This is a genomic window from Pseudomonas lutea, assembly GCF_000759445.1.
Taxonomy (GTDB): domain Bacteria; phylum Pseudomonadota; class Gammaproteobacteria; order Pseudomonadales; family Pseudomonadaceae; genus Aquipseudomonas; species Aquipseudomonas lutea.
On sequence record NZ_JRMB01000003.1, the window covers coordinates 396,479 to 438,427 of the forward strand.

33 protein-coding genes, 2 tRNA genes and 2 rRNA genes (1 of these 37 running past the window's edge) are annotated in these 41,949 nt (G+C 58.4%); 21 read left to right on the forward strand and 16 right to left on the reverse strand.

The genetic code is table 11. The features are described 5' to 3' along the window. From LT42_RS22595 to LT42_RS22620, 6 genes are all read left to right on the forward strand, one after another. Nucleotides 1-148 carry the end of a xanthine dehydrogenase family protein molybdopterin-binding subunit gene (locus LT42_RS22595; RefSeq protein WP_037018428.1) on the forward strand. The gene continues 2,072 nt to the left of window position 1, outside the view, so only the last 148 of its 2,220 coding nucleotides appear in the window; the start codon falls outside the window, past its left edge; it ends in the stop codon at nt 146-148. Nucleotides 149-394: 246 nt separating this feature from the next. Further along, nucleotides 395-1,336 carry a choline ABC transporter substrate-binding protein gene (choX, locus tag LT42_RS22600; protein WP_037018431.1) on the forward strand — a complete coding sequence of 314 codons (942 nt, stop codon included), beginning with the start codon at nt 395-397 and terminating at the stop codon, nt 1,334-1,336. A gap of 45 nt (nt 1,337-1,381) precedes the next feature. Beyond that, entirely contained in the window at nt 1,382-2,317 is a 936-nt protein-coding gene (locus tag LT42_RS22605; protein ID WP_037018433.1) for an alpha/beta hydrolase, read from the forward strand. 348 nt (nt 2,318-2,665) lie between these two features. Further along, entirely contained in the window at nt 2,666-4,105 is a 1,440-nt protein-coding gene (locus LT42_RS22610) for a cytochrome ubiquinol oxidase subunit I (protein ID WP_037018436.1), read from the forward strand. Between the two features lie 3 nt (nt 4,106-4,108). Next, nucleotides 4,109-5,116: a cytochrome d ubiquinol oxidase subunit II gene (gene cydB, locus LT42_RS22615; protein ID WP_037018438.1), complete on the forward strand. Its 1,008-nt coding sequence runs from the start codon at nt 4,109-4,111 to the stop codon at nt 5,114-5,116. Between the two features lie 56 nt (nt 5,117-5,172). Continuing rightward, nucleotides 5,173-5,361, forward strand: a complete 189-nt coding sequence (locus tag LT42_RS22620; protein ID WP_037018441.1) for a DUF2474 domain-containing protein — start codon at nt 5,173-5,175, stop codon at nt 5,359-5,361. Between the two features lie 726 nt (nt 5,362-6,087). Here the strand turns inward: LT42_RS22620 and LT42_RS22625 are convergent. After that, nucleotides 6,088-7,212, reverse strand: a complete 1,125-nt coding sequence (locus LT42_RS22625; protein ID WP_037018444.1) for a methyltransferase — start codon at nt 7,210-7,212, stop codon at nt 6,088-6,090. A 146-nt stretch (nt 7,213-7,358) separates the two neighbouring features. Then, nucleotides 7,359-7,607 carry a helix-turn-helix domain-containing protein gene (locus LT42_RS22630; RefSeq protein WP_052075371.1) on the reverse strand — a complete coding sequence of 83 codons (249 nt, stop codon included), beginning with the start codon at nt 7,605-7,607 and terminating at the stop codon, nt 7,359-7,361. A gap of 307 nt (nt 7,608-7,914) precedes the next feature. Between LT42_RS22630 and LT42_RS22635 the strand changes: the two genes are divergently transcribed. Further along, nucleotides 7,915-8,691, forward strand: coding sequence for a ferredoxin--NADP reductase (locus LT42_RS22635; RefSeq protein WP_037018446.1), 777 nt, complete (start codon nt 7,915-7,917; stop codon nt 8,689-8,691). A 139-nt stretch (nt 8,692-8,830) separates the two neighbouring features. Here LT42_RS22635 and mscL read toward each other — a convergent pair whose 3' ends face one another. Continuing rightward, the gene (gene mscL / locus LT42_RS22640; RefSeq protein WP_037018449.1) at nt 8,831-9,280 is read right to left on the reverse strand and encodes a large-conductance mechanosensitive channel protein MscL; all 450 of its coding nucleotides are present in this window, start codon (nt 9,278-9,280) and stop codon (nt 8,831-8,833) included. A 209-nt stretch (nt 9,281-9,489) separates the two neighbouring features. Here mscL and radA point away from each other — a divergent pair, with 209 nt between their 5' ends. Next, on the forward strand, nt 9,490-10,857 hold the full coding sequence (radA, locus tag LT42_RS22645) for a DNA repair protein RadA (RefSeq protein ID WP_037018451.1): 1,368 nt from the start codon (nt 9,490-9,492) through the stop codon (nt 10,855-10,857). A gap of 9 nt (nt 10,858-10,866) precedes the next feature. Here the strand turns inward: radA and LT42_RS22650 are convergent, their stop codons facing one another. Next, nucleotides 10,867-11,235 (reverse strand): PilZ domain-containing protein, encoded by a 369-nt coding sequence (locus LT42_RS22650; protein ID WP_037018454.1) that lies wholly within the window; start codon nt 11,233-11,235, stop codon nt 10,867-10,869. A gap of 151 nt (nt 11,236-11,386) precedes the next feature. On the opposite strand from LT42_RS22650, the gene LT42_RS22655 reads away from it, so the two are divergent. The 3 genes from LT42_RS22655 to yjiA all read left to right on the forward strand — a co-directional run bounded on the left by LT42_RS22655 (nt 11,387) and on the right by yjiA (nt 14,861). Further along, nucleotides 11,387-13,456 (forward strand): carbon starvation CstA family protein, encoded by a 2,070-nt coding sequence (locus LT42_RS22655; protein WP_037018457.1) that lies wholly within the window; start codon nt 11,387-11,389, stop codon nt 13,454-13,456. Nucleotides 13,457-13,474: 18 nt separating this feature from the next. After that, entirely contained in the window at nt 13,475-13,672 is a 198-nt protein-coding gene (locus tag LT42_RS22660; RefSeq protein ID WP_037018459.1) for a YbdD/YjiX family protein, read from the forward strand. Nucleotides 13,673-13,883: 211 nt separating this feature from the next. Continuing rightward, a complete protein-coding gene (gene yjiA, locus LT42_RS22665; protein ID WP_037018461.1) occupies nt 13,884-14,861 on the forward strand; it encodes a GTPase in 978 nt (325 codons plus the stop codon). Between the two features lie 199 nt (nt 14,862-15,060). Here the strand turns inward: yjiA and glyA are convergent, their stop codons facing one another. After that, on the reverse strand, nt 15,061-16,314 hold the full coding sequence (gene glyA, locus LT42_RS22670; protein ID WP_037018463.1) for a serine hydroxymethyltransferase: 1,254 nt from the start codon (nt 16,312-16,314) through the stop codon (nt 15,061-15,063). A 186-nt stretch (nt 16,315-16,500) separates the two neighbouring features. Continuing rightward, nucleotides 16,501-20,322: a sensor domain-containing protein gene (locus tag LT42_RS22675; protein ID WP_037018588.1), complete on the reverse strand. Its 3,822-nt coding sequence runs from the start codon at nt 20,320-20,322 to the stop codon at nt 16,501-16,503. 421 nt (nt 20,323-20,743) lie between these two features. Here LT42_RS22675 and ettA point away from each other — a divergent pair, with 421 nt between their 5' ends. Further along, the gene (gene ettA, locus LT42_RS22680) at nt 20,744-22,408 is read left to right on the forward strand and encodes an energy-dependent translational throttle protein EttA (RefSeq protein WP_037018465.1); all 1,665 of its coding nucleotides are present in this window, start codon (nt 20,744-20,746) and stop codon (nt 22,406-22,408) included. A 76-nt stretch (nt 22,409-22,484) separates the two neighbouring features. Here the strand turns inward: ettA and LT42_RS22685 are convergent, their stop codons facing one another. Together LT42_RS22685 and LT42_RS22690 are read right to left on the reverse strand one after the other, a co-directional pair. Then, nucleotides 22,485-22,982 carry a GreA/GreB family elongation factor gene (locus LT42_RS22685; RefSeq protein WP_037018467.1) on the reverse strand — a complete coding sequence of 166 codons (498 nt, stop codon included), beginning with the start codon at nt 22,980-22,982 and terminating at the stop codon, nt 22,485-22,487. Nucleotides 22,983-23,068: 86 nt separating this feature from the next. Beyond that, nucleotides 23,069-23,428, reverse strand: a complete 360-nt coding sequence (locus tag LT42_RS22690) for a hypothetical protein (protein WP_037018470.1) — start codon at nt 23,426-23,428, stop codon at nt 23,069-23,071. Between the two features lie 249 nt (nt 23,429-23,677). Here LT42_RS22690 and LT42_RS22695 point away from each other — a divergent pair, with 249 nt between their 5' ends. After that, nucleotides 23,678-24,886 (forward strand): Bcr/CflA family multidrug efflux MFS transporter, encoded by a 1,209-nt coding sequence (locus LT42_RS22695; protein WP_037018472.1) that lies wholly within the window; start codon nt 23,678-23,680, stop codon nt 24,884-24,886. 153 nt (nt 24,887-25,039) lie between these two features. Here the strand turns inward: LT42_RS22695 and LT42_RS22700 are convergent, their stop codons facing one another. After that, the gene (locus LT42_RS22700; RefSeq protein ID WP_037018474.1) at nt 25,040-25,282 is read right to left on the reverse strand and encodes a hypothetical protein; all 243 of its coding nucleotides are present in this window, start codon (nt 25,280-25,282) and stop codon (nt 25,040-25,042) included. 326 nt (nt 25,283-25,608) lie between these two features. Here LT42_RS22700 and LT42_RS22710 point away from each other — a divergent pair, with 326 nt between their 5' ends. Beyond that, on the forward strand, nt 25,609-26,301 hold the full coding sequence (locus LT42_RS22710; RefSeq protein WP_037018480.1) for an ArsR/SmtB family transcription factor: 693 nt from the start codon (nt 25,609-25,611) through the stop codon (nt 26,299-26,301). A gap of 69 nt (nt 26,302-26,370) precedes the next feature. Here the strand turns inward: LT42_RS22710 and LT42_RS22715 are convergent, their stop codons facing one another. Then, on the reverse strand, nt 26,371-27,324 hold the full coding sequence (locus LT42_RS22715) for an adenosine deaminase (RefSeq protein ID WP_037018482.1): 954 nt from the start codon (nt 27,322-27,324) through the stop codon (nt 26,371-26,373). 328 nt (nt 27,325-27,652) lie between these two features. Between LT42_RS22715 and LT42_RS22720 the strand changes: the two genes are divergently transcribed. After that, nucleotides 27,653-28,744, forward strand: a complete 1,092-nt coding sequence (locus LT42_RS22720; protein ID WP_037018484.1) for a calcium:cation antiporter — start codon at nt 27,653-27,655, stop codon at nt 28,742-28,744. 95 nt (nt 28,745-28,839) lie between these two features. Here the strand turns inward: LT42_RS22720 and LT42_RS22725 are convergent, their stop codons facing one another. The 6 genes from LT42_RS22725 to LT42_RS22750 form a co-directional block, all read right to left on the reverse strand. Beyond that, the gene (locus LT42_RS22725; RefSeq protein WP_037018487.1) at nt 28,840-30,195 is read right to left on the reverse strand and encodes an 8-oxoguanine deaminase; all 1,356 of its coding nucleotides are present in this window, start codon (nt 30,193-30,195) and stop codon (nt 28,840-28,842) included. A 168-nt stretch (nt 30,196-30,363) separates the two neighbouring features. After that, entirely contained in the window at nt 30,364-31,050 is a 687-nt protein-coding gene (locus tag LT42_RS22730) for an SDR family oxidoreductase (RefSeq protein WP_037018490.1), read from the reverse strand. Nucleotides 31,051-31,456: 406 nt separating this feature from the next. Continuing rightward, the gene (locus LT42_RS22735) at nt 31,457-32,044 is read right to left on the reverse strand and encodes an IMPACT family protein (protein ID WP_037018491.1); all 588 of its coding nucleotides are present in this window, start codon (nt 32,042-32,044) and stop codon (nt 31,457-31,459) included. 32 nt (nt 32,045-32,076) lie between these two features. After that, nucleotides 32,077-32,736, reverse strand: coding sequence for a TetR/AcrR family transcriptional regulator (locus tag LT42_RS22740; RefSeq protein ID WP_037018494.1), 660 nt, complete (start codon nt 32,734-32,736; stop codon nt 32,077-32,079). Nucleotides 32,737-32,821: 85 nt separating this feature from the next. Further along, a complete protein-coding gene (locus LT42_RS22745; RefSeq protein ID WP_037018496.1) occupies nt 32,822-34,207 on the reverse strand; it encodes a uracil-xanthine permease family protein in 1,386 nt (461 codons plus the stop codon). 175 nt (nt 34,208-34,382) lie between these two features. Continuing rightward, a complete protein-coding gene (locus LT42_RS22750; protein WP_037018499.1) occupies nt 34,383-35,303 on the reverse strand; it encodes a LysR family transcriptional regulator in 921 nt (306 codons plus the stop codon). Between the two features lie 139 nt (nt 35,304-35,442). Here LT42_RS22750 and aptA point away from each other — a divergent pair, with 139 nt between their 5' ends. The 6 genes from aptA to LT42_RS22780 form a co-directional block, all read left to right on the forward strand. After that, nucleotides 35,443-36,789 carry an omega-aminotransferase AptA gene (gene aptA / locus LT42_RS22755; protein ID WP_037018502.1) on the forward strand — a complete coding sequence of 449 codons (1,347 nt, stop codon included), beginning with the start codon at nt 35,443-35,445 and terminating at the stop codon, nt 36,787-36,789. Nucleotides 36,790-36,851: 62 nt separating this feature from the next. Beyond that, nucleotides 36,852-38,345, forward strand: a complete 1,494-nt coding sequence (locus LT42_RS22760; protein ID WP_037018504.1) for a CoA-acylating methylmalonate-semialdehyde dehydrogenase — start codon at nt 36,852-36,854, stop codon at nt 38,343-38,345. Between the two features lie 571 nt (nt 38,346-38,916). Continuing rightward, a 16S ribosomal RNA gene (locus LT42_RS22765) occupies nt 38,917-40,453 on the forward strand. Nucleotides 40,454-40,574: 121 nt separating this feature from the next. After that, nucleotides 40,575-40,651: transfer RNA gene (locus LT42_RS22770), tRNA-Ile, on the forward strand. A 10-nt stretch (nt 40,652-40,661) separates the two neighbouring features. After that, a tRNA-Ala gene (locus tag LT42_RS22775) sits at nt 40,662-40,737 on the forward strand. 232 nt (nt 40,738-40,969) lie between these two features. Continuing rightward, nucleotides 40,970-41,949, forward strand: a 23S ribosomal RNA gene (locus LT42_RS22780); the annotation flags it as partial.

Sequence of the window (41,949 nt, forward strand, 5' to 3'; positions counted from 1 at the left end):
AAGCGACAGCATCGTCAACGACCTTGGCTCCAAAGGCGTCGGCGAGATCGGCATCGTCGGGGTGGCATCAGCCATCGCCAATGCGATCTACCACGCCACGGGCAAGCGGATTCGGGAATTCCCGATCACGCTGGATAAAGTGCTGTAACCAACGCCTTAGCTCGTACCCTGACCGTTCCCACGCTCTGCGTGGGAACGGTCATCTGCCGCTGAACGCCTCCTCATTCGATGTCGCCCCAGTGCAAGCACAGGTCGCGCTGGTGCGCCTGTTGCCTTGACCCTCTGCGTACCTTGCGTCAACACGGCAGCCGTCGCACTGCCGCGTGTCTTCAAGCCTTGAAAAACTGCCGAAAAGAGCTGAATAAAAAATATCGAGCCGACCCGAGGAGCACGCATGAATCCATTAATCCGTCATATCAGTTGCGCTGTATTAATGTTGAGCAGCACGGCCCTCCTGGCTGCAGAGCCCGCCAAATGCCAAAACGTACGCATGGGCGTGGTCAACTGGACCGACGTTGTGGCAACCAGTGCGGTAGCCGAAGTGCTGCTGCAAAACATGGGCTACGAGGTCAAGCAGACCAGCGCCGCTCAGCAAATTGTCTTCGGCGGTTTGCGCGATGACCGCCTTGACGTGTTCCTGGGGTACTGGAAGCCGGCGATGGACAAGAACATCGCCCCCTTCGTGGCGGCCAATCAGGTCAAAGTGCTCGAGGTGCCCAGCATGAGCGACGCTCAAGCGACGCTGGCAGTGCCGGACTATGTGGCATCGGGCGGGCTGAAAACCTTCGCCGACATCGCTAAATTCAAGGACAAGCTCGGCGGCAAAATCTACGGCATCGAACCCGGGACCGGCGCCAACGCCAATATCAAAGGCATGATCGAAAAGAATCAGTTCGGGCTGGGTGGTTTCCAGTTGGTTGAATCTGGCGAGGCGGGCATGCTGGCGGCCGTCCAGCGCGCGATCAAGCGCAACGAATGGGTGGTTTTCGTCGGTTGGACCCCACACCCCATGAACATCAACATGAAAATCGCGTACCTGACCGGCAGCGAAGACGTGTTCGGTCCGGGCGAAGGTGCGGCAACGGTATCGGTGGTCACGGCGCCGGATTACGCCTCCCGTTGTCCGAACGTCAGCAAGCTGATGAGCAACCTGAAATTTACCGCCGCCCAGGAGAGTCAGATGATGGTGCCGATCATGGACCGCAAGGCACCCAATGATGTGGCCCGCCAGTGGCTCAAGGACCACCCTGAAGACATGAAGCGCTGGCTGGATGGCGTGACCACCTTCGACGGCAAGGACGCGATGACCGCCGTGCAAGTGGCGATGAACAAATAGCAGCCCGAACCAGCGGCGCTGCCATCTACCAGATCAGAGGAGCTTATGCCCAAGCCTTACCCACTGTCCGCCGAGATGACGGCCTTTGTGGCGAAAACCCTGAGCTTCAGCAGTCCTTCCGATGACATCGCCGAGCAGCGTCGTGCCTATGCGCGAATGTGTGAGGCGTTCACGCCCGCGCGCGCGCCGGATCTGGACGTGAAAGACTTCACCCTCGGTGGCGTGCCGGTGCGCAGTTACCGGCCTCAGCGCCTGTCCCTCGAACACCCGGCGCCGTGCGTGATGTATGTGCACGGCGGCGGTTGGGTCGTGGGCGATCTGGATTCCCATGACTTTTTGACCGCCGGGCTGGCAGCCGACCTGAATGCCGTGGTCATTGCGGTGGACTATCGGCTGGCACCCGAGCATCCGTTTCCGGCGGCCTTCGGTGATTGCCTGAGCGTCTGGCATGCTTTGCAAGTGAGCGCGCTGCGGCTGGACATCGACCCGCGGCGCATTGCCATTGCGGGAGACAGCGCCGGTGCCAGTCTCGCCGCTGCTGTATGCCTGGCACTGCGCGATGGCGGTGAGCGCCAGCCGGTTGGGCAGGCGTTGATCTACCCAGAGCTTGGCGGCAGCCATGATTTGCCCTCCCGCCGCGAGTACACCGACGCGCCCCTTCTGTCCGCGGATGAACTGGCGTTCTACCACCGGTTGTATATGACAGACGACGAAGAATCGGCCTACGCACGTCCGCTCAATGCTGCCGATTTCCATGATCTGCCGCCGGCATTCATTGCCGTCGCGCAATTTGACCCCTTGCGTGACGATGGCATTTGTTACGAGCGCGCATTGCGCGAAGCCGGGGTTCGTACGGAATTCAACCTGGGGTTGGGGCTGGTTCATGGCAGTCTGCGGGCGATAGGCCAGGCGCCAGAGGCCGATGCCCTTTATCACCGTCTCACCTCGGCGCTTTTAGGCTTCATTCGCAAACCTCTATGAGCGGCAGCCTTATCGATCATCACGACCTGCTTGGGCGCCCTGCCGCTTGCAGGGACGTTTGATCCGCTTTCCAGCCGCTGCTCTCCCTTTTCAGGTGAGACAACTCGCCACGCGACAAAAGACCACGCAGAGCAGGCGCCGAAATGGGACTACTCTTTCCATGTCAGCTGACCTGGATCAATACGCTAGCCGGTATTGATTGACTCGCCGCCTGACGCATCCCCCTGCGTTGCGACCCGACCGCGTGATCAAAAAGAACAAACGCAAAACGTCGTACTCAATACACCGTGGGGGCACTCGCTGCAGGCCCCGAGTCTGAAGCCAGTTCCACCTGACAGAGGAAGACCTATGTTCGGCTTAGAGGCGCTCGATCTCGCCCGAATCCAGTTTGCGTTTACGGTTTCGTTCCACATCCTTTTCCCCGCGATCACCATCGGTCTGGCGAGCTTTCTTGCCGTGCTTGAAGGCTTGTGGCTCAAGACCCACGACAACACCTACCGTGACCTTTATCACTTCTGGTCAAAGATCTTTGCCGTCAACTTCGGCATGGGTGTCGTTTCCGGGCTGGTCATGGCTTACGAGTTCGGTACCAACTGGAGTCGGTTCACCGATTTCGCCGGCGCAGTGACCGGCCCGTTACTCACGTACGAGGTGTTGACCGCCTTCTTCCTTGAAGCAGGATTCCTCGGAGTGATGTTGTTCGGCTGGAACCGGGTCGGCCGCGGCCTGCACTTTTTTGCCACCGCCATGGTTGCGGTGGGCACGCTGATTTCGACCTTCTGGATCCTGGCCTCCAACAGCTGGATGCAGACGCCGCAAGGCTACGACATCGTCGACGGGCGTATCATCCCGGTCGACTGGTTCGCGGTGATTTTCAACCCTTCCTTCCCTTATCGCCTGACCCACATGGCGATTGCTGCGTTTGTCGCCACGGCGTTCTTCGTTGGCGCCTCGGCGGCCTGGCACTTGCTGCGCGGCCGTGACAACCCGGCCATCCGCAAAATGCTGTCGATGGCCATGTGGATGGCGTTGATCGTTGCGCCGATCCAGGCGATGGTCGGTGACGCCCATGGTCTGAACACCCTTGAGCATCAGCCAGCGAAGATCGCGGCCATCGAAGGGCACTGGGAAAACGTCGGTGACGAACCGACCCCGCTGATTCTTTTCGGTATCCCGGACATGAAAGAGGAGCGGACCAAGTATGCGGTCGAGATTCCTTACCTCGGCAGCCTGATCCTGACCCACAGCCTGGACAAGCAGATCCCGGCGCTGAAGTCCTTTCCGCCTGAGGACCGTCCCAACTCGCTGATCGTCTTCTGGTCGTTCCGCGTGATGGTGGCACTGGGCTTGCTGATGATCGCAGTGGGTCTGTGGAGTGCATGGCTGCGCTGGCGCGGCGGGCTGTACACCAATCGCTGGTTCCTGCGACTGGTGATGTGCATGGGACCCGCGGGGCTGATCGCCATATTGGCAGGGTGGTTCACCACTGAGATCGGGCGCCAGCCGTGGGTGGTGTATGGCCTGATGCGCACGGCCAACGCCGCTTCACGGCACAGTGTGGAGCAACTGACCATTACTCTTGTGTTGTTCGTCGTGGTGTATTTCCTGCTTTTTGGCACAGGCTTCGGTTACATGATGCGACTGGTTCGCAAAGGGCCGAAGACTCAGGAAGGCGATAACGCAACGTACGGCGGACCGGGTCAGAAACGCACGCCGGCGCGTCCTCTCTCTGCTGCTGATGAAAGCAGCACAGACAACCGCAAAGACAGTCTCACTGAAGGGAATTGAGCCATGGGTATCGATCTTCCACTGATCTGGGCCGTGATCATCATCTTCGGCGTCATGATGTACGTCATCATGGACGGCTTCGATCTGGGCATCGGGATACTGTTCCCGTTTATGAAGGACAAGACGGACCGCGACGTGATGATGAACACCGTCGCGCCAGTCTGGGACGGTAACGAAACCTGGCTGGTGCTGGGTGGCGCCGGCTTGTTCGGTGCGTTCCCCCTGGCGTACTCGGTTGTGCTAGAGGCGCTCTACCTGCCGTTGATCTTTATGTTGATTGGCCTGATTTTCCGCGGCGTGGCTTTCGAATTTCGGTTCAAGGCCACTGACATCAAACGTCACTTGTGGGACAAGGCGTTCATCGGCGGCTCGCTGGTTGCGACCTTCTTTCAGGGCGTGGCATTGGGTGCCTACATCGACGGCATCCCGGTGGTTGACCGTGCCTATGCCGGGGGAGGGCTGGACTGGCTGACTCCGTTTTCGCTCTTTTGTGGTCTGGCATTGATCGTGGCGTACGCATTGCTGGGTTGCACTTGGCTGATCATGAAGACCGAAGGTGCGTTGCAGAAAGCCATGCACGATCTGGCGCGTCCGCTGGCCATCGCAACGCTGGTGGTGATGGCGATTGTCAGCCTGTGGACGCCGTTGGCGCATCAGGACATTGCGGATCGCTGGTTCACGCTGCCGAACCTGTTCTGGTTCATGCCGGTGCCGGCGCTGGTGGTGTTGACCATGTATGGCCTGTTCAAGGCCGTGGCACGCAACGCCAACTACACGCCGTTCCTGCTGACGCTGGTGCTGATTTTCCTGGGCTACAGCGGCTTGGGCATCAGCTTGTGGCCAAACATCATCCCGCCTTCAGTGTCGATCTGGGCAGCTGCGTCGCCGCCTCAGAGTCAGGGCTTCATGCTGGTCGGTACGCTGTTCATCATTCCGTTGATCATGGGTTACACCTTCTGGAGCTACTACGTATTCCGAGGCAAAGTCACCCACGAACACGGCTATCACTAGCAGGCAGCGGCTCCGGTTAATTGCCGGAGCCGGCATGCGGAAAAGAGGATTGAGCAATGTCCGGTAAAGAGTCTTTCCAGCATGAACACGAACGCCAGCGTGAAGTAGATCCGGCGCGTAACAAGCCTCTGTGGCAGCGCATCGGATGGCTGCTGGTCATCTGGACCGGCAGCGTGTTGGCGCTGGCGGTCTTCGCCATGCTGCTGCGCATGTTCATGACAGCGGCAGGCATGAAGTCTCATTGAGCCTTGCGTTTGATATAAACCCGCTGCGGCGGGTTTTTTCATGGGCGGGCGTTCGGAGGCGCCACCCGCCTGGGGCATCCAGGTCTGTGTGCTGCCGCAGATCCGGGGGTGGGTGCCACGGAATCCATTGTGGGAGTGAGCTTGCTCGCGAACGTGTATCGCCAGCCACCATGGATGCAGCCTGACCCACCGCATTCGCGGGCAAGCGCGCTCCTACAGGTCTCGTGTCTGCGGCGACTCCGGGGCATTTACCCAAATCCATTTGCAGGATGTTGCTGCAGTGGATCCGGGGATTGACCCAAATCCATTGTAGGAGCGCGCTTGCCCGCGAAAGCGTCTTTTCAGTCGCCAGGGATGCAATCTGACCCACCGCGTTCGCGGGCAAGCGCGCTCCTACAGGTCTCGCGTCCGCCGCAAATCCCCGACATTCACTGCAGTCCATTTGTAGGAGCGTGCTTGCCTGCGAAAGCGTCTTTCCAGTCGCCATGGACGCAACCTGACCCACCGCGTTCGCGGGCAAGCGCGCTCCTACAGGTCTCGCGTCCGCCGCAGATCCGCGACATTCATTGCAGTCCATTTGTGGGAGTGAGCTTGCTCGCGAAGGTGCATCGCCAGCCATCATGGATGCAACCTGACCCACCGCATTCGCGGGCAAGCGCGCTCCTACAGGTCTCGGGCGTGCCGTGAAGCTTACGCCCGGGCGTTAGCGGTTTCGCCACCCATTGCCTATTTACGCGCTTTGAGGATCACGAATTTCGGCGTTGCAGCCACTTGCTCCACACCTCGAAACAAACGGGCTAGTTTGCTGTGATACCCGAGATGGCGATTGCCGACGATGTACAGCGCGCCGCCGGTGACAAGGGCTGACCGCGCCTGCTGAAACATACGCCACGCCAGGAAGTCGCCCACGACCTGTTGCTGGTGAAACGGCGGGTTGCACAGGACAACGTCCAGCGAGTCCGGCTCTTGCGCCGCCAGGCCGTCGCCCGCTTGAATCGTTGCCGGACGCTCCCCGAGCGCCAACGCCCAGTTCTCCTGCGCTGACTGCACGGCCATGAACGACTCGTCGACCAGCGTGTACTGCGCGTCCGGGTTGGCCAGCGCGCTGGCGATGGCGAGCACCCCGTTGCCGCAACCAAGGTCTGCAACCCGCGCGGTCCCCAGGCCCTTGGGCAGGTACGGCAAAAACGCCCGAGTGCCGATGTCCAGCCCGTCGCGGCAGAAGACGTTGGCATGATTGACCAACTCGATTCTGGGTTCGTCCAGCGTATAGCGGGTGGGGTAGGGCGAGGCCTGAAAGGCTTTTGATTCGGGGGTACATATCAGCAGGCGCGCCTTTTTCACCGCAAGCGAGGCTTGAACCGGGCCGATATATTCCTCCATCAATTCTCCCGCCGAGCGAGGCAGGTGCTTGATCATCCCGGCAGCGACGACCCTGGCACCTAGCGCCAGCTGTCCCTGCAAACGGATGAGCTGCTCTTCAAGCAAGGCCAGAGTTTTCGGCACACGAATCAGTACCCAGTCGAACGGCCCTTCCAGAGGCGCACTGGCGGCAATGACTGGTACCGCATCGTAAGCCTGGCCGTTGCGCACCAGATTCTTTTCCAGCGCCTGGACGGCCAGGTACGAATCCGTGCTGCTGACCACTGCAGCGTGAGGCGCAAGGCTGGCTGCCAGCGCACCAAAGCTGTCATTGAGCACCAGCACCCGTGTCTGCAGCGTTACGCCCTGTTCAGCCACGTGGTTGAGGAGGTATTCGTCAGCAGCGTCAAAAGCCTGCAGGGGCTCGTCCGACTGCTCCGGCTGGCGGATAAGGTCGAGCTCGGCGAAAGGCGTGGTAAGCAATGGCATGGGCGAAGCGATTCCAGTCGTTAAGGCGCAATCGGCGTATCGACAGGCGTTACGCACGTCCCGATGGCGTCGGGCGCGCAAAGCCGGCGATTTTACGTGTTTTTCAACCCTGCGCACCGACCTTTTCGCCCTGCTCCGACGTGGTGCTAGAACGCCCCGCTCAACGCTGCCTTGACCACGGCCTGAATCTTGTTGCTGACGCCAATCTTGCGAATGGCGACGCCGACATGGAAGTTGACGGTGCGTTGCTTTAGCCCAAGGATGATGCCCACCTCAGCGGCTGTTTTCCCCTCGGCAGACCATTTCAAAACCTCCACCTGTCGTTCAGAAAGCCCCTTATAGATGATGGGCCGCGACGTAAGCATGCCGTCATTTTCAGGATCGAGAGCTTCCATCGTTTACCTCCATGGTAAATGTGAATGTCCTGATCCCAGTCTAGGGAAAGCGCGGGCAACATTATTGACCGCCGACGATTGGCAAGACCTCGCTACTGGGCGAGCTCTTCCCCAAATACCTCCAAAAACAACGCGTTGCGCTGATCTGTCGCGCGCGCATCGGGCGCTTCGCGATAATCCCGATAGCGAAATGCTCTAAAAAACCGGCCTCTGGCTTCGGATATCACTACAAACCTGCGGTGTTTATCTCGTCGTGTTTGCGGGACACTGAGCACCCTTATTGCGAGACAGGAGCCAGGAGCGCCCCATGAGTGCCAGTGCAGAGAAATTTACCCGGCAAACGCTGCTGGACGTGACGCCGCTGACGCCCAGTCTGTTTACCTTCCGCACGACGCGCGATGCCGGCTTCCGCTTCACCGCGGGTCAATTCGTGCGACTGGGCGTGACCAAGCCTGACGGCACCACGGTCTGGCGTGCGTATTCGGTGGTCTCCTCGCCATTCGATGAGTTCCTCGAATTCTTCTCCATTGTGGTCCCTGGCGGCGAATTCACCAGCGAGCTAAGCCGCCTTCGTCAAGGTGACACGCTGATGGTGGAAAAGCAGGCAACCGGTTATCTGACCCTGGATCGCTTCACCGACGGGCGGGATCTATGGATGTTGTCGACCGGTACAGGGGTGGCGCCATTTCTGTCGATCCTGCAGGACTTCGAGGTCTGGGAAAAATTCGAGCGGATCATTCTGGTCTACAGCGTTCGAGAGTCGCAGGAACTGGCGTATCAGCGATTGATTGCCGAACTGACGCAGCGCGAATACCTGGCCGAGTACGCGCACAAGTTCCGGTTCATCCCGACGGTAACGCGGGAGGCTCATCCGGGTGCCCTCGGCGGGCGAATCACCACACTGATCGACAATGGCGAACTGGAAAGGGCGGCAGGCGTCACCCTGTCCCCCGAGTACTCAAGGGTCATGATCTGTGGTAACCCGCAGATGATCGAGGACACTCGCGCGGTGCTCAAAACCCGTGACATGCGCCTGGCGTTGACGCGCAAGCCGGGTCAGATTGCGGTGGAAAATTACTGGTAGACGGCTCTGCAGCGCGGTTGTGCAACCCCCCAGTGGATGCGAGCTCGCTCGGCAAGAAAACTGACTGTATCCGCTCGTCTTCAGCGGTTTCAGGGCCGTTTTCGCGAGCAAGCTCACTTCTGCCACTGGTGTGCAGGCTTCAGACGAACCGATCAGGGCTCACAGGCATCGGCGCAGCCGGCATGCTGTTTTGCTCTTTGAGCAGGTCACGAATTTCGCCCAACAGCACCTCTTCTTTAGTCGGCGTTGGCGGCAGGGTGGGTGCCTTGGCCTCTTCGCGCTTCAGGCGATTGATGGCCTTCACGCCCATGAAGATCGCAAATGCCACGATGATGAAATCGATCACGGTCTGGATGAACTTGCCGTAGGCCAGTACCACAGCAGGCGCCGCGCCTTCTGCCGGCCTCAGCACCACTGCCAGATCACTAAAGTCCACGCCGCCGATCAGCAACCCGAGGGGCGGCATGATTACATCGCCGACGAACGACGAAACGATCTTGCCGAAAGCCGCGCCGATGATGATGCCGACGGCCATGTCGACGACGTTCCCTTTTACGGCAAAGGCTTTGAACTCGCTTAGTACGCTCATGGATGTATTCCTTTGTTACAGATGAGAGTGGTAAATGCAGTGTAAGTCAGCTAGCTGCATCTCGCTTAATCCATGCAATCGACCGGGTTCTGACCGGTTAGTTTTATTCAATCCTCCAAAAGCGTGCAGGCCGACAGGACCCGGCCCGCGTCGTGCGCAGTGAGTGGGTGCATCGGTTATGATTGCCTCCTTTTTACATCGGGGGTGTCATGGCCAAGGCCAAACGCATGTACGGCTGCACCGAGTGCGGCTCGACGTTTCCCAAGTGGGCGGGCCAGTGCAGCGAATGCGGTGCCTGGAACACCCTCGTTGAAACGGTCATCGATAACAGCACGGCAGCGGCGCCCAGCGGACGCTCGGGCTGGACCGGCCAACAGGCGCAGATCAAAACCCTGGCTGAAGTCAGCGTTGAGGAAATACCTCGTTTCACCACCAACTCGGCTGAGCTGGACCGCGTGCTCGGCGGCGGCCTGGTGGACGGTTCGGTGGTGCTGATCGGCGGTGACCCTGGCATTGGCAAGTCGACCATTCTCTTGCAAACACTCTGCGCCATCGCCGAGCGCATGCCGGCGTTGTACGTCACCGGCGAAGAATCGCAGCAGCAAGTGGCGATGCGCGCGCGGCGTCTGGGCCTGCCCCAGGACAAGCTGCGGGTCATGACCGAGACCTGCATCGAGACCATCATCGCCACTGCCCGTATCGAGCAGCCCAAAGTCATGGTCATCGATTCGATCCAGACCATCTTCACCGAACAGCTGCAATCGGCGCCCGGTGGCGTCTCGCAGGTTCGTGAAAGCGCGGCGTTGCTGGTGCGTTACGCCAAACAGAGTGGCACGGCGATCTTCCTGGTCGGACACGTGACCAAGGAGGGCGCCCTGGCTGGACCGCGCGTTCTGGAGCACATGGTTGATACCGTGTTGTATTTCGAAGGCGAGTCCGATGGCCGACTGCGCTTGTTGCGCGCCGTCAAAAACCGCTTCGGCGCCGTCAACGAACTGGGCGTCTTCGGCATGACCGACAAGGGCCTGAAAGAAGTCTCGAACCCCTCTGCAATCTTTCTCACCCGCGCCCAGGAAGAAGTCGCCGGCAGCGTGGTCATGGCCACTTGGGAAGGCACACGACCGATGCTGGTGGAAGTGCAGGCGCTGGTCGACGACAGCCACTTGTCCAACCCGCGTCGCGTCACCTTAGGGCTGGACCAAAACCGGCTCGCGATGTTGCTCGCCGTCCTGCACCGACATGGCGGGATCCCGACCCACGACCAGGATGTGTTCCTGAACGTGGTCGGCGGGGTCAAGGTGCTGGAAACGGCCTCCGACCTGGCGTTGATGGCCGCAGTCATGTCCAGCTTGCGCAACCGCGCGTTGCCGGGTGACTTGCTGGTATTCGGCGAGGTTGGCCTCTCGGGTGAAGTGCGGCCGGTGCCCAGTGGCCAGGAACGGCTCAAGGAAGCCGCCAAGCACGGGTTCAAGCGCGCCATCGTGCCCAAGGGCAATGCGCCGAAAGAGTCGCCTCCTGGCCTGACCGTGATCGGCGTGACCCGACTGGATCAGGCGCTCGACGCATTGTTCGAATAACTGACGACGCTACACGTCGATAAGCGCCCCGAGTTCACGCTCCAGCTCATCGTGATCAGCAATATTGAGCTCGACCAGCCGCCGCAAATGCGTGACGGAGTCGAGCTCGATGTTTTCGCAGACGAACCCTAGATGATTGTGATCATCATGGGTCAGGCGCACCTGCATCCGCACATCGATGTCCACGTTCAAGTGAATGTCAGCCTGGAAGCGTTCGCCGGGATCACCCTCCCAAAGCGATGGCTTTTCAATCAGCAGCCCTTTCAACGACAAGTCGATCAAGTGAACCGTCCAGGTTCGATCACCCTGGCTGAGCTCGGTTTTGGCATCGAATGCGATGCGTTTAAAACGACGACGTTCTTCATGGGTATCGGTCATTACACAGCTACTCCTTAGCGCCTCGAGCGCCCGCTGCGTTGACTATAGGACAAATATCGCGCTAGACCATCGTGGGGGTAGCCTTTCGCTCCGGCGGCGCTAAACTCCGCTTGCTGAACAACAATAAGTCCACTCAGTTGGAAACAAAAAAATGAAAAACAATAATGGTCTGATGCGCCACGTGCCCTGGCTATTTGTTGCAATCCTTGGGGCCTGGGCCCTGGGAGTGGTTGCATTGCGTCGCGGGGAGGCGATCAATGCACTCTGGATTGTGGTTGCCGCGGTGGCCATTTATCTGGTCGCTTATCGCTATTACAGCCTGTTCATTGCAACCAAGGTCATGCAACTCGACCCGACCCGGGCAACGCCTGCGGTACTCAAAAACGACGGGCTCGACTACGTTCCCACCAATAAACACATTCTGTTCGGCCACCACTTTGCCGCCATTGCTGGCGCGGGGCCGCTGGTGGGCCCGGTCCTGGCTGCGCAGATGGGCTACTTGCCCGGTACCCTCTGGCTAATCGCCGGTGTGGTGCTGGCGGGTGCGGTTCAGGACTTCATGATTCTGTTCCTGTCGACCCGCCGCAACGGCCGCTCGCTGGGCGACATGGTTCGCGAAGAAATGGGCCGCATTCCCGGCACCATCGCCTTGTTCGGCTGCTTCCTGATCATGATCATCATCCTCGCGGTGCTGGCGCTGATCGTCGTCAAGGCACTGGCCGAGAGCCCATGGGGCATGTTCACAGTCATGGCGACAATCCCGATCGCGATGTTCATGGGCATCTACATGCGTTACATCCGCCCGGGCCGCATCGGCGAAATCTCGGTTGTGGGCGTGGTGCTATTGCTGCTGTCGATCTGGGTCGGCGGTCTTGTGGCGGCGAGTCCTGAATGGGCGCCGATGTTCACGTTCACCGGCGTGCAAATCACATGGATGCTGGTTGGCTATGGATTCGTGGCAGCCATGCTGCCGGTCTGGCTGGTGCTGGCGCCTCGGGACTACCTGTCCACCTTCCTCAAAATCGGCACCATCGTTGCGCTGGCCATCGGCATCCTGATTCTGGCGCCCGAGCTGAAAATGCCTGCGCTGACCCAGTTCACTGACGGCACAGGTCCGGTCTGGAAAGGCACGCTGTTCCCGTTCCTGTTCATCACCATCGCGTGCGGCGCTGTATCCGGTTTCCACGCCCTGATCTCCTCGGGCACCACGCCGAAGCTGCTGGACAACGAAGTCAACGCCCGCTACATCGGCTACGGCGGCATGCTGATGGAGTCCTTTGTGGCGATCATGGCCATGGTCGCGGCCTCGGTCATCGAACCGGGCGTGTACTTTGCGATGAACAGCCCGGCGGCCATCGTCGGCACCGACGTTAACTCGGTGGCACAAATGGTCAGCAGCTGGGGCTTCCTGATTACACCGGATCAGTTGACTGCCGTGGCGAAGGACATCGGCGAAAACACCGTGCTGGCCCGTGCTGGCGGCGCACCGACCCTGGCAGTGGGCATTGCGCAAATCCTGCATCAGGCATTCCCGGGTCAGAACACCATGGCGTTCTGGTACCACTTCGCAATTCTGTTTGAGGCACTGTTCATCCTGACCGCAGTCGACGCCGGTACGCGCGCGGGCCGCTTTATGCTGCAGGACCTGCTGGGCAGTTTCGTGCCTGCGCTCAAACGCACTGAATCCTGGACCGCCAACGCTATCGGTACTGGTGGTTGCGTCGCGCTCTGGGGCTATCTGTTGTATCAGGGCGTAATCGACCCACTGGGTGGTATCAACACGCTCTGGCCGCTGTTCGGTATCTCCAACCAGATGCTGGCGGGGATCGCGCTGATGCTGGCGACCGTTGTGCTGATCAAAATGAAGCGTCAGCAGTATGTGTGGGTGACCATTCTGCCGGCGTCCTGGCTGTTGATCTGCACTGTAACGGCGGGCTTCATCAAGCTGTTCGACCCAAGCCCTGCGGTCGGCTTTCTGGCGCTGGCGAAGAAGTACAGTGCCGCGGCCGACGCCGGTCAGGTCCTGGCGCCGGCCAAGACCATGGATCAGATGCAGCACGTGATCTTCAACGCTTACACCAACGCCGTCCTGACCACGCTGTTCCTGTTTGTGGTGCTGAGCATTCTGTTCTACGCGGTGAAGGTCGGTCGTGTGGCGTGGGTGAAGAAAGAACGTACGGACAAGGAATCGCCTTTCCAGGCATTCCCCGAAACCCATTGATCGACTGGAGCGCTGCGTATGTTCAATGACCTCAGCAAGCTCGGCAAATACCTCGGCCAGGCCGCACGGCTGATGGTGGGCATGCCCGACTACGACAACTACGTTGAACATATGCAGAAGACCCACCCGGACAAGCCGGTGATGAGCTACGAGATGTTCTTCCGGGAGCGTCAGGACGCGCGTTACGGCGGGAAGGGTGGCCCCAAGTGTTGCTAAACAGGTGACCCCTGCAACGCCTGCTTTAATAATGCGCCACGCCAGTCGTGGCGCGTTTGCGTCTGACAATTTTGGCTGGCAAACGTTCCATCTTGTAGGAGCGCGCTTGCCCGCGAATGTGGTTCACCTGTTTCCGAAGAGGGTGCAGACGGATCGCATTCGCGGGCAAGCGCGCTCTTACAGCTTGAGCAGTGGCACCCCAGGAGAACGCATGACCGCTTTACACGCTATCCCCGTCACAATCCTCAGCGGCTTTCTTGGTGCGGGCAAAACCACCTTGCTGCGTCATCTGCTCAAAGAAGAGCACGGCCTGAAAATCGCCGTCATCGAGAACGAATTCAGTGATGCCGGCATAGATACCCAATTGCTGGGTGACGAACCCGTGCAGGTCATGACCCTGTCCAACGGCTGCGTCTGCTGCACCATTCACACTGACCTCACCAAGGCTCTTTACCTGCTGCTGGAGCGCCTGGACACCGGTGAAATCGCATTCGACCGGCTGGTGATCGAGTGCACCGGCCTGGCAGACCCCGCACCGGTTGCGCAGACATTCTTCATCGACGAAGAGCTGCGCGAACGCTATATCCTCGACGGCATTATCACCTTGGTCGACGCCGCCAACGCCGACACGCATCTGGAACAGACCATCGCCCAGGCGCAGATTGGCTTCGCTGATCGCCTGCTGGTGAGCAAGACCGATCTGGTGGATGCGGCGACGTTCAAAGCACTGAGCGAGCGACTGACTCGGATCAACCGTCGCGCGCCGATCCGCGTGGTGGAGCACGGCAAGATCGACCTGGCCGAACTCCTCGATGTACGCGGCTTCAACCTCAACGCAGACGTCGGCGGCATGACCTTGCGCCCGGCCGCTCCAGCGGGCCGCTCTATCGACCGCATCAGTAGCCTGGTGCTGCGCAGTGACCAGCCGCTTGATATCGACAAGCTCAGCACCTTCATGAACGAGCTGCTCGAAGAACACGGCAAACAACTGCTGCGCTACAAAGGCGTACTGAACATCGCCGGCGAAGATCGCAAGCTAGTGTTTCAAGGGGTTTTGAAGCTTTACGGATTTGATTTCGACGTTGAATGGGCGGAAGGCGAAAAGCGTGAGAGCGTTATCGTGTTCATCGCCGATGAACTGCCGGAGGAGAAGATCCGGGCGGGGTTTGCGCAGGTGGCGGCAGATTAAAGCAGCGCGTGCTGATGACTTTCATCTTGAGTTGACGCACCGCCTGACTGTAGGAGCCGGCTTGCTGGCGAATGTGGTGGGTCAGGGTCGTCTAGAGTGACTGACACTCCGAATTCGCGGGCAAGCGTGCTCCTTTAACCATAAAAGTATAAAAAAGCCCGGCTAAGAAGCCGGGCTTTTTCATATCAAGCAACCGCTATCAAGCGCCGTAAACCGGCAGCTTGGCGCAGATGGCCTGCACCTTTTCACGCACGCCGTTAATGACGGCCTCGTTGTTCAGGTCGTCGAGGATGTCGCAGATCCAGCCTGCGAGTTCCTTGCACTCAGCTTCCTTGAAGCCGCGAGTGGTAACGGCCGGAGTACCGAAGCGCAGGCCGGAGGTGACGAACGGGGAGCGTGGATCATTGGGCACCGAGTTCTTGTTCACGGTGATGAACGCTTTACCCAATGCGGCGTCAGCGTCTTTGCCGGAAATGTCCTGCTTGATCAGCGACAGCAGGAACAGATGGTTTTCGGTGCCGCCCGACACCACGTCGAAACCGCGCTCGATGAATACGCCGGCCATGGCCTTGGCGTTTTTCACCACTTGCTCCTGATAGGTCTTGAACTCGGGTTGCAGCGCTTCCTTGAAGCAGATCGCCTTGGCTGCGATGACATGTTCCAGAGGACCGCCCTGACCGCCCGGGAAGACGGCGGAGTTCAGCTTCTTCTCGATTTCGGCGTTTGCGCGCGCCAGGATCAGGCCGCCGCGTGGGCCGCGCAGTGTTTTGTGGGTGGTGGTCGTCACGACATCGGCGAATGGAACCGGGTTCGGGTAAACACCCGCAGCCACCAGACCGGCAACGTGGGCCATGTCGACGAACAGGTAGGCGCCGACTTTGTCAGCGATGGCGCGGAAGCGCGGGAAATCGAGGATCTGCGAGTAGGCAGAGAAACCGGCAACGATCATCTTGGGCTTGTGCTCAACCGCGAGGCGCTCGACTTCGTCGTAGTCGATCAAGCCATTACCGTCGATGCCGTACTGAACAGCGTTGTACAGTTTGCCCGAGGAAGAGACGCTGGCGCCGTGGGTCAAGTGACCGCCGTGGGCCAGACTCATGCCCAGAATGGTATCGCCGGCATTGAGCAGCGCCAGATACACCGCGCTGTTGGCTTGCGAACCGGCGTGTGGCTGGACGTTGGCGTAATCGGCGCCGAACAGTTGCTTGGCGCGGTCGATAGCCAGCTGCTCGACGATATCGACGTATTCGCAGCCGCCGTAGTAACGCTTGCCCGGGTAGCCTTCGGCGTACTTGTTGGTGAGAACCGAGCCTTGGGCTTCCATGACAGCCGGGCTGGTGTAGTTCTCCGAGGCGATCAGTTCGATGTGATCTTCCTGACGCTTGGCTTCCTGCTCCATAGCGGCGTACAGGTCGGAGTCGTACTTGGCGATGGTCAAATTACGGCTGAACATGGCGGTCCTCGGGGATCGGGCAGTAGAAAAGGGGGGCATTCTAACCCATCGGGTTTTATCTGGCATATGAAAGCAGGTCATGTGCGTGATGAGCGGCAGGCATTAAGCCGCGAGCTACAAGCCGCAAGTTCAAGGCGATCGCTTCAGCTTGCAGCTCGCAGCTTGCCGCTTAAAGCTCGCTTGCTATTAATCCAGCATAAACAGTGCGTCGTTGCTGAACTGCGCCTCGAACCGAGTCGCCGGCATCGGGCGGCCAAACAAATAGCCTTGAACTTCGTCACAGCCGTGTTCGCGCAGGAACTCCAGTTGCTCCTGAGTTTCGACGCCTTCGGCAATGACCGCCAGGTTGAGGCTATGGGCCATGGCGATGATCGCTCTGGCGATCTGGGCATCCTGCTCGCCGGATGGCAGGCCGTCGACGAATGTGCGGTCGATCTTCAGCACGTCGATGGGGAACTGCTTGAGGTAGTTCAGGGACGAGTAGCCCGTGCCGAAGTCGTCGACCGCAATGCTCAACCCCAGCCGCTTAAGGCCGGCCAGAATGTGCATCGCCTCGCTCACTTCGCGCATCAGAATGCTCTCGGTCAGCTCCAGCTCAAGGCAAGCGGGTGGCAGGCCTATCTCCTCAAGAATGCTGGCAATACGGGTGCCCAGTTGACCGTCGGAGAACTGCCGCGCGGAGATGTTGACCGACACCTTAGGCACCCGAACCCGGGCCAGATGCCACTCACGCAGCTGGCGGCAGGCTTCCTTGAGGACCCACTCACCGACTTCCACCACCAGACCCAGCTCTTCGAGCACCGGGATGAAATCCCCCGGCGGCACCAGGCCACGTCGAGGGTGACGCCAACGCAGCAACGCTTCGGCGCCCGTCAGACGCTTGCCGTCGCCACTGAATTGCGGCTGGTAATACAGCGTGAACTCGCCCTGCTCCAGGGCGTGACGCAAGTCGCTCTCAAGCTCCAGACGCTCAAGGGCGCTGGCGTTCATGTCGGTCTGGTAGAACTGGAAATTGTTCTTGCCGCGCTCTTTGGCGTGGTACATCGCCGTGTCGGCGTTCTTCATCAGTTGACTGAGCTCATTGCCGTCCTGCGGGCTCAACGCAATGCCGATACTGGCAGTGACAAAAAACTCCCGGCCCTCCAGCACGAAGGGTGTCACCAAACTAGCGAGAATCTGCTCGGCCACATGAATGGCACGGTTCAACGCCGCCTGTTGCGTGGCGCGGGGTTGCAGCAACAGCGTGAACTCGTCGCCACCCATGCGCGCGACGGTGTCATCGTCGGTGACGCAGGCGAGCAGACGCGTCGCCATCTCCTTGAGCATGCGGTCGCCTGCGGCGTGCCCCAGGGAGTCATTGATCGGTTTGAAACGGTCCAGGTCCAGGAACATCAGCGGCACCCACGCCTGTTGGCGCTCGGCGTGTTGCAACGCGGTGTGCAGGCGGTCCTGGAACAGCGTCCGATTAGGCAGGTGGGTCAATGCGTCGTAATAAGCCAGCCGGTGAATGCGCTGCTCGCTGGCCTTGCGCTCACTGATGTCGCTGAAAAAACACACGTAGCTGGCCAGATCGCCCTCGTCATCAAGCACGGCGGTAATCCCGACCCACGCCGGGAAGTGTTCTCCAGCGCGACGCTTGAGCCACAATTCACCCTCCCAGCTGCCGCGCTGGCTCAGTTGCTTGAGGATGTAACCCAGATGAGCGCCCTGTTGGTTCTCTACGGTCAGCATCATCGGCAACTGATCCACCACCTGCGCCACGGCATAGCCGCTGACCCGGGTGAATGCATCGTTGGCCTGCACGATGTAGCCCGCAGGGTCCGTGATCAGAATGGCCGACGTTGAATGTTCGAATACCGTGGCCGCCATGCGCAGGTCTTTTTCAGCACGGCGTTGTTGACTGACATCCCGACCGACGCCAAGTACACCCTCAAAGGTTCCCGACTCGTGCCACACCAGCACCAGCCGCAATTCCACGGGAATCTTGCGGCCATCAGCACGCAGGCAGTCGAACATAAACAACTGAGTGGTGATCTCACGGCGCAGGTCGGCCAGCGCCTCAGGGTTGTCGAGCGCCTTGCCGATGCGACGCAGCAATGCCATGAAGCTGCTGAGTTGCTGGGGATTGGCAATGATCCCCTTCCAGCCGTGCTGCATGATCCATTCGCCGCTGTAGCCCAGCACTGTGTTGACCGACGGACTGAAATAATTGGCCTGCAAATGGCGATCGGTGGAGAAAATCACGTCGCTGATGCTTTCGGCCAGCATCCGGTAGCGCTGCTCGCTTTCGCGCAGGGACTGGCTGGCCTCTACCTGGTAAGTGATGTCCTTGGCAACGCCGACGATGCGCCGAACCTGCCCGTCGTGTTCGGTGACGAGCGCCTGCTCGCGGATGTCCAGCTGCCGCCAGTTATCCTGTCGATCGCGGAACCGCAAGTGGCATTGGGTCATCTCGCTGACGCCATGCCCGCTGTGCGCCTGGCGCAGTTGTTCGTATACCCCGATATCGTCCGGGTGCAGGAGCGTCTCCCAGAAGTACTCGCCCATCTCGGCCAGCTCGGCATCGCTGTAGCCCAGCGTACGGCCGAGGTGATGATTGCTGTAAATCATTCGCTGATTGAACGCGTCCTTCACGTAAAGATGGTCGGGTACGGTGCGAACGACGTCCGACCAGAACCGTTCACGTTCTTGCAATGAGAGCTCGGCCTGCTTGCGGTTAGTGAAGTCGCTGATGCTGAGGATGACGGCTTTGAAATCTTCGGGTTGCTCGGGCAGGCGCATGACCAGCCACAGGTGCTGGTCGCTCGCTTCAGCACCCGGTATCAGAATCTCGAGTTCCAACTGACGCTGGCCGTCGAGGACAGCGTGCAAAATCTGCAGGCCTATGCCCTGGCTGTTACGGGGGCAACCTTCTATGAGCTGCTGCCATACCTGGTGTGCAGACTCGGCGCGCAGCAGCTGCGCCGCAACCTGATTGACTTCGGTGATGCGCAATTGATGGATCAGGTCAGTGATCTGCTCGGGCTGGCGGGTCAGGCGTGCGTTGAGTTCCTCACTGCTGTGCACCTGCAGGTGCTTGAGGTATGCCGGCAATCCTGACAAGTCGAGCACGCAAAGCGCAACGCCGGTGCCTTCGAAAATGTCCTGATAACGGCGACGACTGTCGTGCAACTGCAACTGACGGCGGCGCAGGCTGCGCAACGCAAACAGCGGGACGATGGAGCAGAGCAGGGCAAGCAGGCATTTTCCTATCAAGGGAAAGAGCAGCGTCTGGCGGGCTTTCTGCGGGTCATAAAGCCCGCGCAGTTGCCAATCGCTGTTGGTCAGGGGCTGCAGCAGGACCGTCTCCAACGGAGCGTCTTTTGATTGATCGGATTCGGGCAGCTTTTTGTAAATGGCGGAGTGATCGCCGCCGTTTTCCAATTGCCATGCGGGATGGAATTCTTGCTCGCTAAGGCGTGTCAGGGCTTTGAGAATTTCGGGCTTGAGCCGCAATGCCCAGTAACGCTCATTACCGGCGCCGGGTTGGCGAACGAACAAATAAAACGTCGAGGCGCCCGGTTCATTGGCATAGAAGTACGGATGACCCTGAATGACCGAATGCATTTGAGTCAAAAAGCCGACATCTCGCGGCTCGCTTTCGCTGTCGGCGCTGATATTCCCGTCGATGTCGAGCCAGACAATACTCTTCAACGAAGGCATCGCCTGGCGCAGATTGGCCAACAGTGCCACGGCCTCCTCGGCAGCAGGCGCTGTATCGCGCGCATCGTCCAGCAGATTCAGCGCGACCTGCGCATTCAGAGCCATGTTCAGGCTCACCCGATCGGCGATCTGCGTGCTGTAGTCAATCGAGCGCTGATGCTGACGCTCACGGGACTGCTGGTACTGATCAATCATCTGCCATAAAAGCAGCATCAACATCAGAAGTACCAACACCGCAAGCGCACCCCTGAGCGAGCCTTTTATAGACACGGTCGTCGCGCTATCGGGTGGGCGCGGGGGTGAAATAGGGGGCTGTGTGAACAAGCTGTGATCCTGACTGCTGGACTGAATCAACATACGTGAGACGCACTATAAGCCCGGTGCGCAAAAGGCGGCTAGCATGCCACCGATTCATGGCGAAGTGCCAGCGCTATCGGGCTGAACGGTTTGCCCTGCTGCCTGCATTCGGGTAGCTTTGCGCCACACGCGACGCGTCAGCTTTCCGAGCTTTTCGCCTGGGTACTTGCAAGTGCTCTATGTGCTTGCAAACATTGCTCCAGTTTTATCACCAGTCCTCGGAAGTTCTTCGTTACGGCGCCGACCCGGCCCTTATCCATTCAAGGGTCCGGCATCGCACTGAGGCAAGCTGCAGCGCGAAGATAAAAGCGTTATGCGACAGCACTGGGCTCGCACCTTTATTCACAGTCTTACTCCAGGTTTTCAATCCATGGCTCAATACGTCTTTACCATGCATCGGCTGAGCAAAGTTGTTCCGCCGAAGCGGGAAATCCTGAAAAACATCTCCCTCTCGTTTTTCCCCGGCGCCAAGATCGGCGTCCTCGGCCTCAACGGTTCGGGTAAATCCACGCTGCTGAAAATCATGGCCGGTGTTGACACCGAGTTCGACGGCGAAGCGCGCCCGATGCCTGAGCTGAATATCGGCTATCTGCCGCAGGAGCCGCAGCTGGACCCTTCGAAAACGGTACGTGAAGTAGTCGAAGAAGCGGTCAGCGTGATCAAGGACGCTCAGGCACGCCTGGACGAAGTCTATGCAGCCTACGCCGAGCCTGACGCCGACTTCGACAAGTTGGCAGCCGAGCAGGCCAAGCTCGAATCGATTCTGCAGGCCAGCGATGGTCACAACCTTGAGCGTCAGCTGGAAGTCGCCGCCGATGCGTTGCGTCTGCCGGCATGGGATGCCAAGGTCGAGCACCTGTCCGGTGGTGAAAAGCGCCGAGTGGCCCTCTGCCGCCTGTTGTTGTCTGCCCCCGACATGTTGCTGCTCGACGAACCTACCAACCACCTGGACGCCGATTCCGTGGCGTGGCTCGAGCACTTCCTGCACGACTTCCCGGGTACCGTGGTAGCCATCACCCACGACCGGTACTTCCTCGACAACGTCGCCGGCTGGATTCTGGAGCTCGACCGCGGCGCCGGTATTCCTTACGAGGGCAATTATTCCGGCTGGCTGGAAGCCAAGTCCGACCGTCTGGCGGCCGAATCCAAGCAGCAGTCGGCCCATGAAAAGGCCATGAAAGAAGAGCTGGAGTGGGTACGCAAGGGCGCCAAGGCACGTCAGTCGAAATCCAAGGCCCGCCTGCAGCGTTTCGAAGAGCTCCAGTCGCAGGAATTCCAGAAGCGCAGCGAAACCAACGAGATTTACATCCCGGCCGGTCCGCGTCTTGGCGACAAGGTCATCGAGTTCAAGAACGTCACCAAAGGCTACGGCGACCGTGTGCTGATCGATAACCTGTCGTTCGCCATGCCCAAGGGCGCCATCGTCGGCGTGATCGGCGGTAACGGTGCCGGTAAGTCGACCCTGTTCCGCATGCTGATGGGCAAGGAGCAACCTGACTCCGGCTCTATCGAGATCGGTGAAACCGTGCAATTGGCCTGCGTTGATCAGAGTCGCGATGACCTGGACGGCAGCAAAACCGTGTTCGCGCAGATTTCCGACGGCTCTGACCAGATCCGGATCGGCAATTACGAGATTCCGTCACGCACCTACGTCGGCCGTTTCAACTTCAAAGGCGGCGATCAGCAGAAGTTCGTCAAGGACCTGTCCGGCGGTGAGCGCGGTCGTCTGCACCTGGCCCTGACGTTGAAAGAGGGCGGCAACGTCCTTCTGCTCGACGAACCGTCCAACGACCTCGACGTTGAAACGCTGCGTTCGCTTGAAGAAGCGCTGCTGGACTTCCCGGGCGCTGCCATTGTGATCTCTCACGATCGGTGGTTCCTTGACCGCGTCGCGACGCACATCCTGGCGTACGAAGACGATTCGCAAGCGGTGTTCTTCGAAGGCAACTACACCGAGTATGAGGCCGATCGCAAGAAACGCCTTGGCGAGGCTGCCGCTCAGCCGCACCGCGTGCGTCACAAAAAGCTGGCCTGATCTTTCGGCTTCATAAAAAACGGAGCCTTGGCGGCTCCGTTTTTTTTGGTGGTTAGCAAAGGTTCGTACGGGGCGCTCAGTCGTCGGCCTCGATTCGCACCACCTCAATCACGACGTCCCCCACCGGGCGCTTCCACGTCACTTCGTCGCCTACGCTTGCACCGAGCAGCGCCTTACCCAGCGGCGATGCCCAGTTGATCAGCTGGCTGCCAGCATCGGCCTGATCTTCGCCGACCAGTTGCATGCGTTGTTCGGTGTTGTCCTCATCGGCGAACGTCACCCAACTGCCGATCTGAACACGGTCATTTGCAGGCGTGACGCTAACCACCTGGGCGCTCTGCAGCCGTTGGTTGAAGTAACGCAAATCGCGTTCGATCTCGGCCATGCGCTGTTTGTCGGCATCATCGCCGAGAGCGTTTTGCTCGCTGTACTGTGCCTGCAGTGACGCGACCTGGTCGTGTAATTGGGCCAGGCCGCGTTGCGTCACGTAATTGGTTTGGGCACTGATTTGCCGTTCTACCGGCTGATTGACCTGCGCGGCGGCGTTGTCTTCGTTGACGAAGGCACGGCTCATGTCGGGGCTCCTGTTCATGGCTTAGGTACGTTGGGCCATGACCGTCCCTTTATAGTTTCGTCCCTGGCTTTTATAGCATTGGGATATCAATGCGACCGGTAAGCTTTGGCAGCATCCTGTGTCCGCTGATGGTCCCAGTCACGGTCGCGATCATTCCAGATGCTGTCTCGGCCCTGATCCTGAAGATTGCGGTTTGCGAGTTGTGCCTGGCATTGCCGAAATCCATCACTCCAGCCTTGGGCGTAGAGCGTGTCACGCAGGTAGCGGGGCACGTCCTTTTTGTACTGCCCTTTGATGATGTCGATGGACTGCCGGCCGCTGCCGCAGCCGTCCTGAAAACCGTCGGCGAAGGCAGGTGGATAGCCTTCGGCCAACAACTGGTCATGGGTAGACTGACATCCGGCAACAGCTACAACGCACCACAGCACAGCCCATCGCGCATTCATTTTGATTTCCTCACTTCTTGATAAAAGTCTAGAAGCGCTTCTGTGAGTTATTTGTAAAAGCGCTGTAGGAAATCCATTAACCGATGCTCGGTCGTGCGGCTAAAGTTCCGACTTTTTCAGTTAATAGTTCCGATGGTTCGCTGAACGGATGGCGCGTAAAAAAAACGGTTCGCAACGCTCGCAGCGGCAGTTCTTCAACTTCCAGGGTTGCTAAACTGTCGCGCTGCGCAAAACTGTTTAGGAAGATTGATGAACCTCAGAACAATCCTGATCCTCGGCGCACTCAGCGCTTTCGGCCCTCTGGCCATCGACTTTTACCTGCCGGGGTTCCCCGCCATCGCCCTGGCGTTCGGCACGGACGAGAAGCACGTCCAGCTGACCCTGGCTTCGTACTTCCTTGGCCTGAGCATCGGGCAGCTCGCCTACGGGCCTATCGCGGACCGGTTCGGTCGCCGAATTCCCCTGTTGTTCGGGGTAGGCTTATTTACCCTCGCGTCGTTGGCGTGTGCTTTGGCGCCGTCGCTTGAATGGTTGATTGCCGCTCGCTTCGTACAGGCGTTGGGTGGTTGTGCCGGCATGGTGCTGTCGCGTGCAATCGTGAGTGACAAGTGCTCGCCGGTGGACTCTGCCAAAGTGTTCTCACAGTTGATGCTGGTCATGGGACTGGCGCCCATCCTGGCGCCGATGCTGGGCGGGTTGCTGGTCAATGTCGTAGGCTGGCAGGCCATCTTCCTGACGCTGACGGTGTTCAGCGCGCTCACTGCGGCGGCGGTATTCAAAGGTCTGCCGGAGAGCATGCCGGCCGGGCACCCGCGGCTCCCGCTTTCAGGCGCGCTTGGGTCTTACTGGAATCTGCTGGGCGACCGCATCTTCCTGGGGCATGCGCTCACGGGGGGGATCGCAATGGCCGGGATGTTTTCCTATATCGCCGGCTCGCCCTTCGTGTTCATCAAGCTCTACGGCGTCCCTGCTGAACACTACGGTTGGTTGTTCGGCATCAACGCCGCGGGCTTCATCCTCATCGCGCAGGTCAATGCCCGGCTCGTTGGCCGATTTGGCCCAGCCTGGCTGCTGTCGCGCACGGTGTGGATTTATCTGACCGCCGCTGTCGTACTGCTGACCATCGCCTCGCTGCACACCGAAAAGTTATGGCCGCTGCTGGTGCCGTTGTTCGTCTATATCGCCAGCCTCGGTTGCATCATTCCAAACGCCTCGGCGTGCGCAATGAGTGGGCAGGGCAAACGCGCAGGCAGTGCGTCCGCGTTGCTGGGGTGCATGCAATTCAGCGTCGCGGCGGGCGCGGCGGCATTGGTGGGTGTGTTGCACGACGGGACGGCTGTACCGATGGCGACCGTCATTACACTTTGCGGCGTACTGGCCGTGACGCTGGCTGTGATTACACGACGGGCACAGCACAAGCGCGACGCGATGAAACCGCATTCGGACGTGCGTATCTGAAGTGATTCGGCAACGCAGGCGCGTTGCCGACTTTCCGCGCATTTCGGCGCGCCTCTGCAACGGCGTGCCTGTATAAACATGTTCACCCTGTTTAAAAAGCCTTTTTATATAGGCCTCATGACTACTTCATAACTAGAAACTTCTTACAGCGCATTAAATCTGTAGTTGGACCTCAACCTGAGATGGTGTGAATACCTCGATCTTGGCCCTCGATTGCAGATTATTTTCTTGAAGGTTTTTGGAGTTGTCGGTGTAGGCAATTGCTGTGAGGTGAAACCCTGAATCCTGCACCGACATGGCAAAGGCCCATTTCCATTGGGTATGGACCTGCTGTGCCACTTCCAGCGCTGTTGAACGAAAACCGATCGTCCCCCAACATTTGCCGATATGGCCCACAAGTCACAGCCTTGGCATTCAGCCGATGGGTCTCTCATGAGTTTGAAGACTTATACTAAGCGCCGTCATGGATCCTATTTAATTCCGGCGCGTGACTCTGTATCAGGGCGCCGCATCAATCTTCAACCTTTGCAAGTTCCGGTTGGCTACCGTCAACTGGCGTGACTTGAATCAAAACGCGCTATTGCTTCAACCGACGATGATGGTTAACCACGGCAAGGCGTTGGCGCCCGTTTATCACACCCGTGATACCGCCTGGGCTGCAGGCCTCGACCCGGGTACAAGCGCCGGTCCGCTAAGACAAATGTTCAACAGGGAGTGAAGACATGGATTACGTACCTTGCATCAGCCAGATTGCTGCGTTGCTTGCCGACCCCAAGCGCAGTGCCATCGTTTGGGCGCTCATGGACGGCACGTCACGAGCGGCTGATGAAGTGGCTTCGCTTGTAGGCCTTTCCACCTCGTCCGCCGGCGCGCATCTGTCACGCCTCGCCGCAGGCGGGCTGCTGCGCCACGAAGTCCGCGGACGTAAACGCTTCTTTCGCCTCGCTGCGCCGGAAGTCAGGGCGGCCGTTCATGCGCTGGTGAGCGCCTCGATGGTAAGCGCCGACTTGATCAGCCGCAGCATGGCGCAACCACTGCCGCCGCTGCCGCTTTGTCGGGCCAGCGTATGCGCGGACCATCTGGGTGGCGAGATGGGCGCTGAACTTTATTTGCGAATGTTGGGCGCGGGATGGATCGAGCAGTCAGAGCGTCGTCTTGAGGTCACCAGTATTGGCATATCGCGCTTTGCTGAGCGTGGCATTTTTATTCCTGCGTTGGCTCACAGACGACGCGAAGTGCTCTGCACCTGCGTCAACTGCCACGAAAACACGCCGCATTTGGGAGGCGCGCTGGGCGCGGGGCTTCTGCAGTTGTTTATGCAATTGGGATGGTTGCGGGCGACGGAGGAGGCCAGCACCTTGCAGGTCTCCTCCAACGGCCAGCGGGAAATCAGCAAAATCGCCTCAGCAGCCTGATGCACCGACCCGCAGCGCGGCGTATTCGGCACAGGGCCTGCACGCCGTGTTGAACCTTGATGGCAGTGATCAGGGTTTGACCAGGCGAGCGTCAAGGCTGTTCTGGGCCAGGCGCGTGGCCTGGTCCTGAGTCATGCCCAGATGCGTGTGCAACGCGTGAAAGTTTTCAGTGACATAGCCACCGAAATACGCCGGATCATCAGAATTGACGGTCACCTTCACACCCCGTTCGAGCATGTCGAGAATGTTGTGCTGACCCATGTGATCGAACACGCACAGCTTGGTATTGGAAAGCGGGCAGACCGTCAGCGGGATTTGTTCGTCGATGATGCGTTGCATCAGGCGCTCGTCTTCGATAGCGCGCACGCCGTGATCGATTCGCTGGATCTTGAGCAGATCGAGTGCTTCCCAGATGTATTCCGGTGGACCTTCCTCCCCTGCGTGGGCAACCGTCAGGAAGCCCTCGCCGCGAGCGCGATCGAACACACGCTTGAACTTGCTCGGCGGATGGCCCATTTCCGAACTGTCGAGGCCGACTGCCACAAACGTGTCGCGATACGGAAGCGCCATGTCGAGGGTTTTCTGGGCTTCGTCTTCACTCAAATGCCGCAGGAAGCTGAGGATCAGGCCACTGCCGATGCCCAGTTTTTCCTTGCCGTCCTTCAATGCAGCGGAGATGCCGTTGAGCACCACTTCAAATGGAATGCCGCGATCAGTGTGGGTCTGTGGGTCGAAGAACGGCTCGGTATGAATGACGTTCTGCGCCTTGCAGCGTTCAAGGTAGGCCCAGGTCAGGTCGTAGAAGTCCTGCTCGGTACGCAGCACGTCTGCGCCACGGTAGTAAAGGTCCAGAAACTCCTGCAGGTTATTGAACGCATACGCCGTGCGCAGCGTTTCAACATCCGCCCAGGGCAGGGCGATCTTGTTGCGCTCAGCCAGAGCAAACAGCAGTTCCGGCTCAAGCGAGCCCTCCAGGTGCAGGTGCAGTTCTGCCTTGGGCAGCGCGTTCAACCAATCGTACATGGGCTTATCTCGTAAGGTGCAATGGCGGGCATTCTACAGAGTCGGGCGCGCGCGCCGAATAAAACCTGACCGGACGGTTCAGTCATCGGCGGAACCGGTTTTGTGCGGGGTTTTGTCCCGCCGGCCCGCATTGGCAGGCGTGGCGGGCGCCTCAACGGTCTTGGGAAGCGCTTTCATCCAAGGCTTTTTCAAGCCACAGCGCGACGATGTGTCGCTACCCGCTGCTACCCTGTCTTGAAACCTTTGTTTACATACGCACTCTCAAGCGCTTCAGCAAACTTCACTTCATGGATGTGCGGCCAGGGTCGCAAAGGGCTAAAAGGCAGCGATGGGCACAATTCTCAAGCAGGAAAAGTTTCTTCTATTGGCGGTCATTGCGACCTGTTTTGCCTACCCGTTCGAACACCAGTTGCTGGGTCATGGGCATACCGTCGCGTTGATTGCCGGCATCGCCTTGGTGGGTTTTATCATCTGTGCCTCGTTGCGAGTGGCTCACCATGCCGAGTTGCTGGCAGAAAAGGTTGGTGATCCCTACGGGACGATGATCCTCACGCTTTCGGCAGTGCTGGTTGAGGTCGTGATCCTGGCAATCATGATGAGCAACGAACCGTCTCCCACGCTGGTACGGGACACCATCTATTCGGCAGTGATGCTCGACATCAACGGCATTCTGGGCCTCGCTGCTTTGATGGGCGGGCTCAAGCACGGGGAGCAATCCTACAACGACGACTCGGCCCGCTCTTATAGCGTGATGATTCTGACCGCAATGGCGGTATCGATGGTGGTGCCGGAGTTCATTCCAGAGGGCAAGTGGAAGCTGTACTCGGCCTTTACCATCGGCGCGATGATCCTGCTGTATGCCCTGTTCCTGCGTATGCAGGTCGGCCCGCACAGTTATTTCTTCAGTTACAGCTATCCAGATAAAAAGCGTCGCAAGGACCAGGCGGAACAGCCGCATGAGGAAGTCAATCTCACCCGTTCGATCGTTACCCTGGTGTTTGGTGTGGTGGTCATCGGCGCGTTGGCGGAGGTGATGTCGAAAGCCGTGGACCTGGGCCTTGAAGGCAGCGGTGCGCCGCCGGTGATGACGGCGATCCTGGTGGCGGCCATTTCCGCGGCGCCTGAAATCCTGACCGCATTGCGCGCCGCACTGGCCAACCGCATGCAGTCGGTGGTCAATATCGCCCTCGGTGCCTCGCTGTCGACGGTGATCTTGACGGTCCCAGTCATGGAGGCGATGGCGCTCTACAGTGGTCAGGCGTTTCAGATGGCGATGACACCGGTGCAAACGGTGATGATCTTCGTCACCTTGCTGGTGTGCGCCATCAACCTAAACGATGGCGAAACCAATGCCATCGAAGGCATGACGCATTTCGTGCTGTTTGCGACTTTCATCATGCTGTCGTTGATGGGGCTGTAGGCGTCAGTTTTGCTCGCAACAAAAGAAGGGGTGATGCGATTCACCCTTTCATCTGATGCTGCGGGAGGCTGAACGCTCCCACACATTGAGTACGGTCAGCCCTTGATCAACTCCGCGGCGGCCTGCCGGTGGTTCGCTACCAAGCTTTTCAAGTCCAATCCTTCGACTTGCCCGTCCACTACCCGCCACTTCCCGCCAATCATCACCCGGTCCGCACGATCAGCGCCGCACAGCAGCAACGCGGATAGCGGATCGTGACTGCCGGAGAAGCGCAACTCATCCAGCCTGAACAGCGCCAGGTCTGCTTGTTTACCCACGGCCAGTTCACCGATGTCTGCGCGGCCCAGCAACTGCGCCGAGCCCTTGGTCGCCCAGCCCAGGGCCAGTTCCGGCGTGATCTTTTGCGCGCCGTAGCGCAGCCGCTGCAGATACAGCGCCTGTTTCGCTTCGAGCATCATGTTCGAGGCATCGTTTGACGCGGAGCCATCGACGCCAAGCCCTATGGGCGCGCCCGCCGCAAGCAGGTCCAGCGTGGGGCAGATACCAGAGGCCAGGCGCATGTTCGAACTCGGGCAGTGACAAATTCCGGTCCCGGCCTGGCCGAGGCGAGCGATCTCCTCGCTATTGAAGTGGATTCCATGAGCCAGCCAGGTGCGAGGTCCCAGCCAGCCGACGCTGTCCAGATAATCCACCGTCCGCAGGCCAAAACGTTGCAGGCAGAAGTCTTCTTCGTCGAGGGTTTCGGCCAGATGTGTGTGCAGACGCACGTCATGCTGCTCGGCCAGGGCAGCGCTTTCGGCCATTATTTCGGTGGTTACGGAAAACGGCGAGCAGGGCGCCAGCGCGATCTGGATCTGCGCCCCGTCGCCACGTTCGTGATAGGCCTGAATCAACCGTACGCTGTCGTCGAGAATTACCTGCCCCTGCTGAACGGTCTGCTGGGGTGGCAGCCCGCCGTCGGCTTCGCCCAGCGTCATCGAACCCCGAGTCAGCATGGCACGCATGCCCAGTTCGCGAACGCTCTGCACCTGGATGTCGATGGCATCTTCCAGGCCCTGCGGGAACAAATAATGATGATCAGCCGCAGTGGTGCAGCCGGACAACAGCAGTTCTGTCAGCGCAACTTTGCTGGCCAGTGCGAGCTTTTCCGGCGTCAACCGTGCCCATACCGGATAAAGGGTCTTGAGCCATGGGAACAACGGCTGATTGACTACGGGCGCCCATGCACGAGTCAGGGTTTGGTAAAAATGGTGGTGGGTATTGATCAAGCCGGGAAGCAGCACATGCTCACGTGCATCGAACACGGTCTCGCACTGCTGCGAAGGCAGATGCCCCAGCGGCAGTACTTCGACAATAACGCCGCCTTCAATGACCAAGCCGCCGCGCGCGTCCAGATCGTTGGCCGTAAAGACGGCAAGGGGATTTTTTAACCAGGTACGGATCGCAGGCATTGGCCGGCTCCTCTGAAAAGTGAGTTCAGGTCGCCAGCTCAGTGTTGCCCTGTCTGCTGATCCAGGGTCGTTGCAGCGTCAAGGGCGCTGCAACGAGGGCGGAATTCTAATGGGTGGTCGTCGAAGCCGACAAGTCGCGACAGACAAGCTGACGCGACTGGCTTCGCATCACCAGGGAATCGTCTCACCCTTGTAGTTCACGAAATGATGTCCGCCTTTACCCGCGAACTTTTCCAGTTGCTCAACGATCCCGCGTACGCTGGTTTCGACGTCGATGTCGGCGCCTTCACCGCCCATCGCTGTGCGAACCCAGCCGGGATGCACCGAAAGCACGGTGGGTTTGTTTTCGCCCAGTTGAGTCACGAACGTATTGGTCATGGAGTTCAACGCTGCTTTGCTGGCTTTGTACAACGCCATCTCCGGGGCATCCGGCATGGTCACGCTGCCAAGGACCGAACTCATGAAAGCAATTACACCCGTGTCAGGGCAGATCTGGTCGACGAATCGTTTCGCCAGGCGGATCGGCGCCACGGCGTTCGTCAGAAACAGCTGGCCCAGTTCACCCGCGGTGGCATCGGTCGGATTCGGATGCACCGGACCCATTACCCCGGCGTTGACGAAGAGCAGGTCGTAGGTTTGACCTTTGAGGTTGTGGGTGAGCACTTCAAGGGAGGATTGCTCGTCCATGTCCAGTGTCTGCAAGTGAACATTCGGCAGAGCCTTCAACTCGTCGACCTTATGGGGATCCCGGACCGTGGCAGTGACTTCCCAGCCTAGTTCCGTCAGACGTTTCACCAATCCGAGACCAAGGCCGCGCGACGCGCCGATGACCAGCGCTGTTTTTGAGGTGGGCATGCAACTGACTCCTGTGCAGACATACAAAAAAATTCAGGCAAAGGGTGGACACCGCCGGCCCCCGGGAATTTGCTTTTTCGGTTACTGAGCTGCGAGCGGGTTATCCACAGGTTGCTCTGCAGCGCATTTTGAAAAAGGGCAGTTTAAGGGATTCAATCCGATAAAAACCGTCGCAATGCTTTGGGAAAACTTGCTAACCCGCTGTTTTAACGCTTTTTTATCGAGTATGCGTCTGGTTTGGTCAAAAAGTGAGCAGTCTAGGCAAAGCCTTGCAGACCGTGGGCTACAGCGGTGTGTACTCAGCTTGTCCACAGGCAGATGCACAGTAGATGTGGGCAAGCGTGCTCGGCAGTACTGCGCATGCAGAGGCCCATCCCGGTCGCGACTTGCAAGAGAACGCCGGTCGCTATTGAGCCCGCTGCAATACGATGCGTCCGCGGCTGATATCCGACAATTGACGACCAAGCGTGTCGATAGACTCGGGGGCCAGCGCTATCGATAAGCCGACCCCATTGGCATTGAAGCGCTCTTCTTCTACCACGCCGTTGAGTTCAGCGAGACGCAGCTTGATCAAGGCCAGCTCACTGAAGGTGCATTCAAAATGCAGGGGCACTCGATTGATCAGTGCCACACGAGCGGCCTGCTGCAGGCATTTGTTGGCGCCTCCACCATAGGCCCTCGCCAGCCCGCCCGTACCCAGCTGAATGCCGCCGTACCAGCGAATCACCAAAACGACAACCCGATCAAAATCCTGTGCATCGATGGCCGCCAGGATTGGCCGCCCGGCCGTGCCGCCGGGTTCGCCGTCGTCGGTGCTGCGGTACTGTGCGCCCAGCTTCCAGGCCCAACAGTTGTGCGTGGCGTTGAGATCACTGTGTTGCTCGATAAATGCCTGAGCGTCGGTGGCGCTACCGATCGGCGCAGCAAGCGTAATGAAGCGGCTTTTGCGAATATCTTCGCGAAATTCGGTGGGGCCGGTGAGGGTAAAAGGCATCGATACATCCAGACTGCGTTTGATTTACAGGCTTATAGCGTGGGCGTGAGCCCGCAGCCTTTGAGGATGATCCGGATCAAGTTATCCCCAGCGGCTTCCATGTCCTGCATGGTCAGGCGGGTGCGACCGGTGACCTGGCAAATCTGCGTGGCGAAGTCAGCGTAATGCTGAGTGCTGCCCCATAGAAGGAAAATCAAATGCACCGGGTCGACCGGGTCCATTTTTCCGGCATCGATCCAGGCCTGGAAGACTGCAGCACGACCTTGAAACCATTCGCGATAATCCTGGCTGAAATACTGGTTCAGGCATTCACCCCCGCTGATTATTTCCATCGCGAAAATGCGCGAGGCCTGCGGCTGGCGACGGGAGAATTCCATCTTTGCGCGGATGTATTGCGTCAGGGCCTGCGCCGGGTCGTCCTCGGCGGTCAGGTTGTTGAAGGTGCTGTCCCACAATTCGATGATGTTGCTCAGCACCGCGATATACAGGCCAAGCTTGTTGGTGAAGTAGTAGTGCAGATTAGCTTTCGGCAAGCCGGCATGTTGCGCAATGGTGTTCATGCTGGTGCCTTTGAATCCGTGGCGGGCGAACTCATCCTCGGCGGCTTTCAGGATCGCCTCTTCATTCTTCTGACGAATACGGCTGGCAGGCTTGGTGACGCTTGGGCTGTGAGCAGGGACTTCGAGGGTCATGTGCGGTTCCAGGCGGATCATTGGGTGCGAGGCGCTGAAACAGATAACGCACCCGCGCGAATCCGACAAGCGTTGCGCCTGTAAATCAGTGCTCAAAAGATTCGACTGCCGGGAGATCGGCCTGATTCACGACCTTGGCTTCCGGAATCAGCAAACACATCATGGTGGCCGTCAGCCCGCCGCTGGTGATGGCAGAGTCAAACAGGCTTTGTACCCACTGCGGTAGATGATGCAGCAGCGTTGGTTGCGCGGCGATGCCCAGCCCGACCCCAAAAGAGGTCGCAATGATCAACATGCTGCGGCGATCGAGTGGCGCCTGCGCGAGAATCCGGACACCTGCCGCTGCGACGCTGCCAAACATCACCAGTGTCGCGCCGCCAAGTACCGGCTTGGGGATCTGTTGAAGGATCGCGCCGATGACCGGAAACAATCCGAGCAGGAACAGAATTGCACCGATGTACAGACCAACATAACGACTGGCCACGCCGGTCAGCTGAATCACCCCGTTATTCTGAGCGAAGGTTGTGTTCGGGAACGCGCTAAACGTCGCGGCGATCATGCAACTCACGCCGTCGCCCAAGACGCCTCCTTTCAGCCGTGCAATGTAGCCAGCGCCGTTAATCGGCTCGCGAGACAGCATGCAATTGGCGGTCAGGTCGCCGACGGTTTCGATGCTGCTGATCAGGTAAATCAGCGCTACCGGCAGGAAAGCCGCCCAGTCAAAGCTCATGCCAAATCTGAAGGGGACAGGAATGCTTACCAGCGCCGCGTCAGCAATTGACTGCGGTACTAATTTTCCGCTGAACCAGGCCGCCAGGCTTCCCACCGCCAGCCCGATGATGATGGCTGACAACCGCAACCAGGGCGCATTCGAGCGATTCAAGACGATGATGACTGCCAGTACGAGAACGCCTAGAGCCAGATTGACGGGCGCTCCGAAGTCCGGCGCGTTGAAGCCACCGCCCAGGTCGGTCACCCCGACATTAATCAGGCTCACGCCGATCAGCGTGATGACAATGCCTGTGACCAGAGGAGTAATCACACGGCGCAACTGCCCAATGAAGCGGCTCAGCACGATCTGCACAAGTGCGCCGAAGAAGCACACACCAAACACCATGGCCATGATGTCCTCCGCACTGCCACCGCGCTGCTTGACCATGAAGCCTGCAGACAACACGGCGCCCAGAAATGCAAAGCTGGTGCCTTGCAGGCAAATCATCCCCGCGCCGATGCCAAATGGTCGGCGCGCTTGAATGAACGTGCCGACCCCCGAGACCATCAAGGCCATGCTGATTAGATAGGGCATATACGCGCCAAGGCCCAGAGCCGATCCGATAATCAATGGCGGCGTAATAATGCCCACGAACGCCGCCAGCACATGCTGGGTGGCTGCCAACAGGGCCGGCGCAGGACGCGGCCGGTCGTTGAGTCCGTATATAAGGTCGTCAGTTTCGCGCGCGTCGGGCTGCATGTAGGGTTCTCGGTTTTGAAGTTGGCTTCGATCACCAGCCTCATTGCAAAAACCTGTCCAACTGATCAGATACCCAGCTGGCGCTTATGCCTGAATGCCCGTGTACAAAGGGCTTCGGCACCTTCGCGTGCGCTTCAGGCTGGCGTAGCTGTGACACCCTGAGTTACGACTGGCCTCATCGTGTAGCAGCGAGGCTTTCCAGAAAACTCTCCAGCACCAAATGGGGGCGACGGCCTTTGCGCGTGACGGTCACGAGGCTCAAATCGTAAAACCTTGCCGTTGGCTTCAACGCACGCAGCCGTCCCTGCTGCACCCACAGGTTTGCGTAGTGATCAGGCAGGTACCCAATGTAGCGCCCCGTCAAAATCAGGAACGCCATGCCTTCCCGGTCCGATGCGCTGGCGGTGCATTTAAGTGATTGATAATGGGCCTGGATCTCGCCAGGCAGCCGAAAAGTTGGGGAGATAGCTTCCTGGACGGCCAGGCGCTCATCGTCGAGTTGCGCATCGTCTGCGTAAAACAGCGGATGGCCCACCGCGCAGTACAGCAGGGATCGCTCGCTATAAAGCGCCTGGTATTCCAGTCCCGACAATGCACTCGCTTGAGGGACGACACCCACATGCAGGCTACCGTCGAGTACGCCCTGCTCAACCTCGTTGGGCGCGATCATGCGGATGTTGATAAGCACGTCCGGCCCTCGCTCTTTCAGCTGTGAAAGCGCGTGGGTAATACGCATGTGGGGCAGGGTGACCAGGTTATCCGTCAGACCGATGTTCAGTTCACCTCGCAGATGTCGGTGAAGGCCGTTGACCTCTGTGCGAAAACTCTCGAGAGCGCTGAGTAATTGCAGCGATGACTGATAAACCTCCCGGCCTTCTTCCGTCAGAGAAAACCCCGCACGACCGCGCTGGCACAGGCGAAGTCCGAGACGTTGTTCCAAGTCGCTCATCTGCTGACTAATGGCAGAGCGTCCGATGCCTAACGCGCTCTCCGCAGCTGAAAAGCCCCCGGACTCAACGACGCTGCGGAAGATTCGCAGCAGGCGGATATCAAAATCGCTGACTTGCGCCAGAGGATCGTTTCGGCGGGTGCTCATAGTTTAGCGACCGGTTAACTGAAGATCGTAAAAGTGGTGTTTTCCAGACTTTAGGGCCATGGCACTTTAGCTGCAACAGGCCCTGCTACTGCTCGCACACATCGGACGCAGGCCATACACGCCCCATGAGGTCATTCCCATGAATATGCCCGAATCGTCCGACATGTCGTTGGCCAGCCAGCTCAAGCTCGACGCCCACTGGATGCCCTACACCGCAAACCGAAATTTCCATCGGGATCCACGACTGATCGTCGCGGCTCAGGGCAGCTATCTCACGGATGATAAAGGCCGAAAAATCTACGATGGGCTGTCTGGGCTGTGGACGTGCGGGGCAGGGCACACGCGCAAGGAAATCCAGGAGGCAGTGTCCAGGCAGCTAGGGACGCTGGACTATTCCCCGGGGTTTCAGTTTGGTCATCCGCTGTCTTTTCAGCTGGCTGAAAAAATCACCGACCTGACCCCAGGAAATCTGAACCACGTTTTCTATACCGACTCCGGATCGGAATGCGCCGACACCGCCGTCAAGATGGTGCGCGCGTACTGGCGGCTGAAGGGGCAAGCGACAAAGACCAAAATGATCGGCCGCGCCCGTGGCTACCACGGTGTGAACATTGCGGGCACCAGCCTGGGAGGTGTTAACGGCAACCGTAAGATGTTCGGACAGTTGATGGACGTAGACCATCTCCCCCATACCTTGCTTGCCAGTAACGCTTATTCGCGCGGGATGCCGGAGCAGGGTGGCATTGCGCTGGCAGATGAAATGCTCAAGCTGATCGAGCTGCATGATGCGTCGAATATCGCCGCGGTGATCGTCGAGCCCATGGCAGGCTCCGCCGGCGTGATTGTTCCGCCACAGGGTTACCTCAAGCGTCTGCGTGAAATCTGTGATCAGCACAATATCTTGCTGATCTTCGACGAAGTGATTACTGGTTTCGGCCGCACCGGTGCGATGTTCGGCGCCGACAGCTTTGGCGTCACGCCTGACCTCATGTGCATCGCCAAGCAAATCACCAACGGTGCGATTCCCATGGGCGCGGTCATCGCCAGTACCGAGATTTACCAGACGTTCATGAACCAGGCTACGCCTGAATACGCGGTGGAATTTCCTCACGGCTACACCTACTCGGCGCACCCGGTGGCTTGTGCGGCAGGCCTTGCTGCGCTGGATATCCTCCAACGGGAAAGTCTGGTGCAGCGGGTGGCCGAAACAGCCCCCCATTTTGAGCGCTCCTTGCACGGCCTCAAAGGCAGCAAAAGCGTTGTAGACATCCGCAACTACGGGCTCGCGGGCGCCATCCAGCTTGCTCCGCGCGACGGGGACGCCATTGTGCGTCCATTCCAAACAGCCATGAAACTCTGGAGAGCCGGGTTCTATGTGCGCTTCGGCGGCGACACGCTCCAGTTTGGACCGACCTTCAACAGCAAGCCCGAAGACCTGGACCGCATGTTTGATGCGGTCGGTCAGGCCCTCAATCAAATCGACTGACTTATCAATGCTATCGCGCGCAACTGGGGTTGCCACGCAGAGCGATTGTTCCGGAGTTATACATGAACACCATTCAGCATCTGATCCATGGTGAGCGGGTCAGTGAAGACGACCGCACTGCCGACGTGTACAACCCCTCGACCGGTCAGGTCATCCGGCGGGTACCGCTCGCCAGCCGCGCAACCGTTCAGCAGGCGATCGATTCTGCGAAAGCTGCTTTTCCCGCATGGCGTAACACACCCCCTGCGAAACGCGCCCAGGTCATGTTTCGCTTCAAGCAGTTGCTGGAGCTAAACGAGGGGCGCATTGCCCGGCTGATCAGCGAGGAGCATGGCAAGACCCTTGAAGATGCGGCAGGCGAACTCAAGCGCGGAATCGAGAACGTTGAATATGCCTGCGCCGCGCCGGAGATACTCAAGGGTGAGTACAGCCGCAACGTCGGGCCCAATATCGACGCGTGGTCTGACTTTCAGCCGCTTGGCGTAGTGGCAGGCATTACCCCGTTCAATTTTCCCGCGATGGTTCCGCTGTGGATGTACCCACTGGCGATCGCGTGCGGGAATTGTTTCATCCTCAAGCCTTCCGAGCGCGACCCCAGTTCGACGTTGTTCATCGCAGAGCTGTTGCAAGAAGCAGGGTTACCCAAAGGCGTGCTCAATGTTGTTCATGGGGACAAGCAGGCAGTCGACGCGCTGATAGAAGCTCCTGAGATCAAGGCATTAAGTTTTGTCGGTTCCACGCCGATCGCCGAATACATCTATAAAGAGGCAACTGCACGCGGCAAGCGGGTGCAGGCACTGGGCGGCGCAAAGAATCACGCAGTGTTGATGCCGGATGCGGATCTGGACAATGCCGTAAGCGCCTTGATGGGCGCCGCCTTCGGCTCGTGCGGTGAGCGTTGCATGGCGATATCCGTTGCTGTGTGCGTGGGGGATCAAGTTGCGGATGCGCTAATCGCCAGGCTGGTCCCGCAAATCAACGAGTTGAAAATAGGCGCCGGAACTTCCAGTGGCCTTGATATGGGGCCTCTTGTCACAGGGCAACATCGCGACAAGGTCAGCACCTATATAGAAGACGGTGTAATCGCCGGCGCGAGGTTGGTGGTCGATGGTCGTGGGCTTAGCGTGGCAGGGCACGAGAACGGCTTCTTCCTGGGAGGTTGTCTGTTCGATCAGGTCACGCCTGACATGCGGATCTACAAAGAGGAGATCTTCGGCCCGGTTCTGTGCATCGTGCGGGTGGCTAGCCTTGAACAAGCCATGCAGTTGATCAATGACCATGAGTACGGGAACGGCACCTGCATCTTTACCCGAGACGGTGAGTCGGCCCGGCTGTTCTGCGACGAGATCGAAGTTGGTATGGTTGGCGTTAACGTCCCGCTGCCCGTGCCGGTTGCCTACCACAGCTTCGGTGGGTGGAAACGTTCACTTTTCGGCGACCTGCATGCCTACGGGCCTGATGGCGTGCGGTTCTATACCCGTCGCAAAGCGGTTACGCAGCGCTGGCCACAACGTGCGAGCCACGAGGCGTCGCAGTTTGCTTTCCCGAGTCTTTGACCACGGCGTTGGCAAGCGATCAAACACGGGCGCATCTGAGCATTTTTGACCGATATGACAGTTTCGTTAAATAAGTGCTTGACGCCTCTCTGGATCTGTCTATAATTCGCCCCACTTCCGGCGCAGAAGAAACGGAAAACTCCTTGGTAATCAAAGAGTTGGACGAAGTAAGCAGCGAGGAATGCTTCGGTTCAGATGCTTGAATCGACAGCGGTGAAAAAGGCAGTTGACAGCAGGTTGTAACGCTGTAGAATTCGCCTCCCGCTGACGTGAGACGCCAAGTCGAACGAAGCGCAAGTGGTTGAAGTTGATAAGGAAACTTTGAAAACTTCTTAAAATAACCGCTTGACAGATACAAGAGACGCTGTAGAATGCGCGCCTCGGTTGAGACGAAAGATCTTAACCACCCGCTCTTTAACAACTGAATCAAGCAATTCGTGTGGGTGCTTGTGCTGTAAGACTGAAGTCGCAAGATTATCAGCATCGCAAGTTACTCCACGAGAAATCATGGTTTAACCAACGATTGCTGAGCCAAGTTTATAAGGTTTTCTCAAAACCTAATTGCAGTATTGAACTGAAGAGTTTGATCATGGCTCAGATTGAACGCTGGCGGCAGGCCTAACACATGCAAGTCGAGCGGATGAAGGGAGCTTGCTCCCTGATTCAGCGGCGGACGGGTGAGTAATGCCTAGGAATCTGCCTGGTAGTGGGGGACAACGTCTCGAAAGGGACGCTAATACCGCATACGTCCTACGGGAGAAAGCAGGGGACCTTCGGGCCTTGCGCTATCAGATGAGCCTAGGTCGGATTAGCTAGTTGGTGAGGTAATGGCTCACCAAGGCGACGATCCGTAACTGGTCTGAGAGGATGATCAGTCACACTGGAACTGAGACACGGTCCAGACTCCTACGGGAGGCAGCAGTGGGGAATATTGGACAATGGGCGAAAGCCTGATCCAGCCATGCCGCGTGTGTGAAGAAGGTCTTCGGATTGTAAAGCACTTTAAGTTGGGAGGAAGGGCAGCTAATTAATACTTCGCTGCTTTGACGTTACCGACAGAATAAGCACCGGCTAACTCTGTGCCAGCAGCCGCGGTAATACAGAGGGTGCAAGCGTTAATCGGAATTACTGGGCGTAAAGCGCGCGTAGGTGGTTTGTTAAGTTGAATGTGAAATCCCCGGGCTCAACCTGGGAACTGCATCCAAAACTGGCAAGCTAGAGTAGGGCAGAGGGTGGTGGAATTTCCTGTGTAGCGGTGAAATGCGTAGATATAGGAAGGAACACCAGTGGCGAAGGCGACCACCTGGGCTCATACTGACACTGAGGTGCGAAAGCGTGGGGAGCAAACAGGATTAGATACCCTGGTAGTCCACGCCGTAAACGATGTCAACTAGCCGTTGGAAGCCTTGAGCTTTTAGTGGCGCAGCTAACGCATTAAGTTGACCGCCTGGGGAGTACGGCCGCAAGGTTAAAACTCAAATGAATTGACGGGGGCCCGCACAAGCGGTGGAGCATGTGGTTTAATTCGAAGCAACGCGAAGAACCTTACCAGGCCTTGACATCCAATGAACTTTCCAGAGATGGATTGGTGCCTTCGGGAACATTGAGACAGGTGCTGCATGGCTGTCGTCAGCTCGTGTCGTGAGATGTTGGGTTAAGTCCCGTAACGAGCGCAACCCTTGTCCTTAGTTACCAGCACGTTAAGGTGGGCACTCTAAGGAGACTGCCGGTGACAAACCGGAGGAAGGTGGGGATGACGTCAAGTCATCATGGCCCTTACGGCCTGGGCTACACACGTGCTACAATGGTCGGTACAGAGGGTTGCCAAGCCGCGAGGTGGAGCTAATCCCAGAAAACCGATCGTAGTCCGGATCGCAGTCTGCAACTCGACTGCGTGAAGTCGGAATCGCTAGTAATCGCGAATCAGAATGTCGCGGTGAATACGTTCCCGGGCCTTGTACACACCGCCCGTCACACCATGGGAGTGGGTTGCACCAGAAGTAGCTAGTCTAACCTTCGGGAGGACGGTTACCACGGTGTGATTCATGACTGGGGTGAAGTCGTAACAAGGTAGCCGTAGGGGAACCTGCGGCTGGATCACCTCCTTAATCGAAGACTCAGCTTCTTCGCAAGTTCCCACACGAATTGCTTGATTCATTGAAGAAGACGATAGAAGCAGCTTTAAGCTCCAAGCTGATAGCTCACGCTAACAGTTACAAGCTCGAAATTGGGTCTGTAGCTCAGTTGGTTAGAGCGCACCCCTGATAAGGGTGAGGTCGGCAGTTCGAATCTGCCCAGACCCACCAATTTTGTTATGGGGCCATAGCTCAGCTGGGAGAGCGCCTGCCTTGCACGCAGGAGGTCAACGGTTCGATCCCGTTTGGCTCCACCATAACTGCTTCTGACTGCTGAAAGCTTAGAAATGAGCGCTCCATCCGATGGATGATGAGTGTTGATTTCTAGTCTTTTGATTAGATCGTTCTTTAAAAATTTGGGTATGTGATTGAAATATAGACTGGGCACCTCTTTCACTGGTGCGTGTCCAGGCTAAGGTAAAGTTTGTGAAATGCAAACTTTCGGCGAATGTCGTCTTCACAGTATAACCAGATTGCTTGGGGTTATATGGTCAAGTGAAGAAGCGCATACGGTGGATGCCTTGGCAGTCAGAGGCGATGAAAGACGTGGTAGCCTGCGAAAAGCTTCGGGGAGTCGGCAAACAGACTGTGATCCGGAGATGTCTGAATGGGGGAACCCAGCTGTCATAAGACAGTTACCTTACACTGAATACATAGGTGTATGGAGCGAACCAGGGGAACTGAAACATCTAAGTACCCTGAGGAAAAGAAATCAACCGAGATTCCTTAGTAGTGGCGAGCGAACGGGGACCAGCCCTTAAGTTGATTTGAGATTAGCGGAACGCTCTGGAAAGTGCGGCCATAGTGGGTGATAGCCCTGTACGCGAAAATCTCTTGTCAATGAAATCGAGTAGGACGGGGCACGAGAAACCTTGTCTGAACATGGGGGGACCATCCTCCAAGGCTAAATACTACTGACTGACCGATAGTGAACCAGTACCGTGAGGGAAAGGCGAAAAGAACCGCGGAGAGCGGAGTGAAATAGATCCTGAAACCGTATGCGTACAAGCAGTGGGAGCCCACTTTGTTGGGTGACTGCGTACCTTTTGTATAATGGGTCAGCGACTTATTTTCAGTGGCGAGCTTAACCGAATAGGGGAGGCGTAGCGAAAGCGAGTCTTAATAGGGCGTCTAGTCGCTGGAATAGACCGAAACCGGGCGATCTATCCATGGGCAGGTTGAAGGTTAGGTAACACTGACTGGAGGACCGAACCGACTACCGTTGAAAGTTAGCGGATGACCTGTGGATCGGAGTGAAAGGCTAATCAAGCTCGGAGATAGCTGGTTCTCCTCGAAAGCTATTTAGGTAGCGCCTCATGTATCACTGTAGGGGGTAGAGCACTGTTTCGGCTAGGGGGTCATCCCGACTTACCAAACCGATGCAAACTCCGAATACCTACAAGTGCCGAGCATGGGAGACACACGGCGGGTGCTAACGTCCGTCGTGAAAAGGGAAACAACCCAGACCG

Excerpts from the sequence above, each read along its gene's own strand:
- choX (WP_037018431.1), top strand. The coding sequence starts at position 395 with ATGAATCCATTAATCCGTCATATCAGTTGCGCTGTATTAATGTTGAGC.
- LT42_RS22605 (WP_037018433.1), top strand. The coding sequence starts at position 1,382 with ATGCCCAAGCCTTACCCACTGTCCGCCGAGATGACGGCCTTTGTGGCG.
- LT42_RS22610 (WP_037018436.1), top strand. The coding sequence starts at position 2,666 with ATGTTCGGCTTAGAGGCGCTCGATCTCGCCCGAATCCAGTTTGCGTTT.
- cydB (WP_037018438.1), top strand. The coding sequence starts at position 4,109 with ATGGGTATCGATCTTCCACTGATCTGGGCCGTGATCATCATCTTCGGC.
- LT42_RS22620 (WP_037018441.1), top strand. The coding sequence starts at position 5,173 with ATGTCCGGTAAAGAGTCTTTCCAGCATGAACACGAACGCCAGCGTGAA.
- LT42_RS22625 (WP_037018444.1), bottom strand. The coding sequence starts at position 7,212 with ATGCCATTGCTTACCACGCCTTTCGCCGAGCTCGACCTTATCCGCCAG.
- LT42_RS22630 (WP_052075371.1), bottom strand. The coding sequence starts at position 7,607 with ATGGAAGCTCTCGATCCTGAAAATGACGGCATGCTTACGTCGCGGCCC.
- LT42_RS22635 (WP_037018446.1), top strand. The coding sequence starts at position 7,915 with ATGAGTGCCAGTGCAGAGAAATTTACCCGGCAAACGCTGCTGGACGTG.
- mscL (WP_037018449.1), bottom strand. The coding sequence starts at position 9,280 with ATGAGCGTACTAAGCGAGTTCAAAGCCTTTGCCGTAAAAGGGAACGTC.
- radA (WP_037018451.1), top strand. The coding sequence starts at position 9,490 with ATGGCCAAGGCCAAACGCATGTACGGCTGCACCGAGTGCGGCTCGACG.
- LT42_RS22650 (WP_037018454.1), bottom strand. The coding sequence starts at position 11,235 with ATGACCGATACCCATGAAGAACGTCGTCGTTTTAAACGCATCGCATTC.
- LT42_RS22655 (WP_037018457.1), top strand. The coding sequence starts at position 11,387 with ATGAAAAACAATAATGGTCTGATGCGCCACGTGCCCTGGCTATTTGTT.
- LT42_RS22660 (WP_037018459.1), top strand. The coding sequence starts at position 13,475 with ATGTTCAATGACCTCAGCAAGCTCGGCAAATACCTCGGCCAGGCCGCA.
- yjiA (WP_037018461.1), top strand. The coding sequence starts at position 13,884 with ATGACCGCTTTACACGCTATCCCCGTCACAATCCTCAGCGGCTTTCTT.
- glyA (WP_037018463.1), bottom strand. The coding sequence starts at position 16,314 with ATGTTCAGCCGTAATTTGACCATCGCCAAGTACGACTCCGACCTGTAC.
- ettA (WP_037018465.1), top strand. The coding sequence starts at position 20,744 with ATGGCTCAATACGTCTTTACCATGCATCGGCTGAGCAAAGTTGTTCCG.
- LT42_RS22685 (WP_037018467.1), bottom strand. The coding sequence starts at position 22,982 with ATGAGCCGTGCCTTCGTCAACGAAGACAACGCCGCCGCGCAGGTCAAT.
- LT42_RS22690 (WP_037018470.1), bottom strand. The coding sequence starts at position 23,428 with ATGAATGCGCGATGGGCTGTGCTGTGGTGCGTTGTAGCTGTTGCCGGA.
- LT42_RS22695 (WP_037018472.1), top strand. The coding sequence starts at position 23,678 with ATGAACCTCAGAACAATCCTGATCCTCGGCGCACTCAGCGCTTTCGGC.
- LT42_RS22710 (WP_037018480.1), top strand. The coding sequence starts at position 25,609 with ATGGATTACGTACCTTGCATCAGCCAGATTGCTGCGTTGCTTGCCGAC.
- LT42_RS22715 (WP_037018482.1), bottom strand. The coding sequence starts at position 27,324 with ATGTACGATTGGTTGAACGCGCTGCCCAAGGCAGAACTGCACCTGCAC.
- LT42_RS22720 (WP_037018484.1), top strand. The coding sequence starts at position 27,653 with ATGGGCACAATTCTCAAGCAGGAAAAGTTTCTTCTATTGGCGGTCATT.
- LT42_RS22725 (WP_037018487.1), bottom strand. The coding sequence starts at position 30,195 with ATGCCTGCGATCCGTACCTGGTTAAAAAATCCCCTTGCCGTCTTTACG.
- LT42_RS22730 (WP_037018490.1), bottom strand. The coding sequence starts at position 31,050 with ATGCCCACCTCAAAAACAGCGCTGGTCATCGGCGCGTCGCGCGGCCTT.
- LT42_RS22735 (WP_037018491.1), bottom strand. The coding sequence starts at position 32,044 with ATGCCTTTTACCCTCACCGGCCCCACCGAATTTCGCGAAGATATTCGC.
- LT42_RS22740 (WP_037018494.1), bottom strand. The coding sequence starts at position 32,736 with ATGACCCTCGAAGTCCCTGCTCACAGCCCAAGCGTCACCAAGCCTGCC.
- LT42_RS22745 (WP_037018496.1), bottom strand. The coding sequence starts at position 34,207 with ATGCAGCCCGACGCGCGCGAAACTGACGACCTTATATACGGACTCAAC.
- LT42_RS22750 (WP_037018499.1), bottom strand. The coding sequence starts at position 35,303 with ATGAGCACCCGCCGAAACGATCCTCTGGCGCAAGTCAGCGATTTTGAT.
- aptA (WP_037018502.1), top strand. The coding sequence starts at position 35,443 with ATGAATATGCCCGAATCGTCCGACATGTCGTTGGCCAGCCAGCTCAAG.
- LT42_RS22760 (WP_037018504.1), top strand. The coding sequence starts at position 36,852 with ATGAACACCATTCAGCATCTGATCCATGGTGAGCGGGTCAGTGAAGAC.